We start from the raw sequence: 56390 nt of genomic DNA, 5'->3' as shown, positions 1-56390 counted from the left end.
CCTCGACGACCTTTCGGCGCTCTTCTTCGCCCGGCGCTTCGCGCTCACCCGACCGTTCCCCGACGCGCTGCCCGCGCTCGCCGCCCTGCGCCCGCGCTACACGCTGGGCTACGCCACCAACGGCAACAGCCGCGCCGAACGCTGCGGGCTCACCGGCGAGTTCACCTTCGAGGTGTACGCGCACGAGAACGGCCTGCCGAAGAAGCCCGCCCCGGAGTTCTTCGCCGCCGTGGTGGAGGCCGCCGGGGTGCCCCCGCGCCAGATCGTGTACGTCGGCGACTCGCCGAGCCACGACGTCGTCGCGCCCCTGCGGGCCGGGATGCGGGCGGTGTGGCTCAACCGGGCGGGGCTGCCCCGCCCCGAGGGCGTGCCCGCCGACGCGGAGGTGTCCACGCTGGCCGCCCTGCCGGACGTGCTCGACCGGTACGCCCGGGTCGAACCCAGCGGCGCGTAGGCCACCCGGCCGGGCGGGGCCGCGAGCCCGCCGGGTCGGCGGACCCGCCGGCGCTGGATGACAGCGGACCGACGAAAGCCTGATTGCCGTGTAATACGGACTCCCATCTAGCGGAACGTCCCCCGGTGGTATGGGATGGCTGCCACGTCCCTCAACGAGAGGATCTGATGTGGTGAGCAAGCGCTTCACCGCCGGTGCCGTCGCAACCGCAACGGCGTTGGCACTCACGGTGACCGGCGTGGTGGGCCCGGCGAATGCCGAGCCGACCGTGACCCGGGAGTTCACCGTCGTGGCGGAGTCCGGCGTCTCCGCCGACGCGGCGATCGCCGCGATCAAGGCCGCCGGCGGCACGGTCGTGTCCCGCACCGACGAGGTCGGCCTGTACCAGGTCACCAGCGACCGCGCCGACTTCGCCAGCCGGGCCGCCGCGAACGCCGCCCTGCTCGGCGCGGCCGAGAAGAAGGCCATCGGCCGCAAGCCGAAGCTCGACCGGGTCGAGCAGGAGCACCTCCTCGCCCAGGCCAAGGCCAAGGCGAAGCCGAAGGGCGCTCCCGCCAAGCGGGGCGCGAAACTGGACCCCCTGGACGACAAGCTCTGGGGCCTCGGCATGATCCGGGCCGACAAGGCGCGCAAGGTGGAGCCGGGCGACCGCCGGGTCACCGTCGGCGTCCTCGACACCGGCCTCGACGCCAGCAACCCCGACCTGGCGGCGAACTTCAGCTGGTCACTGTCGCGCAACTTCGCCCCCGACATCCCCGAGGTCGACGGCGAGTGCGAGGTGGCGAGCTGCCTCGACCCGGTCGGCACCGACGACGGCGGGCACGGCACCCACGTCGCCGGGACCATCGGCGCCGCCGCCGACGGCTTCGGCCTCTCCGGCGTCGCCCCGAACGTGACCCTGGTCGAGCTCAAGGGCGGCCAGGACTCCGGCTACTTCTTCCTCGACCCGGTCGTCAACGCCCTGGTGCACGCCGGCAAGGTCGGCCTGGACGTGGTCAACATGTCGTTCTATGTCGACCCGTGGCTCTACAACTGCACGGCCAACCCGGCCGACTCGCCGGAGGCGCAGGCCGAGCAGCGGGCGATCATCGAGGCCATGACGCGCGCGCTCAACTACGCGCACCGCAAGGGCGTCACCCTGGTCGGCTCGCTCGGCAACAACCACGAGGACCTGGGCGCCCCGCGTACCGACTTCTCCAGCCCCGACTACGGCGCCGACCCGTACGAGCGGCCGATCGACAACGCGAGCTGCTGGGACCTCCCGGTGGAGGGCCCGCACGTGATCGGCGTGTCGGCGGTCGGCCCGTCCGGCAAGAAGGCCGACTACTCCAACTACGGCACCGAGCAGATCGCCGTCGCCGCGCCGGGTGGCTGGTTCCGCGACGGGTACGGCACCGACACCTACCGCCTCGACTCCAACATGATCCTCTCCGCGTACCCGAAGCACGTCCTCCAGGAGGAGGGCTCCGTCGACGAGAACGGCAACATCGTCGCCGGCTTCGAGGAGTCGGTCTTCAAGGAGTGCAAGGCCAACGGCGACTGCGGCTACTACACCTACCTCCAGGGCACCTCGATGGCGTCGCCGCACGTCAGCGGCGTCGCCGCGCTGATCGTCAGCAAGTACGGCAAGAAGGTCAAGGGCGGTCTGGGCATGGACCCCGACAAGGTGGAGCGGCAGCTCTACCGCACCGCCGCCGAGCGCGCCTGCCCGGAGCCCCGGCTGCAGACCTACACCAACGAGGGCCGGCCGGCCGAGTTCGACGCCTACTGCGCCGGCAGCTCGACGTTCAACGGCTTCTACGGTCACGGCATCATCGACGCGTACGCCGCGGTGACGACCCGCATGTGACAACCCGGATCCACTCGGCAGGGCCCGGGCGACCACGGTCGCCCGGGCCCTCGCGCGTCGCCGGCCTCGCGCGGCGCTGGTGTCGCGCCATGTCGGCGCCATGGCGGGGTCCAGGGGGCTGGGATGGCGCGATGTCGCCGACATGGCGGCGCGGCCCCGCCCCCGCCCCGCTCCCCGACCCCGCCCCTCGGCCCCGGCGCGTCGGTATGTCGGGCTCCGGCCCCGTCCGCTCGGCCAGGCGGCCGGGTCGGGGCGGGTCATGGCCGCCAGCCGCGGGCGACCAGCGCGGCGCGCACCTCGCGGGCCACCCCGGGGAAGTCCCGGTGTAGCCGGCGGCTGGTCACGTGCAGCACGACCCAGCCCGCCCCGACGAGCTGGTTGAGCCGCTGGCGGTCGCGGTGCAACTGCTCGGCGTCGGCGTGCCAGTGCCCGTCGTACTCGACGGCGACCCGGAAGGCCGGCCAGGCCAGGTCGGGGTGCAGGACCAGACCCGACGTGAGCCGGACCGGGTGCTGGGTCACGGGGCGGGGCAGGCCGGCTAGCACCAGCCGGAGCCGCAGGTGCGACTCCGGTGGCGACTGCGCGCCGCCGTCGGCCAGCCCGAACACCCAGCGGGCGCGCCGCCCGCCGGGCCGGTCGGCGTTGTGCTCGGCGACCGCCGTCAGGTCGCCCCGGGTGACCAGCCCTCGGCCGAGCAGGCTGTCGACGATCGCCACCGCCCGGAACGGCTCCAGCCACACGGCCGTCTCCCACGCGGCCTGGGCCGCCTGCGTCCACCGCAGGGCCCCGACACCGGCGGCGGTCCCGTCGATGATGCCCAGCCCGGCGGCGGCCCCAACGTCGGTGCCCGGCCCGGCGGCCCCGTTGTCGGTGCCCGGCCTGGCGGCGGTCACGTCGACCGAGACCGGGCCGGCGGCTGCGGGACCGAAGGCCGGGCCGGCGGTGGTCCCCGTCGCATCCGTCCGGCTGTCGGCGGTGCGGTCGTCGAGTGGGTGGTCGTCGGTTGTCCGGCCGTCGCCCGGTCGGTTGGCCGGGCCGCCACCCACTGGCAGGAGCATCGGAGCAGCGCCGAGGGTGTGCACCCGGATGCCGGGCTGTGAGTCGATCCGGGCCGACCTGGGGACGAGCACGTGCACGTCGTCGGTGAACGAGGCGGCGTGCACGACGCCGAGCAGGTAGGCCGCCGACGGGCCGGCGAGCACCGCCTCGGGCGGCAACCGCAGCACGGCGGCGCGGCAGGCCAGCCCGTGGTCCCGGTGGAGGCGGGCGTCGGCGTACACGTCCTGACGCAGGCGCAGCCAGGACGCGCCGCGGAGCTGGTGCCGGCTGAGCAGCCCGAGTCGGACGGCCTCCGAGCCACGGAAGACCTGCCGGGCCAGGGCAGTGGGGCGGGAAGGTTGTGGGGGCATGTCGACCAGCGTCACCGTCCCGGCACGCCCCGCGACACCCCTGTGGACAACCGGCCGCCCCGCCGGCTCCCCACCCTGTGGATAACCGCCCAACCCGCCGCCGGATGTGCTAGCGGGGACGCGATGTCGGCGACGTGGGGGTATCCGGCGGCGAGGACACCGCCATGTCGCCGACATGGCGGGCCCAGCCTGGCCGAGCCGGGCCGAGCCGGGCCGAGCCGGGCCTGGCCTGGCCTCGCCGGACGGGCTGAGCCGGGGCGGGCCTGGGTCAGGGGGCCAGCGCCTCGCTGATCGCCGCCGCCGCCGCGAGCACCTGCTCGCCGACCGACTCCGGGTCCAGCGGGGCCAGCGCCACCACGCCGACGCTCGCCTCCAGCCCCGGCACGCCGAGGACCGGCGCGGCCACGCCGTACGCCCCGGGCTGCAACTCGCCGCTGGTGCTCACCGGGCCGGCGGAGCCCGCGCGGGCGGCGAGGATGGCCCGCCCGGCCGCCCCCCGCTCCAGCGGATGCCGCGTGCCGGTCCGGTACGCCACGTGCAGCGACGTCCAGCTCGGCTCCACCACCGCCAGGGCGACCCCCTCGCCGCCCTCGACGACGGTCAGGTGCGCGGTCGCGCCGGCCTGCTCGGCGAGCCGCCGCAGGGCGGGCAGCGCCCCCTCGGCGAGCAGTGGCTGGGCCCTCCTGGCTAGGTGCAGCACGCCCGCGCCGAGCCGCAGCCGGCCGTCGGTGTCGCGGCGCACCATGCCGTGCCCGCTGAGCGCACCGACCAGCCGGTAGACGGCCGCGCGGCCGATGCCCAGCCGGTTGGCCGCCTCGGTGACGGTCAGCCCGCCCGGCGCGTCGGCGACCAGGTGCAGCAGCCGCAGCCCCCGGTCCAGCGTCTGGGCTGTCTCACCACCGCGCTCACCACCGCGCTCGCCACCGCGCTCGCCACCGCGCTCGCCACCGCGCTCGCCACCGCGCTCGCCACCGCGCTCGCCACCGCGCTCGCCACCGCGCGTGCCGTCGTCGATCCGGGTCGTCGTGCGCTCCTGCCGCGCCGCCTCATCCACGAGGGGCAGCGTACGACCCGGCGCGGGACGGAACGGGTACGCGGGGCGGCGGACGACCCGGCGCGGGGCGAACCGGTAACGCGTGGACGGCTACCCTGGAGCCGTGACGCTACGCCTGTATGACACCGCCACCCGATCGGTGCGGGACTTCGTCCCGCGGGAAGCCGGCAAGGTGGGGGTCTACCTGTGTGGTCTCACCCTGCAAGGCCCCCCGCACATCGGCCACCTCCGCTCCGGCGTCAACTACGACGTGCTGCGCCGCTGGCTGCTGGCCCGGGGTTTCGAGGTGCGGTTCATCCGCAACCTGACCGACATCGACGACAAGATCCTGGTCAAGGCCTGCGAGCAGGACCGGCCGTTCTGGTCGATCGCGTACGCCAACGAGCGGGCGCTGACCGCCGCCTACCGGTCACTGAACGTGTTGCCGCCGACGTACGAGCCGCGGGCCACCGGGCACATCCCCGAGATGCACGAGCTGATCGCGAAGCTGATCGACACCGGGCACGCCTACCCGGCCACCGACGGCTCCGGCGACGTCTACTTCGACGTGGCGTCCTGGCCGGCGTACGGGGCGCTGTCCGGGCAGTCGCCCGACGCCATGCAGGCCGCCGACGACGCCCCGGAGCGGGGCAAGCGCGATCCGCGCGACTTCGCCCTGTGGAAGGGCGTGAAGCCCGACGAGCCGGCCGACGCCTACTGGCCGTCGCCGTGGGGCCGGGGGCGGCCCGGCTGGCACATCGAGTGCTCGGCGATGTGCTGGCGCTACCTGGGCGAGGAGTTCGACATCCACGGCGGCGGGCTCGACCTGACCTTCCCGCACCACGAGAACGAGATCGCCCAGTCGCAGGCGGCGGGCCTGCCGTTCGCCCGCTACTGGGTGCACCACGGGCTGCTCGGCATCGGCGGGGCGAAGATGGGCAAGTCGCTCGGCAACGCCCTCGACCTGGCGTACGTCGCCTCGCTCGGGGTGCGCCCGATCGAGCTGCGCTACTACTACGCGGCGGCGCACTACCGCTCGCACATCGACTACACCGAGGACTCGCTGCGCGAGTGGGCCAGCGGCTTCCGGCGGATCGAGGGGTTCGTCCAGCGGGCCGCCGAGCGGGTCGGCCCCGGCGGGCTCGGCGAGCTGCCGGCCGGCTTCGTCGCCGCCATGGACGACGACCTGAACACCTCGGCCGCGCTCGCGGTGCTCCAGGAGGTGCTCCGGGAGGGCAACACCGCCCTGGCGACCGGCGACGATGTGACCGTCCGCACGACGCTCGGCTCCGCGCGGGCGATGCTGGATATCCTCGGTATCGACCCCCTCGACGAGACCTGGACCGGCGGCGGTCGCGCGGACGAACTGCGCGGCGTGGTCGACTCACTGGTCGCGCTGGCCCTGGAACAGCGCGCGCAGGCCCGCAGCCGCAAGGACTGGGCGGCCGCGGACGCCGTCCGCGACCAGCTCAAGCTGGCCGGCGTGGTGGTCGAGGACACCCCCCAGGGCCCCCGTTGGACTATTGGAGAGCAGGACTGATGGCCGGCAACTCGCAGCGCCGTGGCCGGCGACTGACGTCGAAGGCAGGCGCCCCCAAGGGCTCCGGCGGCAAGAACCGGGACGCCCTCGCGGGCCGGGGCAAGACCCTGCCCGCCGACGAGCGTCCCTGGCACAAGGCCTACTCGGGCACCGAGAAGTTGCCCCAGCGCACCGCCTGGAAGCAGGACAAGGAGCGCCGGGCGGCGGCCGAGGAGGGGCGCACCCCGAAGGTCGGCAAGCCGGGCACCAAGGACACCACCTGGGGCAGGGGCGGCGGCCGGGGGGTGCCGACCCTCCGGGGCGGCGCCGGTGGCCGGGGCGGCAAGGCGGCCGGTCGCAGCGGTCCCCGGGTCGCGCCGGGCCGCAAGTCCAACCCGGCGAAGGACAGCCCGGAGCTGCTGGTCGGGCGCAACCCGGTGCTGGAGTCGCTGCGCGCCCAGGTGCCGGCCACCGCGCTCTACACGGCCCACGGCATCGAGATCGACGACCGGGTGACCGAGATCGTCCGCACCGCCGCCGACCGGGGCATCGCCATCCTGGAGGTCAGCCGGGCCGAGCTGGACCGGATGACGGGCGGGGTGCTGCACCAGGGCATCGGCCTCCAGGTGCCGCCGTTCGCGTACGAGCCGTTCGAGGACCTGGTGGCCGCCGCGCTGGAACAGACGGCCCCGCTGCTGGTGGCCCTCGACGGGGTCACCGACCCGCGCAACCTCGGCGCGGTGATCCGGTCCGCCGCCGCGTTCGGCGCGCAGGGCGTGTTCGTGCCGGAGCGGCGGGCCGCCGGGATCACGGCGACCGCCTGGCGCACCAGCGCGGGCGCGGCGGCGCGGGTGCCCGTCGCCCAGGTCACCAACCTGACCCGGTCGCTGAAGGCGTGCCAGGACGCCGGGTTCATGGTCGTCGGCCTGGACGCCGACGGCGACACCGACCTGTACGACCTGGAGGCCGCCGTCGGCCCGCTGGTCGTGGTCGTCGGCTCCGAGGGGCGCGGGCTGTCCCGGCTGGTCGGCGAGACCTGCGACCTGACGGTGAGCATCCCGATGGTCTCCGAGGTGGAATCGCTCAACGCCAGCGTCGCCGCCGCGGTCACCCTCGCCGAGGTGGCCCGCCGCCGGGCCGCGGAGTCCTGACCCGCCGCACCCGACCGACGCGCCGGGCCGTCCCCGCACCAGGGGGCGGCCCGGCGCGCGTCCGGCCCCGGCAGGCGTACGCGAAAAGGGCGGCCCGCCACCCGGCGGACCGCCCCCTTTCGTGCTGCTGCGTCAGATCCGCTTGCCGGTGGCGGCGTTGAAGACGTGGGTGCGCCCGGCGCGCGGCTTGACGAACACGGTGTCACCCATGTTCGGCATGGTGCGCCGGTCGGTGCGGACCACGAACCGCTCGTTGTGGCCCTCCAGCGCGGCGTGGCCGTAGACGTTCGCGTCGGAGCCCAGGTCCTCGACCAGCTCGACCACGACGGGCATGCCGCCCTCGGTCGGGCTGACCAGGTCGCAGTCCTCCGGGCGGAACCCGACGGTGACCTTGTTGTTGCCGCCCTCGGCGCGGGCCGCCTCGGCCTGCTCGCGGGTCAGCGGGATGTTCATCTCGGCGAACGCCGCGCCCTGCTCGCCGAACGGGACGGTCTTGATGTTCATGGCGGGGGAGCCCATGAAGCCCGCGACGAAGACGTTGGCCGGGGTGTCGTAGAGCGCCCGGGGGGTGTCCACCTGCTGGAGGACGCCGTCGAGCATGACCGCCACCCGGTGGCCCATGGTCATGGCCTCGACCTGGTCGTGGGTGACGTAGACGGTGGTGATGCCGAGCTTCGCCTGCAGCGACGCGATCTGGGTGCGGGTCTGCACCCGGAGCTTGGCGTCGAGGTTCGACAGCGGCTCGTCCATGAGGAAGACCTGCGGCTCGCGGACGATCGCCCGGCCCATCGCGACCCGCTGGCGCTGACCGCCGGAGAGGGCCTTCGGCTTGCGGCTGAGGTATTCCTCCAGCTGGAGCAGCCCGGCCGCCTCCTTGACCCGCCGGTCGATCTCGTCCTTGGGGGTCTTGCGCAGCTTCAGCGCGAACGCCATGTTCTCGTACACCGACATGTGCGGGTAGAGGGCGTAGTTCTGGAAGACCATCGCGATGTCGCGGGCCTTCGGCGGCAGGTGGGTGACGTCGCGGTCGTCGATGTAGATCGCGCCGTCGTCGACGTCCTCCAGGCCGGCGAGCATGCGCAGGCTGGTGGACTTGCCGCAACCGGAGGGGCCGACCAGGACCAGGAACTCGCCGTCCCCGATCTGGAGGTCGAGCTGGTTCACTGCGGGACGCTCGGTGCCCGCGTAGATGCGGGACGCCTTCGCGTAGGTGACCGTAGCCATGCTGGAGCGCTTCCTTTCACCGGCAGGAACGTGCCGGACGATCCGAGTGAAGGAGCGACCGGCGTCGTGTGACGCCGGCCATCGGGCGACACGCCGGGCAGCCTGGGGCCGCCGGAAGTGTCATCCGTGTCACTGCACGGTAAACGGCTTTTCGTAACCTGCCAAGACATGAAGCATCGGGTGCGACGGACGGCATACACATTCCGGTCAGTCGGGCACAGCCGGGCATCAATCTCCGCACGGTTGCGGCGGGCCGGCGACGAACTGCCGCCTCCGGGGCCGGAAAGATTGCGTTTTCCGTGCTCGGAGGGGCTGCCGAGGGGGATGTTCGCAGCTCTGTCGCTTATGCTGACCACGCACGATGCGCCCCTGTAGCTCAGCTGGCCAGAGCACTCGCCTTGTAAGCGAGATGTCGCCGGTTCGATCCCGGCCGGGGGCTCCAGTCCCACAAGGCGGTTCCGGCGTCCCGCCGGGCCGTCCCGGTGGCGTGACAGCGACGCCGTCCCGGGACAGCCGTCTGACGAATCCCGGCGGGCGTCCCGGCGCGGGCGTCAAGCCCCTCGCTCCCGTCGCTCTCCAGATCATCTCAAAGGTCTGACCATCGCGCACGCCGAGCCGGTGCGGCGTCCGCGTCGGCGCGGCGTGCGCACCCGTCGGCTGCCTGCGTCCTCGTTGCTAGCCTGGCACCGTCAGCCCTGCAGGCAGGGGTGCTGCGAGGCGCCGGCCCGTCGCCGGGCCGGACGGAGTCGGGATGAGCCGCGCCGTGGAGGAGTCCAACCGGGCGATGCTGCGCGCCCGCGACGCCATGGACCGGTCGTACGCCCAGCCGCTGGACGTCCCCGCCCTGGCGCGGATCGCGCACGTCTCGCCGGCGCACTTCATCCGCACCTTCCGCGCGACCTTCGGCGAGACCCCGCACCGCTACCTGCAACGCCGCCGTGTCGAGCGGGCCATGTACCTGCTGACCCAGACCGATCGGGACGTCACCGACATCTGCTTCGCGGTGGGGTTCGCCAGCCTCGGCACGTTCAGCCGGACGTTCCACCGGATCGTGGGCGAGCCGCCGACGGCGTACCGCCGGGGAAGGGCCCCGACGGACGTGCCCGCCTGTTTCGCCAAGGCCTGGACGCGACCCAGCAGTTTTGGATAAGCACCAGGTCAGGGCGGTCGCATAGCGTTTCGGGCATGACGATGAACGCGATCAGCCGCTCCCAGATCTACGTGCTCGACCAGGACGAGGCGCTCGACTTCTACGTGGGCAAGCTCGGCATGGAGGTCAACACCGACGCCGACCTCGGCTTCATGCGCTGGCTGACGGTGAACCTGCCGGGCGACCCGGAACGGGAGATCCTGCTGGAGAAGCCCGGGCCGCCGGCCCTCGACCCGGCGACCGCCGAGCAGGTGCGGGAGCTGCTCACCAAGGGGGCGCTGGGCGGCTACCTCTTCATGACCACCGACGACGCCCTCCAGACGCACAAGGAGTTGGTGGCGAAGGGCGTGGAGATCACCGACGAGCCGACCGAGCGCCCGTACGGCATCGACTTCGGCATCCGGGACCCGTTCGGCAACAAGATCCGCATCGGGCAGATGTTCCCGCGCGGCTGAGCCCGTGCCCGGCCGGCCGGGCCGGCGGGCGTCGGGAGGCGCGGGTTAGCATCGCGCCTCCCGACCTGTGAGGTGACGGATGGCGAGCCGCCTGCTCTTCCTGGCCCGGCACGGCGAGCAGGACCGGCCCGCCGACGGTCAGGACCGGCCCGGCGGCGCCGCCGTCCACCACGGGCCGCTGCCCCGGGCCGCGCAGACCGCCGGGCTGGTCGCCCGCTCGCTGCCCGGTGTCCCGGTGTACGCCACCGAGCTGGCCGGGGACCACCTGCCGCACGACACCGACCCGGCGGGCCTGCCCCCGGCGTACGCGAGGCTCCTGGCTGCCTGTTCGCCGGCCGAGCGGGTCGACGGGCCGCGACTGGCGGCGGCCTACCGCTCCTGACTCCGGGGGTCAGCGGGCGGCCGTGAGCACGAACTCGGCCAGCGCCGCCGCGGCCGGCGGCGGCGTGCCCGCGACCGGGCAGTCGGTCCAGTCGACCGTGGTGCCGCCGACGCTGACCCGGTAGGCGAAGGCGTCGGAGCAGTGACCGTCCCCGTCGTCCGTGCCGCCCTCGGCGATCCGGGGGGCGGCGGCGAGCTGCCGCAGCCGGTCGAGGTCGGCCCCGGTGAACCGGCCGGTGCGCCGTGCGCCGGCCCGGTCGACGGCCGTCCATTGGCCGTCCGGCTCGACGGTGACGGTGTCGTCCAGTCCGCCGTAGCCGCCGGAGCGCCGCACCACCACGCGGGCGGCGGCGGCCGGGGCGACGGTGCCGGTGGCCTGCGCCGGGCCGGTGGTCACCGGGCTGCCCGGGGCGGGCGTCGGCCCGGTGGGGGCGGGGACCGACCCGGTGGCGGTGCCGGAGGGGGCCGACGTGGGGGTGCTCGGGTCTCCGGCGGAGCACCCGGCCGACGCCAGCGAGGCGGTGACGACGGCGGCGAGGACCGCGACGCGGAGGAGAGTCGATCTCATATTGGTAGGACGTGTCCGGACTCGGCCCGGTTCCGTCACCTGCCGTTACTCATCCGTTCGGCCAGTGTTGGGGTCGGATAGCGGTTGCGGGCTTCCCCTTTGGTTGATGTGACTCTATATCTACATGCGTGACTACCCCCGTCACACATTCCTTGCCAGGAGGGCACGTGAAGAAAACCCTCGCCGCTGCGAGCGCAGCGCTGCTCACCGGCGGCCTGCTCGCCTGCGTCACCACCACGGCGCAAGCGGCCCCTCCCGCCGCCCCCACCCCGGACGCCGCCGCCGCGGCCCGTGCCGACTCGGTCCTGCGCGCCAACCCCGGCGTCGTGCAGGGCACCGGCGCGGAGGTTTACCAGGTCGTCCGGACCAAGGTGGACGGCAGCGGTGCCTCGCACACCCGCTACACCCGCACGTACCACGGCCTGCGCGTCTACGGCGGTGACTTCGTCATCCACGCCACGGCCAACGGCCAGTACGCCGGCGCGTCGGTGGGCCTCGCGGCCCCGTTGACCCTCGGCACCAGCCCGAAGGTCACCTCGGCCAAGGCCAAGGCGGCGGCGCGCAAGCAGTTCTCCGGCTCGCTCACCGCCGTGGGCGCCCCGGAGCTCTTCGTCGACGCCAGCTCCGGCAAGGGCCGCCTGGCCTGGGAGACCGTCGTCTCCGGCTGGAAGGCCGACAAGCAGACCCCGTCGAAGCTGCACGTGATCACCGACGCCGTCACCGGCGCGCACATCGGCTCGTACGACGAGATCGAGTCGGTCGCCGGCAGCGGGACCGGCATCTACACCGGCGCGGTCGCCATCGACACCACGCTCTCCGGCAGCACCTACCAGCTGATCGACCCGGTGCGCGGCAACGGCACCACCTGCGACATGAACAACGGCACGTCGAGCTGCACCACCTTCACCGACGCCGACAACGTCTGGGGCACCGGCGCCAACTCCAACCGGCAGTCGGCCGCCGTCGACGCCCACTTCGGGGCCGCCAAGACGTTCGACTACTTCAAGAACGTGCACGGCCGCAACGGCATCTTCGGCGACGGCCGGGGCGTGCCGAGCCGGGTGCACTACGGCAACAACTACGTCAACGCCTTCTGGGACGGCTCCCGGATGACCTACGGCGACGGCTCCGGCAACTCCCGGCCGCTGGTCTCCCTCGACGTGGCCGGCCACGAGATGAGCCACGGCGTCACCGAGGCCGTCGCCGGCCTGGTCTACTCCGGCGAGTCCGGTGGCCTCAACGAGTCCACCAGCGACATCTTCGGCAACATGGTGGAGTTCTACGCCAACGCGCCGAGCGACCCGGGCGACTACCAGGTCGGTGAGAAGATCAACATCAACGGCAACGGCACCCCGCTGCGCTACATGTACAACCCGTCGCTGGACGGCTCGTCCGACTCGTGCTGGTCCACCAGCACCAAGAACAAGGACGTGCACTACTCCTCCGGCGTCGGCAACCACTTCTACTTCAACCTCGCCGAGGGCACCGGCGCGACCGCGTACGGCACCTCGCCGGTCTGCGGCTCCGCCCCGGCGGTCACCGGCATCGGCCGGGCCAAGGCGGAGAAGATCTGGTTCCGCGCGCTCGACGTGTACTTCACCTCCAACACGTCGTACGTCAACACCAGCAACCCGGCGAACACCGCGCGGGCGTACACCCTGCGGGCGGCCACCGACCTGTACGGCAGCTGCTCCACGGAGTACAAGGCCGTCCAGGCGGCGTGGACTGCGGTGAACGTGGCCGGCAGCGACGCGCCCTGCTCGTCGACCGGCAACGACTTCTCCGTGACGCTCTCGCCGACCTCCGGCTCGGTGACCGCCGGTGGCTCCGCCAGCACCAGCGTCGCCACCGCCACCACCAGCGGCACCGCGCAGACCGTGGCGCTCTCCGCGTCCGGCCTGCCCTCCGGCGCGACCGCGTCGTTCAGCCCGGCGTCGGTGACCTCGGGCGCGTCGTCCACCCTCACCATCGCCACCAGCGCCAGCACCCCGGCGGGCACCTACGCCGTCACGGTCACCGGCACCGGCACCTCGGTGAACCACACGGCGACCTACACGCTGACGGTGAGCGGCGTCGGCGGCTGCACCGGCGCGGGCCAGAAGCTCGGCAACGCGGGCTTCGAGTCCGGCAACACGGTGTGGACGGCCACCTCCGGCGTCATCGCCCAGCACGGCTCCGACCAGCCCGCCCGCACCGGCAGCTACAGCGCCTGGCTGAACGGCTACGGCAGCAGCCACACCGACACGCTCGCCCAGTCGGTGAGCCTGCCGGCCGGCTGCGCCTCGTACAACTTCAGCTTCTGGCTGCACATCGACTCGGCCGAGAGCACCACGAGCATCCAGTACGACAAGCTCACGGTGCAGGTGCTCAACTCGTCCGGGACGGTGCTGGCGACCCTGGCCACGTACTCGAACCTGAACAAGGCCACCGGTTACTCGCTGAAGTCCTTCTCGCTGGCCTCGTACGCCGGCCAGACCGTCACCCTGAAGTTCACCGGCACCGAGGACGCCTCGCTCCAGACGTCCTTCGTCGTCGACGACACCGCGGTCAACGTCGCCTGACGTAGCCGAACGACGTCGCCTGACGTAGCCGCACCGGTCACCGGCCCGGCGGCCACCCCACTCGGGTGGCCGCCGGGCCCACGTCGTTATGGTCGGGGGGTGGTGGCGGTGCCGGACGCGGAGCTGATTGTCGGGACGACCGGCCCGGTGGCCACGATCGTGATCTCCAACCCGGGGCGGCGCAACGCGATGACCCCGGCGATGTGGCGGCGGCTGCCGGTGCTGCTGGACCGGCTGGAGGCCGACGGGCGGGTCCGCGCGCTGGTGCTCACCGGCGCGGCCGGCGCCTTCTGCGCCGGGGCCGACCTCGGTGACCTCGACGAGCTGCTCGACGCCGGTGACGCCAGCATCGCCGTCGCCGCCGAGGAGCGGCTCGCCGCGTTCGCCCGGCCGACCGTCGCCGCCATCGAGGGCGCGTGCGTCGGGGGCGGTTGTCAGCTCGCGGTGGCCTGCGACCTGCGGCTCGCCGCCGCCGACGCCCGGTTCGGGGTGCCGCCGGCCCGGCTCGGCCTGGTCTATCCCGCGCCCACCACCCGGCGGCTGGCCCGGCTGGTCGGCCCGTCTGCCGCGAAGCACCTGCTCTTCACCGCCGAGCTGATCGACGCCGCGAGGGCCCTGCGGATCGGGCTGGTCGACGAGGTGCTGCCGCCGGACGGGCTCGCCGCCCGGGTGGCGGCGCTCACCGCCACGATCGCCGAGCGCTCCCGGCTCACCGTCGCCGCCGCGAAGGAGATCGTCGACGACCGGGCCGACGCGGAACGGATCGCCTGGTGGCACGGGCAGGTCCGGGACAGCGGGGAGGCCCGGGAGGGGGTGGCGGCGGCCAACGGGCGTCGAGCGCCCCGGTTCGGCTGGGCCCCGCCCGCCGCCGGCGGACCCTCCACTCCGGAAGGCCCGGCACCCGGGCGGTGATCTGCCCGATCGGGCTCTCTCGATGATCGGTTGGTGTGACGGGGCCCATACTGGCACGCTGTGGCGGTGCAGATCGATCAATTCCTCAACGGTCGGTACCGCCTGGGAGATCGCATCGGCAAGGGCGGCACGGCGGTGGTCCACCGCGCGTACGACGAGCTGCTGGAACGCGAGGTGGCGGTCAAGGTGCTGCTCGGTTCGGACCGGGCCGCCCGCCGACGCATCCGCGCCGAGGCGAAGGCCGCCGCCCGGCTCTCGCACCCGAACGTCACCAACGTCTACGACTACGGCGAGGCGCTGACCCGCACCGGGGAGCTCGCGCCGTACGTGGTGATGGAGCTGCTGCCCGGCCCCACCCTGGCCCGGCGGCTCGACGACGGGCCGCTGCCGGCGGTGGAGGGGCTGCGGATCTGCGCCGAGGTCGCCGCCGCGCTCGCCGCGGCGCACGCGCGGGGTCTGGTGCACCGCGACGTCAAGCCGGCCAACGTCGTGCTCACGCCGTCCGGAGCGAAGGTGGTCGACTTCGGCACGGCCGCCGCCGTTGGCCAGCCGGAGATCGACTTCGACGGCAGGCTGCTGGGCACCCCCTCCTACCTGGCGCCGGAGCGGCTCGACGCCGGGGAGGTGGTGCCCGCCTCCGACGTCTACGCGCTCGGGCTGCTCGTCCACCTCGTGCTCACCGACGAGCTGCCCTGGGAGACCGACAGCCCCACCCAGATGCTGCGGGCCCACGTCTACGTCGAGCCGAGGCCCCTGCCACCGGTCGACGGCGTGCCGGCCGAGGTGGGCGAGCTGTGCCGGCGCTGCCTTGCCAAGGACCCGGCCGCACGGCCGTCCGCCGAGGAGGCGGCGGCGCGACTGGCGACGGTGGTCACCCGGATGCGGGCCGAGGAGACGGCCCGGCCGGAGCCGGCCGCTGCCGCCGCCTCCGCTGCCACCGCCGTCCCTGCCGCCTCCGCTGCCACCGCCGTCCCTGCCGCCTCCGCCACCGCCGTCCCTGCCGGTGACGGCCCGGCCGGCCCCGGTGCCGCGCCGCACGGGTCGACGCCGCGTCCTGCGCCACGTCGCAGCCCCGCCCGGCGGCGGTACCGGGCCCTGCTTGTGGTCTGCGCCGCGCTGGTCATCGCCGTGGCGACCGCCGGCTCGCTCGCCGACTCGTCCCGACCGCACCGGTCGGCAACGACCGGTGCGACCGGGTCGCCGGCGCCCTCCGCCGACGAGGTCGTCGCCCCCGTCGGCGGGGTCCAGCCCACCGGTGGAGTCGGCCTCCCCGGCGGGGACGACGGCTCGCCGCACCCGGGCGACCAGGCGCCCAGCCCTGGCCCGGGCGGCGGCGCCCCGGGCCCGTCGGTTCCCGGCGATCCGGGCAGGCCGCCGTCGGCTACGGCGGCCCCGTCCCCGGCGCCGTCCGCTTCGGGCTCCGGCGAGGACCCCGCCGAGCCGGCCCCCGCCGAGCCGCCCGCGGTTGCGGTGCGCGCGAGCGGTGGCACCGTCCGGGTCGCCTGCACGGCGAAGACCGCAGCGGTGGCGTCGACCGCGCCGGCCGACGGTTACCAGATCGAGGAGTACGTGCCGGGCCCCGCCCGGGAGATCCGCGTCGTGCTCGGCTCCGCCACCCACGTCAGCGACGTCAGGGCGAGCTGCGCCAACGGCAAGGTCGTGCCGAGGGTACGCGAGACCAAGCGCTGACCGGCCCCGGCGGCCCGGCCGCAGGCGACCGTGGCGTGGACTGGCCCGCCCAGGTCCGGCCCTGCCCACGTCCGGCCCTGCCTCCGCCGGCCCCGCCCACGCCGGCCCCGCCCACGTTCGGCCCTGCCCACGTCCGGCCCTGCCTCCGCCGGCCCTGCCTGCGGTGACCCTGCCGGGGCCGGCGGGCGCCGCGCCGGGGCGTACCCCCGACGCGGCCCCCCGTTCCCGCCGGCCGGCCGGTCACCGCCCCGCCAGCGACGCCCAGCTCGGGACGGCCGGCTCGTGCCGCAGCGGCATGCCCGCCTCGGCGGGCGTCCGGTCGCCCTTGCGCTGGTTGCACGCGTAGCAGGCGGCGGTGGTGTTGCGCCAGGTGTTCCGGCCGCCGCGCGAGCGGGGCAGGACGTGGTCGACGGTGCTGGCCGGCCCGCCGCAGTAGGCGCAGCAGCGGTCGTCGCGGCGCAGCACGCCTGCCCGGGACCAGGCCGGGCCGGCGCTGAACCGCCAGCGGGTCACCACGTACCGGACGAGTCGGACCACCCGGGGGACCGGGAAGACCCCGATCACCCGGTCCGGCTCGGCCTCGTGGATCTCGGCGACCCGCCGGCAGAGCATCCGGATCGCGTGCTGGACGGTGACCCGGTGCAGCGGGCCGAGGTCAGCGTTGATGACGAGGACGGCGTCCACCGGGTCTCCTTCCGTGCAGGGCTGACGGCGGGGCCGGGCCGGACAGCGAAGAGCCGCCCGGGTCCGGCGGGGACGGGCGGCTCGGCGCGTGCGGACACGCGTCAGCCGGGCCACCCTTCGCGGGGCTCGGCGAATCGGCAGCAGTCGACGGGCAGCGTCGACGACACGCCTCTGACGTGCGACAACGACATGACTGTCTCCCGGCTGGCTGGTTGGTTAACCTTGCGCGATCACGGTAGGTCGGCGGGGGCGAGGCCGGCAACGTATTTCGATCCTCCGGGGACCTGGCCCGGGTGGCGTGGCCGTCGGGTCTGGGCGGCGGCCCGCGCGTCGGCCAGCGGCCCGTCGACCCGGCTGGCCATCCGCGCGGTCAGCTCCCCCTCCAGCAGCGGCCGGTTCACCTCCCCGGCGACGGCGAGGGTCGGCCCGGACACCGTCCGCCAGATCGCGGTCAGCCCGGCGCCGAGCCCGACCAGGGCGACGGCCGCGCGGGTGGTGGGGGAGCCGGCCGCCGCGGCGGCGCTCACCCCGACCACCGCGAACAGCACCACCAGCAGGGGTACGAGCACGGGCCAGAAGATCCCCCGGGCCGCCTGCACGACCAGCCGCCGGTCCCGGATGATCACGTTCCGGGCGACGACCGCGTAGTCCTCCTCGTCGAGCAGGTCGCGTGGGTGCAGCCCGCCGGTCAGCACGTTGCGCCACCGGTCGCCCTGGTTGCGCAGCTCGCGGGCCAACTCGTCGAGGCCGGCCTCGGCCGGGTCGCCCACCCGGGCCCGGGTGACCGCGTCGGCCCACGTCCGCAGCGACCGGCGCACGACGGCGGCCGAGTACGGCGGCAGCACGCTGGCGAGCTCGTCGAGCCACCGGCTGATCTCGTGCTGCCGGCCGGCGAAGCGCCACGGCACCTGCTCGGCCTCCCCGTGCCGGACGGTGTCGGCCAGCGACCGGCCAAGGCGGTACGCCAGCCCGACCCGGGGGTTGGCGGCCATGGCCCAGCGCAGCACGTCCACGTTGAGGTCGTCCAGGGCGAGCAGGAGCGCCGCCGTCGCCTCGCCCGGCGGGACTGCTGCCTCCTCGACCGGCGGCACCGATGTCGTCGTCCCGGTCGGCGGTGCCGATGTCGTCGTCTCGGTCGGCGGTGCCGATGTCGTCGTCCCGGTCGGCGGTGCCGATGTCGTCGTCCCGGTCGGCGGTGCCGATGTCGTCGTCTCGGCCGGCGGTGCCGATGTCGTCGTCCCGGTCGGCGGTGCCGATGTCGTCGTCTCGGCCGGCGTGGCCGCCCGGGCGGCGGCGGTGGACGGCGCGGTGGCACCGGTGCCGGTCAGCTCGGCGATCTGGACCAACGCGACGTCGATCCCGTCGAGGTACATTCGCAGTCGCCGCCGGCCGGACATCTCGGTGAGGTTGGTCAGCTTCACCGGCGGCCCGCCCGGGCGTCGCCGCGGCGCCGACAGGTCGGCCGTCTGCGCGTGGTGGTACGCGTCGGCCATCCACCAGCCCAGCCGCAGGGCCGTCACGACGCAACCCCGCTCGTCCCGGGGCCGCCCGGCCGCGTCGTCGCCCCGGTGGCCGACCGAGTCGACGGCCGACCGGCCGTACGCGTCGCCGGCCCGCCCGCCGTACGCGTCGCCGGCCGTCGACCCGCCGCCGGCCGTCGACCCGCCGGCGGCCGGTTCGCCGTCCGCGGCCCGCCGGTGCACCGTCGACACCCGCCGACACCCCCGTCCAACCTCCGCGCCTTCTCGCGCTTTCCGAGCATATGCACTGATGGTGCGTTTTGCGGCGTTGTTAGGAGGGGGCCCTTCCTATACAGAAAGCGTTAACAAGGTGCCCTTCCTTACCTGCCGGCGAGGAGGCCGCGGGGACGGATCGAGTGGACCGGCTCGGCCGCCCCGCCCTCGGCGCGCAGGATGTGGTTCGCGGCCACGATCCCCGTCGCCGCGGACCGCTCCATCAGGGCGCTCGGGAAGTCGGTGCGGATGCCGTCGCCGGCCAGGTACAACCCCTCGGCGTCGGTGCGCACCCCCGGCCGCCGGGCGTGGCTGCCCGGGGTGAACGCCGGGGCCCGCGCCTCGACCCGGGCCCGCAGCTCGCGCACCCGCAGCCGGGCCGCCTCCGGCCAGAGCGCCGCCAGCTCGGCGCGCATCCGCTCCGCCAGCTCCTCGGCCGGCACGCCCGGCTCGCAGGCGTACGCGTGCAGCTCCAGCACCGAGCCGCCGCTGCGTTCCGCCCAGCGGCGCGACTCGTTCTCCAGCCGGTGGTAGAGCGTCACCGAGTCCAGGGTGGGCTGCCGGGACACCCCGCTGAACACCGCCCGCCCGGCGTCGACGTCCCCGTCGCACCAGTAGCGGGCCACCGCGTACGGCGGGCCGGGGGTGCCGAACGCGGGCATCGCCGCCACCAGCTCCGGTGCTGCCCCGGCCAGCACCGGCGAGGCGGCGACGAGGGCGGCCAGGGCCGGCGGGTCGACGGCGAGCACCACGTGCCCGGCCGGGTACGCCGTGCCGTCGGCGGCGCCCACCTGCCAGCCGTCGGGGGTGCGGTCCAGCCGGGTCGCGGCGACGCCGGTGCGGACCCGCCCGCCGTGGCGCTCGACGTGCCGGGCCAGTGGCCGCCAGATGGCGGTGCCGTAGTCCTCGTCGGGGCAGTCGAACGCCAGCCCCTCCGGGTTGCCGAGCAAGTAGAAGTGGAACTGGGCGATCATCTCGGCCGCCGACATCTCCGCCTCGTGGTTGAAGAACGAGTGGGAGAAGACCTCGAACAGCATCGCGCGGGCCCGGTCGGGCAGCCGCAGCGAGTCCAGCAGCCCGTCGGCGGTGGTGCCGTCGAACTCGGCGTACGTGCGCACCGGGTCGTAGGCGAGCAGCGGCAGCGCGGCGTCCCGGTCCATCGCCCGCAGGTCGGCCAGGCGCAGGCTCGGGCTGCGCAGCAGCAGGGCGAGCAGGTTGGCCGGCGCGGCCGGCGGCAGCCGCCCGAACTCCTCCGCCGGCCAGTCGGCGCTCAGGATCGGGTAGCCCGGGACCGGCTTGAGGAACCGCAGCCCCGGGTCGACGCGGCGCAGGATCGACCGCCAGTTGTAGTACTGCCGGAAAAACGCGTGGAAGCCGTGCTCGTTGGCCTGGACCCCGTCGGCCAGCTCCTGCGGCCACGCGCCGAGCCGGCCGCCGAGGGTCGGTGCGGCCTCCAGCACGGTCACCCGCACCCCGCGCTCGGCGAGCACCACCGCCGCCGACATACCGGCGATCCCGCCGCCGACCACCACGGCCTCCACGGGGCGCGGCACGCGGTGGGCGTCGCCGCCGCCCGGGTCCACCACGTGCCGGCGTACGCCGGCGAGCCGACCCACCACCCGAGACAGCGCCATGCGCCCAGTCTGCCCGAGGTGCAAGGAAGGGCCCCCTGTTAACGCATGCGGTAGAGAAGGGTCCCCTCCTTACACGTCCCAGCGCCTCAGCGCGGGGGGCAGCGGCGCTCGCGGTCGGAGGCGGGCCAGACGTACTCCAGGCCCGGGTCGACGTCGCCGAAGATCGGGCGGTAGTGGTCCGGGTCCTTGCGCAGCAGCGACGAGCGGTGGCTGCGGTGCAGGTCGTCGCGGCCCAGCCACGGCGGCAGCTCACCGGCGGCGGCCAGCTCCGCCTGCGTGCGTACGGCGGTCACGCCGCAGGCGGCGGCGAGGTCGGCGACCAGCGTCGCCGCGCAGGTGTCGGCACGCCCCGGCCCGCACCACACCGCGCAGACGTCCAGGCCGTAGCGGACCAGCGCCTCCTCGTACCCGGCCCACATCTTCACCGCCGGGTGGTTGCGCCAGCCGTACCCCGGCCAGGTCAGCCCGCGCAGCACCTGGATGGCCTCCACCCGCTGCTTGCCGAGCCGCCGGGCGTCCAGCGCCCGCGCGCTGGCCAGGAAGTCCGGGTACGGCAGGAACGTCTGCATGCCCCGCTCTACCCGCCCCGAGGCGCGACAATCGTTGCCGACGATCGTTCATGATCATGGGGCTGCGCGGGCTCCGGGCCGCTGACTACGATTCGGCGCATGGCGGAGCCCCTGCGTGACCGTGCGCGCCGCGCGACCGGCTGGCGGCTGCGGATGAACGGGGAGACCCGCCCGCACTACGTCGTCTGCGGGTCGGACCCGCTGGCGTACTGGGTGGTGCGGGCGCTGCTCGCCACCGAGCCGGACTCCGGCCGGGCGCGGATCACCCTGGTGGTGCCGGAGCGCCGCCGCTCCGACGGCCCTGACGGGCGCGACGTCCCCGGCCTCCACGTCGTCCGCGCCGACCGGCTCGACGAGGTGACGTTCCGGCGGGCCGGCCTGGCCGGCGCGGACGGGCTGGCGCTGCTGCACCAGGACGACGTCGGCAACATGCACGCCGCGCTCTGCGCGCAGGAGGTGGAGCCCCGGCTGCGGCTGGTGGTCCGGATGTTCAACACCAGCCTCGCCAACGGGCTGCGGCAGCTCTTCCCCGACTCGGCGGTGCTCTCCGACGCCTCCATGGCCGCCCCCGCGTTCGTGGCCGCCGCCCTCGGCGAGGTCGCCCCGACGCACTTCCGGCACGGCGGGCGCACCCTCTACGTGGCGCGCCGCGCCGACGTACGCGAGAAGGACGTGGTGTGCGGGGTGGCCGACACGCGGGACGCGGCCCGGCCGCAGGTCCTGCCCGCCGACGAGGCCACGGCGGACGTGGTGCTGGCCGAGGCGACCGGGCAGCCGCCCGGCACGGAGCTGGCCGCCCGCCGGCTGGTCCGGGCCCGCCGCCGCCGACGGCCCGTCGCCGTGCTGCTGCGCGCGGTCCGCAGCTTCGCCACCCGCAAGATCGGCATCGCGGTGCTGGTGCTGCTGGCCGTCATCGCCGGGCTGGGCTGGCTCAACGCCCGGGCCGCGCACGTGGGCTGGGCCGACGCGCTCTACCTCACCCTGGTCACCACGCTCACCGGCGAGGACCCGGACGTCACCAAGCCCGTCGCCGCCCAGGTCATGCAGGTGGTGCTCAACCTGGCCGGGCTGGCGCTGATCCCGCTGATCACGGCCGTGGTCGTCGACGGGATCGTCAACGCCCGGCTGGCCCTGCACACCGGCCGGATCCTGCCCGCCCGGTCCGGGCACGTCGTGGTCGTCGGGCTGGGCAACATCGGCACCCGCGTCATGGCCCAGCTCAACGACTTCGGCGTCGAGGTGGTCGCCATCGACAAGGACCCGGACGCCCGGGGCGCGTCGCTGGCGCACCGGCTCGGCGTGCCGCTGGTGGTCGGCGACGCCGGTCGGGAGGAGACGCTGCGGTCGGCGTCCGTCGAGACCTGCCAGGCCCTCGTCGTGGTCTCCACCGACGACGACGTCAACCTGCGGGCCGCGCTGAACGCGCGGGGCCTCACCCCCGACCTGCGGGTGGTGCTGCGCCTGTTCGACGGCGACTTCGCCGAGCGCGTCCAGAAGGCGTTCGGCATCGGCATCTCGCGCAGCGTGTCGTACCTCGCCGCGCCGTCGTTCGCCGCCGCGCTGCTGGACCGGGCGGTGATCGCCACCATCCCGGTCGGCCGGCACGCGCTGCTGGTCACCGAGGTCCAGGTGGTCGCCGGGTCGCCGCTGGACGGCCGCCCGCTGTCCGCCGTGGCCCAGCCCGGCGCGGTACGCCTGCTCGCGCACGCCCGCCCCGGCCAGAAGGCCGACTGGTCGGCCGACCCCCGCCTGGTGATCACGGCCGGGGACCGGCTGACCGTGGTGGCCCGCCGGGCGGGGCTGACCGCCCTGTTGCGCGAGACCACCCCGCCCGCCCCGGAGCCCCCGCCCGCCGCCCCGACCGGCCCACCAGCGCCCCGCACGAGCGAGGAGTAAGGCCCGGCCGGCTGATCAGTGTTGCCGGGGGCGGAGGGCGTACCAGGCGGCGCCCAGGGCGAGCACGCCGAACCCGGCGAGCACGCTGGCCAGCGGCAGGCTGACCGCGAGCGCCACGCAGCCGACCAGCCCCAGCACGGCGAGCAGCCGCACCGGCAGCCGGCGGCCCGGGTCCCGGCCCAGGGTGAGCGCCGAGGCGTTGGTGATGGCGTAGTAGACCAGCACCGTGCAGCTGGAGAAGCCGATCGCCCCGCGCACGTCCCCGACGAGCACCACGGCCGTCACCACGGCGGCCACCGCCAGCTCGGCCCGGTGCGGCACCCGGCGCACCGGGTGCACGGCGGCCAGGGCGTGCGGCACGTCCCGGCGGCGGGCCATCGCCAGCAGGGTCCGGCCCACCCCGGCGACCAGCGACAGCAGCACCCCGGTCACGGCCACGGTCGCCCCGGCCCGCACCACCCAGGCGAGGCCGGGCAGCCCGGCGGCGGTCACCACGTCGGCCAGCGGCGCGGCGGACGCGGCCAGCCGCTCGGGGCCGAGCACCCCGAGCGCCACCACCGCCAGCACCAGGTAGGTCGCCAGCACCACGCCGAGCGCCAGCGGCACCGCCCGGGGGATCGTCCGCTCCGGGTCGCGCACCTCCTCGCCGAGGGTGGCGATCCGGGCATACCCGGCGAAGGCGAAGAAGATCAGCCCGGCGGCGGCCAGCACGCCGTGCGCGCCGGGGCTGCTGGAGGCGCCGGGCCCGGCGATCCGGCCCGCGTCGAAGCCGCCGCCGAGCAGGCCGGCCCCGGCGACCAGGGCCAGCACCGCCAGCACCACGCCCACCAGGGCCTTCGTGGCCGTCGCGGTCTTGCCGATGCCGCGCAGGTTCACGGCGGTCACCGCCGCGACGGCGGCGACGGCGACGAGCCGGGCCCGCCCCGGCCAGAGGTACGCCCCGATCGTCAACGCCATCGCCGCGCAGCTCGCCGTCTTGCCGACCACGAAGCCCCAGCCCGCCACGAACCCGGCGAACGGGCCCAGCCGCTCCCGGCCGTAGACGTACGTGCCGCCGGACTCCGGGTAGCGGGCCGCGAGCCGGGCCGAGCTGGTCGCGTTGCAGAACGCCACGAACCCGGCGAGGGCCAGCGCCACCAGCAGGCCCGCGCCGCCGGCCGACGCCGCCGCCGGGGCGAAGACCACGAAGACGCCCGCGCCGAGCATCGACCCCAGACCGATGACCACCGCATCGCGTACGCCCAACCGCCGCGCCAGCCGCTCCATGCCCCGGACCCTAGGGTGTCGAGGTGAACAGCGCGGGCCGATCCCAGCCGGCCAGCCACCGCCGGGGCAGCGGCACGTCGTCCCACGGCACCCGGTGCAGCAGCCGGTCGAGGACGAGCCCCAGCAGCAGCGCGGCCAGCCCGTCGGTGAGCCAGTGGTAGTTCAGGTACGTCGTGGTGACCAGCAGGATCGCCGGCGGCGCGAACCGGATCAGCCGGTGTGCCGCCGGGCGCAGCCGCCCGGCCGTCAGCGCGACGAGCAGCGCCGCGATGACCCCGTACCAGACGATCGCGTTCGCCACGTGCCCCGACGGGTACGACATCGAGTACGTCCCGGCCGGCAGGTGGTTGAAGATCCGCACCGCCTCCTCGGGCGGCAGGAACGGCGGTTTGACGCTGGCGGTCGGCGCGGCCCGGTCGGTCCACAGCTTCAGCGGCCCGATGGTCGCGGACGTCAGCAGGAACGCCCCGCCCACCAGCAGGAACGGCCGCACCGAGCGTCGCCGCCACGCCACGGCCACCGCCAGCGCGCCGGAGACCGGCATGAGCAGCCAGCCGCCCTGCCCGAGGAGGTTGAGCACCTGGGCGGTCCGGTACAGCGGCACCGGGTCGTTGGCGAACGCCCACCGGCTCACCGCGAGGTCGAGGCCGAGCAGCGCCCCCCGGGCCAGCGCGAGGGTGATGGTGACCAGTCCGGCGAGCAGCAGCGCGTCGCACCACCAGCCGGCCGGGCGTACGGGCCTGAGCTGCACTTTCCGCCGTACCGTCTGGGTTTCGCGCACCCGACCACGCTACCGGGCCGCCGCCTGCCCGCTGTGGGGCGAGGCACGATGGGGTGCGCTTCGGCGGGGTAACGCGTCATGCTGGTCGGCGTGCGGATCACCTCTGCCCTCGTGGACCCGGCGCTGCTCGACCTCCCGTGGTCGACCCCGCTGGAGGAGTGGCCTGCCGAGCACCTGGTGGCGTTGCCGCAGGGCATCTCCCGGCACATCGTGCGCTTCGTCCGCCTCGGCGGGTACGTCTACGCCGTCAAGGAGACCGGCGAGCGGGTCGCCGAGCGGGAATACGACCTGCTGCGGGCGCTGGAGCGGATCGACTTCCCGGCGGTGGAGGCGGTGGCGATCGTCGCCGACCGGCAGACCGACGACGGGCAGCCGCTGGATCCGGTGCTGATCACCCGGCACCTCCAGTTCTCCCTGCCCTACCGGGCGTTGTTCTCGCACACGCTGCGCCCGGAGACGATGGGCCGGCTGCTCGACGCGCTGGCCGCCCTGATCGTCCGGATGCACCTCACCGGCTTCTTCTGGGGCGACTGCTCGCTGTCGAACACGCTGTTCCGCCGGGACGCGGGCGCGTTCGCCGCCTACCTGGTGGACGCCGAGACGGGGGCCCTGCACAACTCGCTGTCCAACGGCCAGCGCGGCGAGGACCTGGAGATCGCCCGGGTCAACATCTTCGGCGAGGCGCTCGACCTCCAGGCCGCGGGCCTGCTGCACGAGTCGATCGACCCGGAGGTGGTGTGCGAGGAGGTCGTGCAGCGCTACGAGCGGCTCTGGCACGAGATCACCTACGAGCAGCAGGTCGAGCGGGAGGCCCGGCACGACATCGAGCGCCGGATCCGTCGCCTCAACGAGCTGGGCTTCGACGTGGCGGAGGTGGCCCTGTCCACCATCGGCGACGGGCGGTACCTGGTGCGGCCGAAGGTGGTCGACGCGGGCTACCACCACCGCCGGCTGCTCCGCCTCACCGGGCTGGACGCCGAGGAGAACCAGGCCCGCAAGCTGCTCAACGACCTCGACGCGTACCGGGCGGAGAGCGACCTGACCGACGAGCAGCAGGCGTCGCACCGCTGGCTCACCGAGGTCTTCGAGCCGGTGGTGCGGGCGGTGCCGGCGCACCTGCGGCGCAAGCTGGAGCCGCAGGAGCTGTTCGCGCAGATCATCGAGCACAAGTGGCTGCTCTCCGAGCGCGCCGGCCGGGACGTCGGCATGCGGCACGCGGTGCAGTCGTACCTGGCCGACGTGCTGGTGCACCGCCCCGACGAGCAGGCCGTCCTCGGCGTCGAGGTCGACGCCCTGCCCTGACCGCCCGTCCGTCCGCCCCGGCCGGCGATACCTCTCGCCGACGCTATGGAGCTGATGTCGTGAATGGATCGGGTGGCCGACGGGGATGGCCGGTGACCATCGGATGACTGTCAGTGATTGGTGGTGGTTGGTGGTGGCCGGCGATCACCGGCGGTAGCCGGCGGTTGTCGTCGGAGGCCGCCGGGGGAGCCGGGAGTCGCGAGCGGGCGTTGTCCGGAGCTGCGGGTGTGCGTCGCCGGGGGTCGGAGACGTGCGTCGTCGAGGGTCGGAGGCGTGCGTGGTCGGGTGCGTGATGTCGTGAACGACTCAGCTCCATAGCGCGCGTGGTGGGGCCTGTCGGTGGCCGCACCCCCGCACGAGGGGCATCCCCGCACCGAGGCGCATCCCCGCACCGAGGCGCATCCCCGCACCGAGGGGCATCCCCGCACCGAGGGGCGTCCGCACCGGGAGGCAGCACCGCGCGGAGCCGTCGCGCCCGGCGGCACCGTCGCGACGGCGTCACTCCACCCAGGAGCCGCCGCGCATCACCCGGACCACGTTCAGGTCGTCGTCGAGGACGACCAGGTCGGCGCGGAGGCCGACCTGGAGCGCGCCGACCCGGTGGCCGAGGCCGATGGCGCGGGCCGGGGTGGTGGCCACCATCCGGCAGGCGTCCGCCATCGGCACGCCGGCGTGCACGGCGTGCCGCAGGGCCGCGTCCATGGTGAGGGTGCTGCCGGCGATCGCTCCGTCGGCGGCCAGCCGGGCCACCCCGTCGGCGACGGTGACGGCCTGGCCGCCCAGCTCGTACTCGCCGTCGGGCATGCCGGCGGCGGACATCGCGTCGGTGATCAGCGCGGCCCGTTCGGGCCCGGCGGTGGCGGTGACGAAGGTGAGCATCCCGTCGTGCAGGTGCACCCCGTCGGCGACCAGCTCGCAGACCACGTTCGGGGCGTCCAGCAGGGCCACGACGGGGCCGGGCTCGCGGTGGTGCACCGGGCGCATGCCGTTGAACAGGTGGGTGCCGACGCTCGCGCCGGCCGCCACGGCGGCCCTGGTCTGGTCGTACGTGGCGTCGGTGTGGCCGACGGCGGCGACCACCCGGTGGGCGGTGAGCAGCTTGATCGCCTCCAGCGCGCCGTCCCGCTCGGGGGCCAGGGTGACCATGCGCACCGCGCCCCCGCCCAGCTCGATCAGCTCGGTCAGCTCGGCGACGGACGGGTCGCGGAGGAACTGCGGGTTCTGCGCGCCGCACCGGGCCGTCGACAGGTACGGCCCCTCGAAGTGGACGCCGGCCAGCGTCCCCTCCTCGACGAGCGGCCGGTACGCCTCGGTGGCGGCCCGCATCAGCTCCACCGGCGCGCTGACCAGGCTGGCCAGCAGGGTGGTCGTGCCGTGCCCCAGGTGGAAGGCCGCGGCCTGGCGGGCGGATCCGGCGTCGCCGGTGGTGAAGGTGTGCCCGCCGCCGCCGTGCGTGTGCATGTCCACGAAGCCGGGGACGATCCAGTGCCCGTCGCGCACCGACGGGTATTCGGCGACGGCGGTGATCCGGTCGCCGTCGAGTTCCACGCAGCCCTGCCGGATCACGCCGGTCGGGGTCACCACCTTGCCGTTCACCCGCAGGGTCATCGCTTCTCCAGATGTGTGAGGCGTGCCGTTACCGGTCAGCGGGCGTCGAGCGCCAGCAGGGCGGCGCCGAGGCAGCCGGCCTCGTCGCCGAGGGCCGCCGCGACCAGGCGCGGCCGGCGGTGGAACGTCATCCGCTCGTGCAGCGCCGCGCGCAGCGGGTCGAACAGGCGGGCGCCGGCCCGGGCGAGGCCGCCGCCGATGACCACGGTCTCCACGTCGTACAGGGACTGGCCGGTGGCGAGCCCGTCGGCCAGCGCGTCGACGGCCTCCGCCCACACCCGTCCGGCGGCGGGCTCCCCGGCGGCGGCCCGGTCGCCCACCTCGGCGGCGCTCGCGGGGGTGCCGGTCGCCTCCGCGTACCGGCGGGCGATGGCCGAGGCGGAGGCGACTGCCTCCAGGCAGCCGTCGCGCCCGCACCCGCAGCGCGGGCCGCCGGGGCGGACCAGGATGTGGCCGATCTCCCCGGCGGCGCCGTGCGCGCCGGTGGCGGCCGTGCCGTCGACGACGTGGGCGGCGGCGATGCCGGTGCCGATCGCGACGAAGAGCACGTGCCCGGTGCCCCGGCCCGCGCCGAGCCGGGCCTCGGCGAGGCCGCCGACGCGCACGTCGTGGCCGAGCGCCGTGGGCAGCCCGAGCCGCGCCGCCGCCAGGTCCCGCAGGGGTACGTCCCGGAAGCCCACGTTCGCCGACCAGACCGCCACCCCGGCGGCCTCGTCGACGACGCCGGGCACGGCGATGCCCAGCGCGACGGGGTCGAGCCCGTCGGCGCGGGCCTTGCCCGCCAGCCCCTCGGCGACGTCGAGGATCGTCTCGGCCACCGCGTCGGGGCCCCGGCCGGCGTCGGTGGCGTGCCGCTCGGTGTGGACGGCGCTGCCGTCCGGGCGGACCAGCGCGCACTTCATGCCGGTGCCGCCCACGTCCAGCGCGACGACGACGTCGGCGGGACCGGCGGCGTCGGCTGGGCTCACGCGAGGACCACGGAGCGGGTCAGGTGGCGGGGCGCGTCGGGGTCGAGGCCCCGGCTGGTGGCCAGGGCGACGGCGAACCGCTGGGCGAGGATCAGGTCGGCCATGGGGTCGACCGGCGTACGCCCGGCGGCCCAGCTCGTGAGCACGGCGCGGCAGCCGTGGGTGCGGCTGTGCACGAAGGCGGCGCCGGTGGCGGCGACGTCCTCGGCGAGCCCCTCGGGGATGTCGCCGAACGCCCAGACGAGCCGGCCCGGGGCGGCCACCGAGATCGGGCCGTGCCGGTAGTCCATGGCCGGGTACGCCTCGGCCCAGAAGGTGGCCGCCTCGCGGCACTTGAGCGCGGCCTCCTGGGCCAGCCCGATCGTCCAGCCCCGGCCGAGGAAGGTGACCTGCCCGATGCTGGCCGGGTCGATCGGCAGCGGGGCCCGGACGGCGACCTCGGCGTCGGCGGAGAGCGCGGCCAGGTTGTCGCCGAGGTGGGCGCGGAGCAGGGCCAGGGCGGTGGTGGCGAACCGGGTCTGCACCACGGAGCGTTCGTCGGCGAACGGCATGGCGACCACGGCGGAGGCGACGTCCACGGCGGGGGAGGCCGGGTCGCCGACGATGACGGTGGTGGGGCACTGGCCGCGCAGCGCGGCGAGCAGCTCCAGCACCTCGGTGGTGGTGCCGGAGCGGGTGACGGCGATCAGCCGGTCGTAGCGGCGGCCCGTGGGGAACTCGGACGCCTGGAAGGCGTCGGTCTCGCCGTGGCCGGCGGCCTCGCGCAGCCCGGCGTACGCCGTCGCCATGAACCACGACGTGCCGCAACCGACGACGGCGACCCGCTCCCCGGGGCGCGGCAGGTGCTCGGCGACCGTGGGGGCCAGCAGCGCTGCCTCCCGCCAACAGTCGGGTTGACTCGCGATCTCCGCGTGCACGAACGCCATGAGAACTCCTCACCAGGAGGTCGTGCGCAATACGGCGCAATACGGCCGCCTTTCGCGCGTTATTCTGCGCGAAACATCGCGTCCCTGGCAACCGGGTCTTCGATCGCGCAGAGCGGAGTTTTGCACCTCGGCAGTTTCGCGCACTACTGTGCACGCAATCAATCACCCTTCGTGCAGTCAGTGGAGGCCCCGCAGTGGACCGGTACGCCCGATGGAACGCGCTGCTGGAGATGCTCACTGACAACGGCCGGGTGAGCGTGGAGGAGGCCGCCGGGCGGCTGGACGTCTCCCAGGCCACCATCCGGCGCGACTTCGACCAGCTCGCCCAGCAGCAGATGATCACCCGGACCCGGGGCGGCGCGGTCGCCAACGGCGTCTCCTACGACCTGCCGCTGCGCTACAAGACGGCCAAGCACTCGGCCGAGAAGCAGCGGATCGGGGCCGCTGCCGCCGCGCTGGTCACCCCGGGCACCGTGGTCGGCCTCAACGGCGGCACCACCAGCACGGAGGTGGCCCGCGCGCTGGCCGTCCGGCCCGACCTGAACACCAGCGCCGAGGGCGCCCAGCTCACGGTCGTCACCAACGCGCTCAACATCGCCAACGAGTTGTTGGTGCGCTCCCGGATGAAGGTGGTGGTGGCCGGGGGCGTGGTGCGGCCCAAGTCGTTCGAGCTGGTCGGCCCGCTGGGCGGGGCGCTGCTGCGCGAGGTCACCCTGGACGTCGCCCTGCTCGGCGTGGACGCGATCGACCCGCAGCTCGGCGCCGCCGCCCACCACGAGGGCGAGGCGGCGATGAACAACCTGATGGTGGCCCGCGCCAAGCGGGTGGTGATCATCGCGGACTCGTCCAAGCTGGGCGGGCACGCGTTCGCCCGGATCTGCCCCGTCGACCGGGTGGAGACGCTGGTGACCGACTCGGGCGCGAACCCGGAGCTGGTGGAGGCGTTCCGCGCGGCGGGCGTCCACGTCGTCATCGCCTGACACGCCGGGCTGCATACCGGGTATTGCTTCCCCCTGCATACCCCGTATGGTGTGCGTCGTCACGGTTCTCATCGGGGGAGGCGCAGCTTTGTCGGCTGTCCTGGAAATAGAAGGTCTACGCAAGACGTACAAGAGTCGCCGCCGGGGGGTCCGGCACGCCCTGGACGGCTTCGACATGCGGGTCGAGCAGGGGCAGGTGCACGGCTTCCTCGGCCCCAACGGGTCGGGCAAGACCACCACCCTGCGTACGCTGCTCGGGCTCATCCGGCCCAACGGCGGACGGATGGCGATCCTCGGGCAGGAGGTGCCCGCCGCCCTGCCCGCCGTCGTCGGACAGGTCGGCGCGATCGTCGAGAGCCCCCAGTTCTTCCCGCACTTCACCGCCCGCGACACCCTGTCGCTGCTGGCCGGGGCGGGCGAGGTGCCGCAGACCCGGGTCGACGAGGTGCTGGAGCTGGTCGGCCTGCGCGACCGGGCCGGCGAGCGGGTCAAGACGTACTCGCTCGGCATGAAGCAGCGCCTCGCGGTCGCCTCGGCACTGCTCAAGAACCCGAAGCTGCTCATCCTCGACGAGCCCGCCAACGGCCTCGACCCGGGCGGCATCCGGGAGATGCGCACCCTGACCCGGGACCTGGCCGCCTCCGGGATGACCGTGCTGCTGTCCAGCCACATCCTCGGCGAGATCCAGCTCATCTGCGACTCGGTCACCATCATCTCGCTCGGCCGGCGGGTCGCCTTCGGCCCGGTCGACCAGGTGCTCGCCGAGCACTCCGGCGGGGCCGTGCGGGTCCGGCTGGAGGCGGTCACCGACCTGCCGGCGGCGGCCGACGCGCTCAGCCGGGCGGGCGTGGCGGTCACCGTCCACTCCGACCACCTGATGCTCGCCGGCGTCGAGAAGCCGGCCCAGGTGAGCCGGATCCTCGCCGGCCAGGGCCTGTACGTCAGCGAGCTGGCCCCCGTCACGGTCGACCTGGAGAGCGTCTTCCTGGAGTTGACCTCGACCGCCCCCGTGCCCGGGCAGCACCGCCAGGTCGACCAGTCCACGAAGGTCGGCGACGCGGGTCAGCCCGGCGTCGCCGGGGGAGGTTGGGGCGCATGAGCCTCTATCGCACGGAGCTGCGCCGGCTCGGCAAGCGGCGCTTCGCCCGCTGGGCCACGGTGCTCGGCCTGCTGGTGCTCGGGGCGGTCCTCGTCGGGGTCTTCCTCACCAACCAGAAGATCGGCCCCGAGCAGCAGGCCGCCGCCCAGCGGCAGGCCGAGCAGCAGTACCAGGAGCAGGTGCGCTGGGCCGAGCAGGAGCGCAAGGCATGTGAGCAGGCCAAGGCGTCCGGTCAGGACCAGCAGCAGGAGGGCCGGTTCCCGCCGGACTGCGAGATGATCACCCCGCCGCCGCCGGAGAGCATCCAGGCGCAGTGGTTCCTGCCGTCGACGTTCGACTTCCGGGCGAGCTTCGAGGAGATGATCGTCACCTTCACCGCGATCCTGGCGCTGCTCGGGTTCGTGATCGGCGCCTCCTTCGTCGGCGCCGAGTGGAGCTCCGGCGGGATGATGAACCTGCTGCTCTGGCGACCGCAGCGGCTCACCGTGCTGCTGACCAAGCTGGCGGCGCTGCTCACCGGTCTCGTTGCCGTGACCCTGGCCACCGCGGCGCTCTGGACCGCCGGTTTCTGGGCCGTCGGCACGCTGCGCGGCACCACCGAGAAGATGACCTCCGGGGCGTGGCAGTCGTTCGGGCTGACCGGGCTGCGCGGGCTGGTGCTGATCATGGTCGCGGCGACCATCGGGTTCGCGCTGGCCTCGCTGGGCCGGCACACCGCGATGGCCCTCGGCGGGGCGATCGGGGCCGTCGTGGTCGGCCAGTTCGGCCTGGGCATCGTGATGTCGATGGCGGGGGCGCGCTTCGTCGAGGCGTGGCTGCTGCCGACGTACGGGCTCGCCTGGATGACGAAGAAGGTCACCCTGGAGGACTGGAACGCCTGCAACGCCACCTACTACGGCGAGTGCAAGCCGGCCACCTTCGACCTGACCTGGCAGCACGCCTCGATCCTGTTCTCCGTCGCGCTGGTGGTCGTCCTCGGGGCGGCGCTGGTCAGCATGCGCCGGCGGGACGTCGCCTGAGCGGCGGCACCGGGTGGCCCGGACCGCACCGCACGTCCGATGCGGTCCGGGTCCGCCCTGGTTAGGCTGGGGATCCCCGGGCCGGCGTGGCTCCGCCGGCCCTTCGCCCGCCCGCGTGAGGACCGCCATGCCGCCTGCCGACGCCGCCCCGGCCGAGACCGACCGGCCCGAGCCGGCGCGCCCCGGCGGCCGGGGGACGACGGGCACCCGGGAGGGCGTCACCGTCCCCCCACCCCGGTCCGCGCCGGAGTCCGCCGCCCCCGCCCCGGGCGCCCACGTCGCACCCGGAACCGCCGCACCCGAGCCCGAACCCGTCGGTGCCGGGCCCGAGGCCGGAGACGACGAACCCGGAGCCGCCCCGGGCGAGCCCGCCGCCGTCCCCGGCCTCACCGAGCGGGAAGCGCGCATCCTCGCCTTCGAGCAGCAGTGGTGGCGGCACGCGGGGGCCAAGGAGCAGGCGATCCGGGACACCTTCGGCCTCTCCGCGACGCGCTACTACCAACTGCTCAACGGGCTGCTGGACAATCCGGCCGCGCTGGCCGCCGAACCGGTCCTCGTGGGCCGGCTGCGCCGGTTGCGCTCCTCCCGGGCTCGCAACCGGCGGCGCTGACCGCGCAAACCCTCTCCCCGGCCCCCCGATCCCGGGCACAATCGAGCCGGCGGAGGGAGCGGCGGATGGCGGCAGCGCACCGGGGCGTACCGGCCGGGGACGCCCGACCCGGGCGGACCGCGACGGCCGGGCGGGCGACCACCCCGGCGGAGGCGGCGGTCGCGCCGGGCACCCGCGCCGGGTCGGCCGGGCCGACGATGCGGGTCCGCTCGGCGTCCGCGCCGGCGCCCGGCCAGGCCGTCAACGAGGACCTGGTCTTCCAGTTCGGGCCGCTGGTCGGCGTGCTGGACGGCGCGACCGTGCCCGAGGGCTTCGCCACCGGCTGCGTGCACTCCCCCGCCTGGTACGTCCGGCACCTCGCCGCCCGGATCGGGCTGGCCGCCGCCGCCCGGCCCGCGGCCACCCTGGCGAGCACCCTCGCGGCGGCGATCCTCGCGGTACGGGCCGACCACGGCGTCGACTGCGACCTCGACCATCCCGGCACGCCGTCGTCCACCGTCTGCCTCCTGCGGGAGAGCGGCGAGGAGGTGGACTGGCTCGTGCTCTGCGACAGCCCGCTGGTGCTCGACGTCGGCGGCCGGGTGCGCGCGGTCACCGACGACCGGCTGGAGGACGCGGTGGCCGACCTGCGCCGCACGGCGCACGCCCTGCCCGCAGGCTCTGGTGACGACCCGCTCACCCGGTTCCGGCGGGCCGTGACGGTGCAGCGGGAGCGGATGAACCGCACGCACGGCTACTGGGTCGCCGCCGCCGACCCCGACGCCGCGTACCACGCGATCACCGGCACGGAGCCGCTGCGCGGTCCGGGCGGCCTGCGCCGGGCGGCCCTGCTCACCGACGGTGCCTCCTGCGCCGTCGAGCAGTTCGGGCTCCTCGACTGGGCGAGCCTGCTGGACCTGGTCGCCGCCGAGGGGCCCGGCGCGCTCCTCGACCGGGTCCGCGCCGCCGAGCGCGACCGGCCGGACCGGCTGCGCCGGCACAAGGCCACCGACGACGCCTCCGTCGTCCTCTGCGAGTTCGGCCCCGGTCGGGCCGCGGCCGGCTCGCCGACCGGCTCGTAGCTGCTGCCGGACCGGTGGACGGGGGCCAAAGGGTGGACTCGGGCGGGTGCGGGACGGCAGACTTCGGCACGTGACGAAGACGGTCCGGTTAGAGCCGGTGGACGAACGGAACCTGGAGCCGCTGCTCTCGGTGGCGGTCGCCGAGGCCGAGCCCGACGACGTGATGCCCCCGGTCGACGCGCCGGCCGGCTGGTCGCACGCCCGGCGGGAGGCGTTCCGGGACTACTACCGCACGGGCATGGCGGGCCTCGACGGCCCCACCCAGACCGCCATGTACGCGGTGCTCGTCGGCGGCGAGGTGCTGGGCATGATCCGGATGACCCGCCGCGCCGAGCCGGGGACGGTCGAGACGGGGATCTGGCTCGGCCGCTCCGCCCGGGGCCAGGGCGTGGGCGCGGCGGCCCTGCGCGAGCTGCTCGACCTCGCCGCGGCGGCCGGGATGCACACGGTGGTGGCGGAGACCACCCGGGACAACGCCGGTGCCGTGTCGGTGCTGCGCAGGTGCGGCGCGAAGCTGATCGACGACGGCGACGCCGTGCGTGCGGAGATCTCCCTCGACGCCATCCCGCCCGCCTTCTGAGCCGCCCCGCACCGGTGCCCTCGGCGGGGCGCGGGCCTCAGCGCGCGTCGCGCGCCTGCGCGTACGCGGCCAGCCAGGCGACCTGCGCCGGGTCGAGCGACGGGCGGACCCGCTGCCGGGCCGCCTCGACGTGCGCGGCCGTGACCGTCGACGCGGTCAGCGACTCGCGCATCGCGGCGAGCGCCGCCTCCCGCACCAGCGCCGCGCAGTCCGCCGCCGAGAAGCCGTCCAGCCCGCCGCCCAGCGCGGCGAGGTCGACGTCGTCGGCGAACGGGACGTTGCGGGCGGCGGCGCGCAGGATCTCGGCGCGGGCGTCCCCATCCGGCGGCGGCACGTACACCAGCCGCTCCAGCCGGCCCGGGCGCAGCAGCGCCGGGTCCACCAGGTCCGGGCGGTTGGTCGCCCCGACCACCACCACGTTGCGCAGCGACTCCACCCCGTCCAGCTCGGTGAGCAGGGCGGCGACCACCCGGTCGGTGGTGCCCCCGTCGCTGGCCTGCCCGCGTACCGGGGCGAGCGCGTCCACCTCGTCGAGGAAGATGAGCGTCGGGGCGGCCTCCCGGGCCCGGCGGAACAGCTCCCGGACCGCCCGTTCGCTCTCGCCGACCCACTTCGACAGCAGCTCCGCGCCCTTCACCGAGAGGACGTTGGCCCGCCCGGAACCGGCGAGCGCGGTCACCAGGTACGTCTTGCCGCAGCCGGGCGGCCCGTAGAGCAGCACCCCGCGCGGCGGCTGCACGCCCAGCCGGGCGAACGTGTCCGGGTAGGTCAGCGGCCACAGCACCGACTCGGTAAGCGTCTGCTTGACCTCGACCATGTCCCCGACGTCGTCGAGGGTGACGTCCGCCAGCTCCAGCGTGGACGCGGCCATCGTCGTCGGCCGGACCACCTCCAGGGCGGCGGCGAAGTCGGCCATCGCCACCGTCGGCGCGTCGGCCGCCTTCTGCCGCAGCGCCGCCCGCACCCCGGCCTCCCGCACCAACGCCGCCAGGTCGGCGGCGACGAACCCGGGGGTACGCCCGGCGACCTCGTCCAGCCGGACGTCCTCGGCCAGGGGCACCTGGCGGGTCAGCACGGTGAGCTGCTCCCGGCGCAGCGCCTGATCGGGCAGCGGCACGGTGATCCGCAGCGACAGCAGGTCCGGGGCGCGCAGCCCGGGGTTGACGGCCTCGGGGCGGCTGGTCGTGCAGACCACGGCCACCCCGGCCCGGACGGTCTCGGCGAGCACCTGGCGGAACACCGTGGCCACCGGGCCGGCGTCGTCGGCCGGGGCGAGCGCCTCCACGTCGGTGACCAGCAGCACGGCGGGGCCGTCGCCGCGTACCTCGTCGGCGGCGGCGCGCAGCCGTCGGGCCGCCGCGTCGTTGGCGAGCGCGGCCAGCTCGGGCGCCCAGAGCGGGCGGACCCGGGCGCCCACCCGGGCGGCGACCGCCCGGACCAGCGCGGACTTGCCCGATCCGGCGGGCCCGGCGACCAGCACCCCGAGCGACACGGCGGTGCCCAGCCGGCCCAGCACCTCCCGGTGGTGGAACCCGAGGTCGAGCAGCTCGATCAGCTCCTGCGCCTGCGCCCGCAGCCCCGGCAGCTCGTCCACGGCGGGCGCGGCCTCCGCCCCGGCGCCGTCGCCGTCGGCGGCCTGCCCGTCGGAGCCGGTCGCGTCCGGCCCGGGGCCGGTGGCGCGGGCGGGCGCGGGGGCGTGGGCGGGACCGGCCGAGCCGCCGGCCCGGGTGGCCGGCCCGTGCTCCCAGCCGACCACGGTGTCCATGGTGACCAGCGCGGCGTCGCCCGGCTCGGCGGCGGCCACGGTGAGCAGGGTGCTCGTCCAGGCGTACCCGACGGTGGTGGAAAGGCGGTGCCGGGCCGCCGCCACGAGGGCGCGCACCGAGGCGTCCGGCAGCACGTCCTGCGGCAGCAGCGAGACGTCGTCGCCGACGGTGACCACCTTGCCGAGCAGCGCGAGGCGGAGCATCTCGGGGGAGACCGCCGCGGTGACCTGCACCGGCCCGGTCAGGGTCACCCGGCGCGCCGGGACCACCGGCGCGCGGCTCACCGTGACCTGCCCGCCGTCGCGTACGCCCAGGTTGCCCAGCAGCAGGTCGTCGGCGTAGAGCAGCGCCGTGCTCGCGGCCGGCCCGGCCGGCGCGACGATCCCGGCGGTCACCCGGCGGCCGGCGAGCCGCACCGGGTCGCCGGGGCGCAGCGCGAGCGCCGTCAACACCTCCGGGTGCAGCCGCACCACGCCCCGCCGGCCGTCGAGCGCGGCCGGTCGCAGGCTGGCGACGAGGGTCAGGTCGGGTGGTGCGGGTGCGGCCATCGCCCGAGGTTAGCTGCAAGGAAGGGCCCCCTGTTAACGCCTACGGTAGAGAAGGGTTCCCCTCTCACACCGCCAGCCGCCAGGCGGGCGGGCAGGATGGGGCGGCGTCAGGGGTCGGTGCCGTCGAGCAGCGACGGGTCGCGCCGGATCAGCTCCGCCAGCCGGGCCGCCGGGTCCACCTTCAGCCGGTCGGCGTCGGCCGGCCACGCCGGCACGGCCTTGACCGTCAGCGGCCACACCGGAGGCGGTACGGTCGCGGCCTCCGCGCCGACCGTCACCCGCCCATCCAACCAGCCGACCCGCAGCGGGTACGCCTGCCCGGCGTGCTCCACCCGCAGCACGACCGCCATGCCGGGGTGCGCCGCCACCACCCGGGCGACGGCCTCGGCCACCTCGTCGACCGGGTCCCGCCCGGCGGCACCGGCCAAGGGGGCGAGGGTCGGCCCGGCGGTGTCGGCCGGAGGCGCGAGGGTTGGCACGGCGGCGTCGGCCGCAGCGGCGAGGGCCGGCACGGCGGGCAGGGCCGGGACGCCGCCCGTCTGGCGCGGCAGGGCGTCCGCCGGTTGCGGGCCGGCCTCGTCTCCCGGGTCGGCCTCCCGGCGGCGGAGCGCCTCCTCGCGCCGGGCGAGCCGGGCCAGTGTCTCGTCGAGATCACCTCTCATGTCGCCACCCCCTTCCGCGTGTGGGCCGAACCGGGCGGGTTCAGTCCCGGGTGGCCCGGTCCAGCGCCCGGTCCAGGACGACCAGCAGGGCGTCCCGCACCGAGAGCCGGTCCCGGGCGTCGAACTGCACCAGGGGAACCTGGTCGGAGATGGCCAGGGCCCACCGGATCGAGGGAAGGTCGACGGCCAGCTTGCCGTCGAAGGCGTTCACCCCGACGACGAACGGCAGCCCGGCCCGCTCGAAGAAGTCGACCGCGGGATAGCAGTCGTCCAGCCGCGAGCTGTCCACCACCACCAGGGCGCCGAGCGCCCCCCGGGCCAGGTCGTCCCACATGAATCCGAAGCGGTTCTGGCCCGGCGTGCCGAAGAGGTAGAGCTTGAGGCTGCGGTCGATCGTGACGCAGCCGAAGTCCATCGCCACCGTGGTGGTGGTCTTGCCCGACCGCGCGCCGGGGTCGTCGATGCCGATCCCGGCGCTGGTCATCTCCGCCTCGGTGGTCAGCGGCGCGATCTCCGAGATGGCCCCGACCGTGGTGGTCTTGCCCACCCCGAACCCGCCGGCGACGAGGATCTTGACCGGGATCGGCGGCGCGGAGCGCCCCGGGCCGGCGTCCGGCGTGCCGTGCCGCAGCCCGGCCGGCGGTGCCGGGGTGGTGGTCGGTGGGGTGGCGCGTCCGGTGGCCGGCGTGGCACCCGGGGCGCCGTAGCGGGCGGCGGCGCTGTTGGCGGAGAGCCCGCTCAGCGGGGCCGGCGGCCATTCAGGAGATCGCACGGAGTCCATCAATCACTCGCAGGATGATGTCGGGGTCAAGGGCGTCGTTGGCGGTGCTGACGTGCACGTCGAGGTAGCCGGCGGCCCGGAGGTCACCGACCAGGACCCGGGTGACTCCGAAGTGCAGCCGGGTCCGGGCCGAGATCTCCGCCACGGAGATCGGTTCTCCGCAGAGCGTGATGATCGCCTGGAGTTCGGGGGCGAGCCGGGAGACCGGCCCCGTGCCCCGGACGCCGGGGCCGGGCCGGGCGGTCACCTGGGTCTCCAGGCTGATCGCCGGGTCCACCCCGGCCACCCTGCCGGAGGTCAGCACGAACGGGCGTGGTCCGGCCGGCAGTTGCGGATCGGGGGCGTCCAGCCTGCCGGGAAGGTCGCTGCCCGGGCTGCCGGCCGGGCCGTGGCCGGGGAAGCCCGAGAAGCCGGCCACGTCCCCGGGATAGCCGGCCACGTCCCCGGGATAGCCGGCCACGTCTCCGGGATAGCCGGGCACGTCCCCGAGATAGCCGGGCACGGCACCGGGGTAGCCGGGGAAGCCTGGTGCGGCGTCGGGGAGGCCGGGAGCGCCGCCCGGGCCGCCGGGATACCCGGGAGGGCCGCCCGGGAAGCCGCCCGACCCCCCTGGCGGGCCGCCCGGCCCGCCGTCGCCGGAGGGCTGCGCCCGCAGGTAGGGCCGGATCCGGACGACGGGTTCCGGATCCGGCCCGGTGCCGGCGACCTCCGGGCTCACTGCTGTACGGCGTTCTTCAGCTCGGCGATCAGTCGCGGGGTGAGGGCGCCGCCGGCCCGCCCGGCGAAGAGGGTCATCTCGTACGCCACGGTGCCGAGGTTCGCCGACCGGTCGGCCACCACCCCGAGCACCGAGCCGGCGCTGATCGAGCTGATCAGCAGGTAGCCGTCGGCCATGTCGACGATCACCCGGTTCAGGCCGCCGAGGGCGTACCAGCTCGCCGCGCCGCCGGCGAGGCTCGTCATGCCGGAGACCACGGCGGCGAGGCGTTCGGAGTTGGACCGGTCCTTGATCGCCGACATGGCCATCAGCAGCCCGTCGGAGGAGACCGCGATCGCCTCCATCACGCCGGCGGTGCTGGACGTGAACGAGTCCAGCAGCCAGTTGAACGTGCGGGCCTCGGGGCTGAGGTCGGTGGGGTGCTGGTGCTCGACGTTCTCGTGCAGGTACGGGCTGGTCACCGTGTTGATCCCTCTTCGTAGCGGCGGTCTGGACGGGCTTCACGCAGCGCGCGGGCGACGCCCGCCTCGAACTGGTTGATCAGGTCGCGCACCTCTCCCGGGTCGCCGGGGTCGGACGGGGGAGCGGGCCTGGGTGGCGGGACGGCCAGGTTGGCGCCGGGGACCCGCCGGGTCAGCCGGGGAGGCTCAGCGAGCAGGGGAGCTGCCGCCGTCGGGGGAGCAGCCACGGGGGCCGCCGCCGTCGGATGAGCCGCCGTCGGGCGGGCCATCGTCGGGCGGGCCACCGCCGGAGGGTGCAGTTCGGCCCGGCGTACCCCGGCTTCGAACTCCTCGACCAGCGCACGGGCGGCGGCCGGGTCGGCGGTGGTGGCGTCCACCGGGCCGACCACCCGGCCGGTGTGGGGCAGGCTCGCGCCGGGCACCCGCTGGCGGATGCCGGACGCGCCCCGCAGCGTCCCGCCCAGCCCGCCGGGCTGCGGCGTCGGGCCGGCCGGCTGGCCGCCGGGCTGCGGGCCGGCCGGGAAGGATGCGCCCCGGGACCGCGCCGGCAGGACCGGTGTGCCGCCGGCCCCGCCGACCGGACCGACGGCACGGGACGGCCGGACCGGGCCGGGGGCCGCCGGGGGAGCGGCGGCGGGCGCGACCGGAGTGCCGCCGACGGCCGGCGGGGCGTCCAGGGTGGGGGTGCCCGCCCGGCCGGACGTGGCGGTCGGCGGCTCCGCGACCGCCCCGAAGGCGTTCCAGGGGTCGCCCGACTCCATCGACCGGGTGGCGCGGGTGAGCAGCTCACGGTCCACGCCGAGCGCCACGCCGAGCGCCACGGCCCCGTCCACCAGCCCGTCCACCGGCTTGCCGGCGGGCGCGGGGTGGGGCGCGGCGGCGACGGCGGTCAGCGCCCGGCCGGAACCGGCCGGCTGCGGGCGGGCGGTGCTGCCCGGCCGGTCCGGCGAGGTCGTCCCGGTCGTCGCGGCCCCGCCCTGGTCGGCGGGCGGTACGACCAGCAGCGCCGACGGCACCTCCAGCCGGGCGGTGACCCCGCCGCCGCTGGTCGGGGCGAGGTCCACCGTCCACCCGTGCCGGCGGGCGAGCCGGCCCACCACGAAGAGGCCGAGCACCTCGGTCGGGGCGAGGTCGAGCCGTTCCCGGCGGGTGAGTCGGGAGTTCTCCTCGGCCAGCCGCTCCTCGGCCATTCCGATGCCGTGGTCCACCACGGACAGCCGCATGCCGTGCCCGGTCGGGGCGGCGGTGACCACCACCCTCGTGTGCGGAGGGGAGAAGACGGTGGCGTTCTCCATCAGCTCGGCCAGCGCCAGCACCAGGTCACCCACGGTGGACGGCGCCGCCGACACCCCGGGCGGGACCTGCACGTCGACCCGGGTGTAGTCCTCGATCTCACCGAGCGCGAGCCGGACCACGTCGGTCAGCGGCACCGGGGCCACGTGCCCGTCGGCGCCGGTCGAGCCGGAGAGCACCACGAGGCTGCCCGCGTTGCGGCGCAGCCGGCTGGAGACGTGGTCCAGCCGGTAGAGGTGCTCCAGCCGTCCGGGGTCGGTCTCCTGCTGCTCCAGCCGGTCGATGAGCGCGAGCTGCCGGCTCACCAGGTTCTGCGTACGTCGCCCGACGTGCCCGAACATCTGCGCCACGTTGCGCCGGCCGGCGACCTGCCGCTCCACCAGCCGAGCGGCGGTGTCCTGCACGCGCTCGAACGCGCGCGCCAGGTCGCCGATCTCGTCGTGGCCCCGGACGTCGACCGGGTCGAGGCGGATCGGCGGGACGTTCTCGGTCTCGTCGTCGGTGACGCGCACCAGCTCCGCCTCGGCGGCCCGGGCGACCCGTTCGGCGGAACGGGTGAGCCGGGTCAGCGGGCGGGCGACCAGCCGGGCCACCGCCATGCTGAGCAGCACCACGAGGAGCATGACCAGGACCGCCGTGACGCCGACCACCCAGGCGGCGGTGAGTTCCCGCTGCTCCTGCGCGCGCACCTGCGTGGTGACGTCCGCGGCGATCTTCTTCTCCACGAACTGGCCGAGGGTGATCATCGACTGGACGGAGGGGAAGAGGGTGTCCAGCGGCACCGTGCTGAGGGCGGCCACCGGGTCCTTCTCGCTGTCGACGATGAACGTCGGGCCGGTCCGGGCGGCCACCGCCGCGTCGTCCAGCAGGGCCAGCTCCAACTGCTCGGGGGTCACGAGGCTGCGGAACCGGTCGGTGTCCACGCTCAGCGCGGCCATGCAGGCGATGTAGCTGGCGACCGCCTTCGGGTCGCTGGTTTCCTTGACCAGGACGATCAGGGTGGCGCACGCGCCCAGGCTCTCGTCGGCGCGCAGCAGCCCGTCCAGGGCGAGCACCTGCTGACCGACCGGGGTGGTGGTGTCCACCTGCCAGGTCAGCCGCAGCGAGTCGATCAGCTCCAGGGCGAGCGGGCCGAAGGCGTCCATGACCTGGGCCGGGGTGGCCCGGCCGGCGAGCACGGCGGCCCGTACGGCGGCGAGCCCCCGCACCTGGTCGAGGGCGAGCCTGACCCGGTCGGTGAGCTGGCCGCCCAGCTCGGCGCGGATGTCGGCGACCCGGTCGTCCACGGCGGCCGACTTCTGGATCACCTCGGTGCGGGGTGCCCGGCCGAGCAGCAGACCGACGGAGAGCAGCCGCTCCTGCTGGAGATCCTGCACCAGGGTGCCGACCCGGCTGGCCACCCGGACGGCCTCGGCGGTGTCCGCTGCCCGCCCGGCGGCGGCGACCCGGTCGAGGACGATCGGCACGGCGAGCCCGACCATGCTGAGCAGCGGGACGATCACCAGCAGGGCGAGCTTGCCCCGGATGCGGAGCCTAGCGAGCATCGAAGGGCCCCCACCGCTCGGCGTCGGCGGCGCGGCCCTGCCCGGCCGGCTGGAGCATCCGGGGCTCGACCGGGGCGAGCGTGCCGGCCGGCGTGTTCCCGGCCGGGGTGTCCCGGCCGGTCTCGTCTGCCGGCGGGCTGGCGTCCCCGGCGGCCGGCCGGCGGTCCCGCCCGGCCCGCCGGTCGCGGCGGGCGGTGACCAGCAGGGCGCCGAGCGCGCCGAGCAGCAGGACGGCCAGGACGGTTGCCCCGGCGGTGAGCCGGCGGTCCCGGTCGACCTGGTCGATCCGGCCGGCCAGCAGCGCGTCCAACTCGTCGAGGATGACGGGCTGGAGCTGCCTGGCGGCCTCCTGAGCGGCGGTGCGGGCGGCGATGAGGTTGGTGAGGGCGCGGGCGGTCGCCGCCTCGTCCTGCAACCGGGCCGACGAGGTCGGGGCGGCGAGCGCGCCGAGCCGCTCGATGGAGCGCTGGTAGGTGTCCAGCGGGGCGAGCACGTTCGCGCCGAGCTTGGTGCTGTCCGTGCTGTCCACGGCCGCGCGCAGGTTGTTGATCAGGTCGTTGGCGGGGCTGATCGCGCTCGTCCACAGGGCGCCGAGCTGGGACACCATGGCGATGCGCTGGGCGTCCGGCAGCTCGGCGGCGACGGCGGCCAGGTCGCCGAGCCGGCCGGTCGCCACGAGTGATTCGGGCAGCTCGTCGCTGATCGCGTCCTGGAGGTAGTACGAGTCGGCCTGCCGGTCCCGGACCAGCCCGGAGGACTCGCGTACCTTGCGGTGCAGGGCCAGCAGCAGGTCGGTGGCCTCGCCGTACGCGGCGAAGGTCGCCTGCGGGTCGGTCAGCCCCTTCTCGGGCAGCGCCTCCAGCTTGGCCCGCAGCCCGGTCCACCGCTCGTGGGTGCGCAGCTCGTCGCCGAGGCGGACGTCCGCGGCGGCGACGTCCTGCACCGCCTGGGCGAGCGACTCCCGGGACACGGTCCGGCTGGCCACGGCGGCGGACTGCGCGTCGACCAGGGCGAGGGTCAGGGGGCCGAGGACGCGCAGGTACTCCACGCCGAGTCGCTCGCGGACCATGAGGTCGCGTTCCTCGCCGCTGTGGCGGCGCTGCTGCACGAAGAGGAACGCCACTGGGGCGAGGAGCGCCACCACGAGCACCAGCGGCAGGACGCGGCCGGTCCGGTTGGGCCGTCGGGGGCCCCGCTGCGCGGGGACGGTCATGGGTTCTCCTCCGGCGACGGCGGGCATGGGCAGGCGCCGGTCCTGGCGAGCAGTCCCGTTCACCGGACCGGAAAACTAGCGGACGGGCACCGGCACGCAGAGCCGTCAGCCGGTCAGTTTTGCGTCACTACGAGCGATGTCACCTGCTGTCGACCGGTGTGGCACCCTGGGTGGCGACCGTCCGGCGGAGATGGGCCGATCGGGTGCGATTTCGGTCGAACATCGGAATTCACGTGATCCGAATTCGTCTCGCTGGGATGCGCCGGAAGCTGCGCAAACGATCACAGGAGGTCGCCGATCGGCCGGACCGGACGGACGTACGGAGGATCTCAGCGAACGCTCAGGATCCGCACCGTACCGTTGCCGCATGAGATCGCCGTTGTCGGCCGCACCGGTCCGACGGGCCCTGGCCACCCGCCCCCGCCGGATCGTCGCCGGTTCGGTGGCGGTCGTGCTGCTGGCCGCCGCCGTGCTCTGGGCCGCGCGGCCCGGCGAGGCGGGCTTCCGCGCCGAGCCTGCCATGATCACCGTGCGCTCCGGGCCGGCCGGCGACGAGCCGGTCGACCTGGACACCACCTTCTACCTGCCCGACGGCGCTTCGGCGGATCGCCGGGTGCCGGCGGTGCTGCTCGCGCACGGCTTCGGCGGCACCAAGGAGTCGGTCCGTTCCGACGCCGAGGAGTTGGCCGGCCAGGGCTACGCGGTCCTCGCCTGGACCGCGCGCGGCTTCGGCCGCAGCGGCGGCCAGATCCACCTGGACAGCCCCGACCACGAGGTCCGGGACGCGCAGCGGCTGCTGGACTGGCTGGCCGCCCGCCCCGAGGTGCGCACCGACGCCGCCGGTGACCCCCGGGTCGGGGTGGTCGGCGGCTCGTACGGCGGCGGCCTCGCCCTGCTGCTCGCGGCGCAGGACCAGCGGGTCGACGCGATCGTTCCCATGATCACCTGGAACGACCTGTCCCGCGCGTTCCTGCCGGAGAGCACCGGCGGGCCCGCCACCTCCGGCGTGTTCAAGAAGGGCTGGGCGGGGCTGTTCTTCGGCGGCGGCGGAAACGCCGGATCCGGCCCGGCCGGGCTCTCCGGCACCTCCGCCGCCCAGCCCGAGGGCGACCCGGCGTCGGCGGGGCCGCCGAGCCCCGCGCCGGGTGCCGGGCCGGGCACCGGCTCCGGGCGCGCGCCGACCGGGGCCGCCGATCCGTCCTGCGGCCGGTTCGCCGCCGACGTCTGCGCCGCGTACCTGCGGATCGCCACCACCGGGCGGGGCGACCAGGCGGCAGTGGACCTGCTCCGTCGGTCGAGCCCGGCCGGCGTGCTCGACCGGATCAAGGCGCCCACCCTGCTGGTGCAGGGCGAGGCCGACACGCTCTTCCCGCTCGCCGAGGCCGACGCCAACGCGCGCGGCATCGCCGCCGTGGGCACCCCGGTCCGGGTGGCCTGGTTCACCGGCGGCCACGACGGCGGCGCCGGGCCGCGCAACGACTCCGACCGGGTGAAGTACCTGACCGTCCAGTGGCTCGACCACTACGTCAAGGGCGAGGGGGCGGCCCCCGGCGACGACTTCACGTACTCGCGGATCGCCGGTTTCGACGCCCTCGACCGCGGCCTGGTGGCCACCGGCTACCGCACCACCGACTACCCGGGGCTGGCCGGTGACGCGCGCCGCGAGGTCGCGGTGACCGGCCCGGCCCAGCCGGTCGCCAACCCGCCCAACGGCAACCCGGCGGCCATCTCCTCGATCCCGTTCGCCGGCGCGCTCGGCTCGCTGCTCGGCGGCGTGGCCGGCGACGTGCCCGGCCAGCACGCCCGGTTCGAGTCCGCGCCGCTGACCGAGGCGGTGGACGTGGCCGGGTCGCCGGCCGTCACGCTGCGGGCCGCGTCGGCCAGCGGCGAGGCGGTGCTGTTCGTGAAGCTCTACGACGTCGATCCGCAGGGCGCGGCGACCCTGCCCAACGGGCTGGTCGCCCCGGTCCGGCTCACCGGCCTGCCGACCGACGTCGGTGCCGCGAAGCCGGTCACGGTCACCCTGCCGGCGATCGTGCGCCGGGTCGAGGCCGGGCACCGGCTGCGGGTCGTGGTCGCCACGTCCGACCAGGCGTATACGACGCCGGCCGAGCCGGCCGTCTACACCGTGGCGGCCGGCGACGGCCCGCTCGTGCTGCCGACCGTGGCCGGCGCGCCGATCCCCACCACGGCCGTCGTCTGGCGCTGGGTGCTGGCCGGGCTGCTGGCCGCCATCGCGGTCGGGCTCGTCGCGGTCGTCCTGATCGCCCGCCGCCGGCACCGCCGCCAGGACAGCTCCGTGCATCCCGAGTACGCGGACACGCCGCTGGCCGTGCGCCAGCTCCGCAAGGAGTACGCCGACGGCTTCGTCGCCGTGTCGAACGTCGACTTCGAGGTGCACCCCGGCCAGGTCGTCGGCCTGCTCGGGCCCAACGGCGCGGGCAAGACCACGACCCTGCGGGTGCTGATGGGGCTGACCCAGCCCACGGCGGGCGAGATCTACGTGTTCGGCCGGCGGCTGGTGCCCGGCTCGCCGGTGCTGTCGCGCATCGGCGCGCTGGTCGAGGGCCCCGGCTTCCTGCCGCACCTGTCCGGCCTGGACAACCTGAAGGCATACTGGCGGGCCACCGGCCGGCCGTGGGCGGACGCGCACTTCGACGAGGCGCTGGAGATCGCCGGGCTGGGCGACTCGGTGCACCGCAGGACCCGCAAGTACAGCCACGGCATGCGGCAGCGCCTCGCCATCGCCCAGGCCATGCTCGGCCTGCCCGAGCTGCTGGTGCTCGACGAGCCGACGGACGGCCTGGACCCGCCGCAGATCGCCGAGATGCGCCGGGTGCTCCAGCGCTACGCCACCGACGGCCGGGCGGTGCTGGTCTCCAGCCACCTGCTCGCCGAGGTGGAGCAGACCTGCACCCACGCGGTGGTGGTCAACAAGGGCCGGATCGTCGCGTCCGGCCCGGTGGAGGAGATCGTCGGCGAGTCGCCGAGCGTGCTGTTCGACGTGACCGACCCCGACGCGGCGCGCGACGTGCTGGGCCGACTGGCCGGCGTCCGGGTGCTGCCCGACGACGAGGGGCAACTCGTGGTGGACACCAACGGCACCGCCCGCAGCGAGGTGGTGGCCGAGCTGGTCCGGGCCGGCATCGGGGTGGACCGGGTGGTGCCGCGCCGCCGCCTGGAGGACGCGTTCCTCGCCCTGGTGGGCGACAACTCTCGGGGAAGCGGGGACCGGTGATGACGCAGTCGTCCTCCACGGTGGGCGCGGCGGCCGGCTACCGGCCGTCGGCGACCCTGCCGTTCGCGGCGGAGTTCCGCCGGCAGGCGTCGCGGCGGCGTACCCAGCTCGCGCTCGGGTTCATGGTGCTGCTGCCGCTGATCGTGCTGGTCGCGTTCCAGTTCGACTCGGGCAACGACGACGACGGCGGCGGGGGCGAGTTCTCCAGCCTCGCCGACCTGGCCACCTCGGGCGGGCTCAACTTCACCCTCTTCTCGCTGCTGGTCTCGGCGTCGTTCCTGCTGGTCGTGGTGGTGGCGCTGTTCTGCGGCGACACGGTGGCCAGCGAGGCGAGCTGGGGCAGCCTGCGCTACCTGCTGGCCGTGCCGGTGCCCCGGGCCCGGCTGCTGGCGGTGAAGCTGCTGGTGGCGCTCGCGTACTCGGGGCTGGCCCTGCTGCTGCTCGCCGGCACCGCCCTGCTCGCCGGCACCCTGCGGTACGGCTGGGAGCCGCTGCGCAGCCAGGTCTCGGCCCAGCTCGAACCCGGCGAGGGGCTGCTGCGGCTGCTGGCCGTGCTCGGCTACCTGGCGGTGGTCCTGCTGGCGGTGGCCGGGCTCGCGTTCCTGCTCTCGGTCGTCACGGACGCGGCGCTCGGCGCGGTCGGCGGCGCGGTGCTGCTGTGGATCCTGTCCAGCATTCTCGACCAGATCACGGCGCTCGGCGGGATCCGGGCCTTTCTGCCCACCCACTACGCCAACGCCTGGCTGGGGCTGCTGTCGACGCCGGTGCAGACCGACGACCTGGTGCGTGGCTGCATTTCCGCGATCGCCTACGCCACCCTGTTCTGGTCGCTGGCCTTCTGGCGCTTCACCCGCAAGGACGTCACAAGCTGACCCCCGCTCCACCCCACCCCGCCCCCACCCCTCGCCCCCACCCCTCGCCCCCCGCGATCTTGCAGTTGGGGCCCGGGAAAAAGGGGCAAGAGGCCCAAATCAAGGGCCGGAAGTGCAAGATCGGCGCGGGGTCGGGGTGCTGCGCGCCCGGCCGTGAGGGGCTTGCTCGGGTCGTGACGTCCGCGTTCGCCGGGGCTCGTGGAGGTTAGGAAAAGCGGGCGCGCTGGTGGCGACGCCTTGTGTCTCACATGCCGTGGGAGCGTTCCCACGGAGAGGGACAAGTATCGACCTTATCAAATTCTTACCGCATTCTAACTGCATTGACTCGCGTCACTGGAGGTGTGGTATGAACATTGACCGGCTCAGCGGCCCCGTCCTGTCCCTGTTCCGCATGGTGATTGGCCTGCTCTTCCTGTTCCACGGCCTGTCGTCGCTGTTCGGTGTCTTCGGCGGCGCGCGAGGAACGGGCGAGGCGGTTCCGCTCGGCACCTGGCCAGGCTGGTACGCCGCCCTGATCCAGGCGGTCTGCGGCGCGCTGGTGCTGGCGGGGCTGTTCACCCGCCCCGCTGCGCTGCTCGCCTCCGGCTCGATGGCGTACGCGTACTTCGTGGTGCACCAGCCGGAGGGGCTGCTGCCGCTGCGCAACGGCGGTGAGCTGTCGGCGTTGTTCTGCTGGGCGTTCGTGCTGATCGCGGTGCTCGGCCCGGGGACGTGGGCCGTCGACACCCTGCTGGGCCGCCGCCGGGAGCCGGCCGTCGCGGCCCCCGCCCCGAGCAAGCGCTCGGTGCCGGCCTGACCCGACCGCCCGCCCCGCGACGCCGCGACCTTGGACAGTTGTCGTTCACGGCAGACAGGAACTGTCCAAGAATCGCCAGGCGGCGCCACGGGGCGGGCGGAGTGTTTCTTCGGGTGGGGCGGTCAGAGGCCCCCGCACACCCGCCAGTCGCCGCCCTCCTCGACCAGGATGAGCACCTGCTCCCGGCCTGCGGCGGCGACGGTCACCTCGGCCCGCGACCGGCCGCCGGTGCTGCTGCTCACCCTGGTGGAGGTGACCCGGTAGCCGCCCAGGGGCGGCTCGGCCGCCCGGGCCCGAGTGAACTCCTCCTCGGTCGACTGGCTGCGCAGATCCTCGCAGAGCCGGGCGTACGCGGCCGGGTAGTTGCCGGCCCGGGTGTCGTCGAGGTACGCGGTCGCGGCGTCCCGGGCGGGCGCGGTCGCGCCCTGCACGGTGCGGAAGAACCAGATGCCGCCGCCGACGAACGCGCCGGCGCAGCAGAGCAGCGCCGCCACGGCGGCCACGATGATTACGGTACGGGTCGCCCGGCCGGGCCCACGGGGCTTCGGGGTGGGCCCGGCCGGGCCGGGGATCGGGGGCGGCCCGGGCACGCCGGGCGTCGGGGGATGGGTCACGCCGTCAGGCTAGAAACCGCAGGCCACCCCGCCCTCCGGAAGCCCCGGCGACGGTTGCCGTGAGTGGTGGTGGCGGTGCGCAGGGCGACGGTGTGACCAAGTTGGCACCCGGAATCCGGCCCATACGCTGGGAACATCGGGTGGCGGTCGCCGCGATCCGCCGTAGACTCGGCGACACAACTGAATACCTCATCCAGAGGGGCAGAGGGATACGGCCCGACGAAGCCCCGGCAACCACCCGTCCGTTCGATGGCGAACGGCGCGGACAGGTGCCAATTCCGTCCCCGCCGCAGGGTGCGATGCGGGGAAAGATGAGAGGACCTCCTCGACATGACGTCGACCCTCGCCGCGTCCGGCATCGACACCACCGCCAGCCCCGCCCGCGCCCTGGTCTGCCGCGCCTGTTCGGCGCGCTACCCGCTCGCCGCGCAGCACGCCTGCTACGAGTGTTTCGGCCCGCTCGAAGTCGACTACGACGCGGCGGCCCTGGCCCGGGTCACCCGGGAGCAGATCGAGGCCGGCCCGCAGAACCTCTGGCGCTACGCCGCCCTGCTGCCCGCCGGGCAGGACCCGGCCAGCCGGGTGACCGTGGACCCGGGGCTGACCCCGCTGGTCGCCGCCGGCAACCTCGCCGCCGAGCTGGGCATCACCGCCCCGCTCTGGGTCAAGGACGACAGCGCCAACCCGACCCACTCGTTCAAGGACCGGGTGGTGTCGGTGGCGCTCACCGCCGCCCGGGCGCTCGGCTTCACCCGGTTCGCCTGCGCGTCGACCGGCAACCTGGCCAACTCGGTCGCCGCCCACGCGGCCCGCGCCGGTGTCCCGTCGATCGTGTTCATCCCCAGCGACCTGGAGCCGGGCAAGGTGGTCACCACGGCCGTCTACGGCGGGGAGCTGGTGGCCATCGACGGCTCGTACGACGACGTGAACCGGCTCTGCGGGGAGCTGGTGGAGACCGACGAGTTCGAGGACACCGCCTTCGTCAACGTCAACGTCCGGCCCTACTACGCGGAGGGCTCCAAGACCCTCGGGTACGAGGTGGCCGAGCAGCTCGGCTGGCGGATCCCGGCCCAGGTGGTCATCCCGATGGCGAGCGGCGAGCTGCTCACCAAGATCGACAAGGCGTTCAGCGAGCTGGTCGAGATCGGCCTCGTCGAGGCCCCGGCCGGCGGCTGGAAGGTGTTCGGGGCGCAGTCGGCCGGCTGCAACCCGATCGCGGCGGCCCTGCACGCCGACACCGACACCATCACCCCGGTCAAGCCGACCGGCATCGCCAAGTCACTCAACATCGGCGACCCCGCCGCCGGCCTCTACGCCCTGGAGGCCGTGCGGCGCACCGGCGGGTGGATGGAGCACGTCGACGACGACGAGATCCGCGCCGGCATCCGGCTGCTGGCCCGCACCACCGGGATCTTCGCCGAGACCGCCGGCGGGGTGACCGTGGCGGTGCTGCGCAAGCTGGTCGAGTCCGGCCGGCTCGACCCGACGGCGGAGACCGTCGTGTTCAACACCGGCGAAGGGCTCAAGACCATCGACGCCGTCGCCGCCCAGGTCGGCCCGACCCACCGGATCAAGCCCTCGCTGCGCGCGGCCCGCGACGCCGGCCTCCTCGGCTGACCCCCCTCCCGTTGGTCGGGGGCTTGATCGGCTCCATGTCGGCGACGTGGGGCTATCCCGCCCGCCGGGACACCCCCATGTCGCCGACATCGCGGGCGGCCCACCGAGTCGCGGCCGAGTCGCGGGCCGCGCCGATCCGTCGGGTAACCGACCTTTTGCCCTCCGTACGCAAGAATCCGTCGCTGGGGACTTGACGGCAGGAACCGGACGGCGCAAGATGCTCCGTGCGGGAGGGCGTTTCGCCGGAGACTTTAAGTTCTTACGACCCAACGCCGGAGGCGTTGTGCGATCGTCCCTCCCGACCAACGTCCGATCGGGCCAGCGGAGAAATTCGCTGGCCCGATCGTCTTTCCCCGGCCACCCTCGGCCCATGGGCATCACCATCACCCCGATCGACCCGGCGGACCAGGGCGCGGTCGACGCGGCGTACGGAATCCGGGCCGCCGCCGACCAGGCGGACATCCCCGACTTCCCGCCGCTGTGCCGGCGGCGCTTAGAGGCGGCGATCCGGCACCCGATGCCGGGCAACGTGCCGGTCTGGGCGCTGGCCCGGCTCGACGGCGAGCCGGCCGGCTACCTCGCCCTCGACCTGCCGCAGCTCGACAACACCGACAACGCCACCGTCGACCTGCTCGTGCACCCGGCACACCGGCGGCGCGGGGTCGGCCGGGCGCTGCACGCGCACGGCGTGGAGCTGCTGCGCGAGCGGGGGCGCAAGCGGCTGATCGGCGCGACCGTCGCGGCCCTGCCCGGCGGGCCGGCGCGCGGCGACGCCGGCGGGGCGTTCGCCGCCACGACCGGGGCGCAGGCGGTGCTCGCCGAGGTCCGCCGCCGCCTCGACACCACCCGGCTCGACCAGGCCGCGCTCGACGCGGCGCTGGCCGAGGCCCGGTCCCGCGCCGCCGGCTACCGCACCGTCCGCTGGCAGGGTGCGGCCCCGCAGGAGTACGTCGCCGACGTCGCCCACCTCGACGGCCGGCTGATGGCCGACGCGCCCCTGGGCGAGATGGAGTGGGAGCCGGAGCGGGTCGACGTCGAGCGGATCCGGGGCGTCGAGCGGGCGCTGGACGCGCGGGGCCGCCGCCGCTACCACCACGGGGCGGTGCACTCCGCGTCCGGACGGCTGGTCGCCTGGACGACGATCGACGTCGGCCCCAACGTGCCGTGGCACGCGTGGCAGCAGATCACCATCGTCGACCCGGCGCACCGGGGCCACCGGCTCGGGCTGCTCGTGAAGGTCGAGAACCTGCGGTACGCGCTCGCCCACGAGCCGGGGCTGCGCGCGGTGGACACCTTCAACGCGCAGGCCAACACGCACATGATCGCCATCAACGAGGCGCTCGGGTTCCGCCCGGTCGACGCCTGGACCGACTGGCAGCTCACCCTCTGACGGTCGGCCGGCAGGAGCGGGCGGGCGGGCCCGGCGGGCGTCCGCCGGCCCTACTGCCCGCCCGCCGGCTGCGGCATGATGGCGGGCATGACGGAGACCCCGCATCCCGAGTACGACAAGCACGCCGACACCCTGCGCCGGGCGCTGACCGCGATCACGGAGCGCGGGTACTGGTCCGCCTATCCCGAGTCACCCAGCCCCCGGGTGTACGGCGAGACCGCCGCCGCCGACGGCAAGGCCGCCTTCGAGGCGTACCTGGGCGGCGACTTCCCGCTCGACCAGCCCGGCACGGGCGACCGGGTCGCCACCGAGGCCAGCCCGTTCGGGCTGGAGCTCAACGTGCGCTACCCGCACCCGGGCGTCGACGAGCTGGTGGCCGCCGCCTCCGCCGCCCTGCCCGCCTGGCGCGACGCCGGCCCGCAGGCCCGCGCGGGCGTCTGCCTGGAGATCCTCGACCGGCTGCACAAGCACGTCTTCGAGCTGGCCAACGCGGTGCAGTTCACCAGCGGCCAGGCGTTCGTGATGGCCTTCCAGGCCGGCGGCGCGCACGCGCTGGACCGCGCCCTGGAGGCGGTCGCCTACGCGTACGCGGAGATGACCCGCCACCCGGGGACGGCCGGCTGGGAGAAGGCCGCCGGCAAGGGCGACCCGCTGCGGATGACCAAGACGTTCCACGTGGTGCCGCGCGGGGTGGCCCTGGTGATCGGTTGCAACACCTTCCCGACCTGGAACTCGTACCCCGGGCTGTTCGCCTCGCTGGTCACCGGCAACCCGGTGGTCGTCAAGCCGCACCCCCGCGCGGTGCTGCCGCTCGCGATCACCGTGAAGTACGCCCGCGAGGTGCTCGCCGAGGCCGGCTTCGACCCCAACCTGGTGCTGCTCGCCCCCGAGGCCCCCGGCGAGAAGCTCGCCTCGACCCTCGCCCTGCACCCGGCCGTGAAGATCGTCGACTTCACCGGCTCCACCGAGTACGGCGACTGGCTGGAGGCCAACGCCCGGCAGGCGGCGGTCTACACGGAGAAGGCCGGCCTGAACACGGTCGTGATCGACTCCACCGACGACTTCGCCGGGATGTGCCGCAACCTCGGCTTCACGCTGACCCTCTACAGCGGCCAGATGTGCACCACCTCGCAGAACATCCTCATCCCCGCCAGGGGCATCGACACCGACCAGGGGCACAAGAGCTTCGACGAGGTGGCGGCCGGGATCGCCGCCGCCGTGGGCAAGCTCACCGCCGACCCGGCCCGGGGCGTGGAGCTGACCGGCGCGATCGTCAACGACGGGGTGCTGGAGCGCCTCGACGAGGTCACCAAGGTCGGGGCGGCGGTGCTGGAGTCGCGTACCGTCGAGCACCCGGCCTTCCCCGGCGCGGTGGTGCGGACGCCCACCATCGTCAGGCTGGCCGCCGCCGACACCGCGACGTACGGCCGGGAGTGGTTCGGCCCGATCTCGTTCGTGATCGCCACCGACTCCACCGCGCACAGCCTGGAGCTCCTGCGCGCCACCGTGGGCGAGTCCGGGGCGCTGACGGCCGCCGTCTACTCGACCGACCCGGCGGTGCTGGACGCGGCCGAGGCGGCGGCGATCGACGTCGGGGTGCACCTGTCGTGCAACCTGACCGGCGGCGTCTTCGTGAACCAGTCGGCGGCGTTCTCCGACTTCCACGGCAGCGGGGCCAACGCGGCGGCGAACGCGGCCCTGACCGACGGCGCGTACGTGGCGAACCGGTTCCGCATCGTCCAGAGCCGCCGCCCCGCCTGAGGTGCAAGGAGGGGCCCCTTGTTAACGCTTTCTGTTGTACAGGGGGCCCCTGCAAACACCCCGGCTGGCGTCAGGCCGGGCGGCGCATCTGGAGCTCGCGTAGGGCGGGGATCCTCGGGTGCGGGACCCGCACGCCCGTGTCGACGAAGCCCAGCCTCCGGTACGCCCGGTAGGCGCGGTCGTTGCCGACGACCACCTCCAGCATCAGCTCCGGCCGGCCACACTCCCGGGACCAGGCGGCGACCCCCTCGATCAGCTCGGCGAGCAGCCCGGTGCCGCGCCGGGCCGGCGTGACGTAGACGGCGTAGACGACGGTGAGGCCGGGCTCGTCCGCCGAGATCGTCCCGCCGGCGTGCCCGAGGAGCCGCCCCGCCGGGCCGCCCGGCCGGTCCGCGCCGGGGTCGGCGACGAACTGGGCGGTGTGCCGGCCGCTGGCGACCGACGCGACGCGGGCCGCGTACTCGGCGTGCGGGCGGGCGGCGGCCTCCGCCAGGGTCTCCAGGAAGGCCAGCGGCGCGTCGGCGAGCATCTCCAGCCGCAGCGCCCGCATCCGCGCCGCGTCCGGCAGGGCCACCCGGCGTACGTGTGCCACCCGGCCCGCCGGGCCCGTCCGGCGTGCGTCGGCTGCCCGGGCGGTGGCGTCGACCGTCCCCACCGGGGCGCTGCCCGGGTCGGTCGACGGGCGGGGACCTGCTGTCATCCCGCATACCTACCGCAGTGATGGACGCCGATGCCATGCCGGGTTGAGGTCGGTCCGTTATGGCCATATTTGTGGTCGTGCGCCATCGTCACTCCTCGTGTAGCGTGCGATTTCGGTCACTGGTTTCGCGGTCGGCGTCGACCGTCGAAACCGGTGTTCCCGGGGCCGCCGGTTCCGTCGGCGTACCCGCTCGTGGAAGGCCGCGCGACGTTAGGAAGTGCACCGTGGCACAGGGCACCGTGAAGTGGTTCAACGCCGAGAAGGGCTACGGCTTCATCGCCGTCGACGGCGGGCAGGACGTCTTCGTCCACTTCTCCGCCATCGAGATGGACGGCTACAAGGCGCTGGACGACGGGCAGCGCGTGGAGTTCGAGATCGCCCAGGGGCAGAAGGGGCCGCAGGCCGAGCGCGTGCGCGTCGTCGCCTGACCGCCCGGCCGGTGGGGTCCGTGGGCGGGCGGACCACCGGTGGTGGGCGGAGCGCGCCGCCCCGGGCGGTGGAGGCGGGCCGGGGTGGTGGGGGCGGGCCGGGGCAGGGAAGATCGTGAGCCGTTCCGGCCTCGCCGCTGAGGAGGGCTCATGTCCCAGCCGCCCCCACCCGATCGATCCCACCCGGTGCCCGAGGGCCCGGCTGCGGCCGGTCCCCCACCCGCCCGGCACCCCACCGGGCCCGAGCCCGGGGCGACACCCGAGCTAGGGGCCGCGCCCGAGCCAGGGGCCGCGCCCGAGCAGCCGGCCGCGGGCGTCGGGTGGGCGTACCCGCAGCAGGCGGCCGGCGGTGGCACCTACGCCGGGCTTCCGGTCTATCCGGGCCAGCAGCCCCACCCCGGCCCGGCGCTGCCGCCGGGTTACCCCGTGCCGTGGCCGCCGGGCCACCCGTATCCGCCGGGCTACCCGTATCCGCCGGGCCACCCGTATCCGCCGGGCTACCCGTATCCGCCGGGCTACGCCGTGCCGTGGCCGCCGCCCGGATACGACCCGGCGGACCCGCTGGTCACCCTGCCCGGCGAAGGGCTCAGCGGGTGGTTCTCCCGGTGCTCCGGCGCGCTGCGCCGCAGCTGGCGGCTGCTCGTGCCGGTCTTGGCCCTCACCCACGCCCTGCCGACGCTCGTGCTGCTGCTGGTGACGGTGCCGCTGTACCCGCTGCCGCCGCTGGAGCCCACCGCGCCCGGCGAGCCGCCGCCGCCGCTGCCGGACGGCTACCTCGGTGACCTGGGCGTCTTCTTCGCCGCGATGATCGGCCTGGGCTGCCTGCTCGGGTTCGTCCAGGCGGTCGGCTGGGCCGCCGGCACCCGGGCCGTGGCCCGGCAGGCCGCGGGCGAGCCGGCGTCGGTGGGCGACGTCCT

48 protein-coding genes, 1 tRNA gene and 1 riboswitch (2 of these 50 running past the window's edge) are annotated in these 56390 nt (G+C 75.0%); of the genes, 27 read left to right on the top strand and 22 right to left on the bottom strand.

Features of this window, described 5'->3' with window-relative positions; genetic code table 11:
* Both ACFYWL_RS02605 and ACFYWL_RS02600 read left to right on the top strand, forming a co-directional pair.
* Positions 1-454 carry the 3' portion of an HAD family hydrolase gene (locus ACFYWL_RS02605; protein WP_386966257.1) on the top strand. The gene continues 245 nt to the left of window position 1, outside the view, so 454 of the gene's 699 nt are visible here — the last part of the coding sequence; the start codon falls outside the window, past its left edge; its stop codon occupies positions 452-454.
* Between the two features lie 172 nt (positions 455-626).
* Entirely contained in the window at positions 627-2303 is a 1677-nt protein-coding gene (locus tag ACFYWL_RS02600) for a S8 family serine peptidase (protein ID WP_386966254.1), read from the top strand.
* 257 nt (positions 2304-2560) lie between these two features.
* Here ACFYWL_RS02600 and ACFYWL_RS02595 read toward each other — a convergent pair whose 3' ends face one another.
* Positions 2561-3712: a hypothetical protein gene (locus ACFYWL_RS02595; RefSeq protein WP_386966251.1), complete on the bottom strand. Its 1152-nt coding sequence runs from the start codon at positions 3710-3712 to the stop codon at positions 2561-2563.
* A gap of 268 nt (positions 3713-3980) precedes the next feature.
* The gene (locus ACFYWL_RS02590) at positions 3981-4592 is read right to left on the bottom strand and encodes an IclR family transcriptional regulator (protein ID WP_386966751.1); all 612 of its coding nucleotides are present in this window, start codon (positions 4590-4592) and stop codon (positions 3981-3983) included.
* Positions 4593-4869: 277 nt separating this feature from the next.
* Between ACFYWL_RS02590 and cysS the strand changes: the two genes are divergently transcribed.
* On the top strand, positions 4870-6285 hold the full coding sequence (cysS, locus tag ACFYWL_RS02585; protein WP_386966248.1) for a cysteine--tRNA ligase: 1416 nt from the start codon (positions 4870-4872) through the stop codon (positions 6283-6285).
* Positions 6285-7415, top strand: coding sequence for a 23S rRNA (guanosine(2251)-2'-O)-methyltransferase RlmB (gene rlmB / locus ACFYWL_RS02580; RefSeq protein ID WP_386966246.1), 1131 nt, complete (start codon positions 6285-6287; stop codon positions 7413-7415). The genes cysS and rlmB overlap by 1 nt, the downstream gene beginning before the upstream one ends.
* A gap of 132 nt (positions 7416-7547) precedes the next feature.
* On the opposite strand, the gene ACFYWL_RS02575 is transcribed toward rlmB, so the two are convergent.
* Positions 7548-8639: an ABC transporter ATP-binding protein gene (locus ACFYWL_RS02575; protein WP_386966243.1), complete on the bottom strand. Its 1092-nt coding sequence runs from the start codon at positions 8637-8639 to the stop codon at positions 7548-7550.
* Positions 8640-9004: 365 nt separating this feature from the next.
* On the opposite strand from ACFYWL_RS02575, the gene ACFYWL_RS02570 reads away from it, so the two are divergent.
* From ACFYWL_RS02570 to ACFYWL_RS02555, 4 genes are all read left to right on the top strand, one after another.
* A tRNA-Thr gene (locus ACFYWL_RS02570) sits at positions 9005-9081 on the top strand.
* Positions 9082-9390: 309 nt separating this feature from the next.
* A complete protein-coding gene (locus ACFYWL_RS02565; protein ID WP_386966240.1) occupies positions 9391-9789 on the top strand; it encodes a helix-turn-helix domain-containing protein in 399 nt (132 codons plus the stop codon).
* Positions 9790-9824: 35 nt separating this feature from the next.
* On the top strand, positions 9825-10244 hold the full coding sequence (locus ACFYWL_RS02560) for a VOC family protein (protein WP_386966238.1): 420 nt from the start codon (positions 9825-9827) through the stop codon (positions 10242-10244).
* A 79-nt stretch (positions 10245-10323) separates the two neighbouring features.
* Positions 10324-10626 carry a hypothetical protein gene (locus ACFYWL_RS02555; protein ID WP_386966235.1) on the top strand — a complete coding sequence of 101 codons (303 nt, stop codon included), beginning with the start codon at positions 10324-10326 and terminating at the stop codon, positions 10624-10626.
* A 9-nt stretch (positions 10627-10635) separates the two neighbouring features.
* Here ACFYWL_RS02555 and ACFYWL_RS02550 read toward each other — a convergent pair whose 3' ends face one another.
* Entirely contained in the window at positions 10636-11193 is a 558-nt protein-coding gene (locus tag ACFYWL_RS02550; RefSeq protein WP_386966234.1) for a hypothetical protein, read from the bottom strand.
* A gap of 167 nt (positions 11194-11360) precedes the next feature.
* On the opposite strand from ACFYWL_RS02550, the gene ACFYWL_RS02545 reads away from it, so the two are divergent.
* From ACFYWL_RS02545 to ACFYWL_RS02535, 3 genes are all read left to right on the top strand, one after another.
* Complete coding sequence (locus ACFYWL_RS02545; protein WP_386966230.1) at positions 11361-13754, top strand: M4 family metallopeptidase; 2394 nt, start codon at positions 11361-11363, stop codon at positions 13752-13754.
* 102 nt (positions 13755-13856) lie between these two features.
* Positions 13857-14666, top strand: coding sequence for an enoyl-CoA hydratase/isomerase family protein (locus ACFYWL_RS02540; protein ID WP_386966748.1), 810 nt, complete (start codon positions 13857-13859; stop codon positions 14664-14666).
* Positions 14667-14732: 66 nt separating this feature from the next.
* The gene (locus ACFYWL_RS02535; RefSeq protein WP_386966227.1) at positions 14733-16355 is read left to right on the top strand and encodes a protein kinase; all 1623 of its coding nucleotides are present in this window, start codon (positions 14733-14735) and stop codon (positions 16353-16355) included.
* A gap of 240 nt (positions 16356-16595) precedes the next feature.
* On the opposite strand, the gene ACFYWL_RS02530 is transcribed toward ACFYWL_RS02535, so the two are convergent.
* The 4 genes from ACFYWL_RS02530 to ACFYWL_RS02515 all read right to left on the bottom strand — a co-directional run bounded on the left by ACFYWL_RS02530 (position 16596) and on the right by ACFYWL_RS02515 (position 20975).
* Complete coding sequence (locus tag ACFYWL_RS02530) at positions 16596-17039, bottom strand: HNH endonuclease (RefSeq protein WP_386966225.1); 444 nt, start codon at positions 17037-17039, stop codon at positions 16596-16598.
* Between the two features lie 230 nt (positions 17040-17269).
* A complete protein-coding gene (locus tag ACFYWL_RS02525; RefSeq protein WP_386966223.1) occupies positions 17270-18751 on the bottom strand; it encodes a hypothetical protein in 1482 nt (493 codons plus the stop codon).
* Positions 18752-18879: 128 nt separating this feature from the next.
* On the bottom strand, positions 18880-20406 hold the full coding sequence (locus ACFYWL_RS02520) for an FAD-dependent oxidoreductase (protein WP_386966220.1): 1527 nt from the start codon (positions 20404-20406) through the stop codon (positions 18880-18882).
* Between the two features lie 86 nt (positions 20407-20492).
* Positions 20493-20975, bottom strand: coding sequence for an MSMEG_6728 family protein (locus tag ACFYWL_RS02515; RefSeq protein WP_386966218.1), 483 nt, complete (start codon positions 20973-20975; stop codon positions 20493-20495).
* A 99-nt stretch (positions 20976-21074) separates the two neighbouring features.
* Between ACFYWL_RS02515 and ACFYWL_RS02510 the strand changes: the two genes are divergently transcribed.
* Positions 21075-22871: an NAD-binding protein gene (locus ACFYWL_RS02510; RefSeq protein ID WP_386966215.1), complete on the top strand. Its 1797-nt coding sequence runs from the start codon at positions 21075-21077 to the stop codon at positions 22869-22871.
* Between the two features lie 15 nt (positions 22872-22886).
* Here the strand turns inward: ACFYWL_RS02510 and ACFYWL_RS02505 are convergent, their stop codons facing one another.
* Together ACFYWL_RS02505 and ACFYWL_RS02500 are read right to left on the bottom strand one after the other, a co-directional pair.
* Positions 22887-24137: an APC family permease gene (locus tag ACFYWL_RS02505; protein WP_386966212.1), complete on the bottom strand. Its 1251-nt coding sequence runs from the start codon at positions 24135-24137 to the stop codon at positions 22887-22889.
* A gap of 10 nt (positions 24138-24147) precedes the next feature.
* Positions 24148-24918 carry a phosphatase PAP2 family protein gene (locus tag ACFYWL_RS02500; protein WP_386966209.1) on the bottom strand — a complete coding sequence of 257 codons (771 nt, stop codon included), beginning with the start codon at positions 24916-24918 and terminating at the stop codon, positions 24148-24150.
* Between the two features lie 78 nt (positions 24919-24996).
* On the opposite strand from ACFYWL_RS02500, the gene ACFYWL_RS02495 reads away from it, so the two are divergent.
* Positions 24997-26220: a DUF4032 domain-containing protein gene (locus tag ACFYWL_RS02495; protein ID WP_386966206.1), complete on the top strand. Its 1224-nt coding sequence runs from the start codon at positions 24997-24999 to the stop codon at positions 26218-26220.
* A 498-nt stretch (positions 26221-26718) separates the two neighbouring features.
* Here ACFYWL_RS02495 and nagA read toward each other — a convergent pair whose 3' ends face one another.
* The 3 genes from nagA to ACFYWL_RS02480 are packed head-to-tail and all read right to left on the bottom strand — an operon-like array spanning position 26719 to position 29722.
* On the bottom strand, positions 26719-27828 hold the full coding sequence (nagA, locus tag ACFYWL_RS02490) for an N-acetylglucosamine-6-phosphate deacetylase (protein ID WP_386966203.1): 1110 nt from the start codon (positions 27826-27828) through the stop codon (positions 26719-26721).
* A gap of 35 nt (positions 27829-27863) precedes the next feature.
* The gene (locus tag ACFYWL_RS02485) at positions 27864-28796 is read right to left on the bottom strand and encodes an ROK family protein (RefSeq protein WP_386966200.1); all 933 of its coding nucleotides are present in this window, start codon (positions 28794-28796) and stop codon (positions 27864-27866) included.
* Complete coding sequence (locus tag ACFYWL_RS02480; RefSeq protein WP_386966197.1) at positions 28793-29722, bottom strand: SIS domain-containing protein; 930 nt, start codon at positions 29720-29722, stop codon at positions 28793-28795. Before ACFYWL_RS02480 ends, ACFYWL_RS02485 begins: the two co-directional genes overlap by 4 nt.
* Before the next feature lie 194 nt (positions 29723-29916).
* Here ACFYWL_RS02480 and ACFYWL_RS02475 point away from each other — a divergent pair, with 194 nt between their 5' ends.
* The 6 genes from ACFYWL_RS02475 (at position 29917) to ACFYWL_RS02450 (ending at position 35071) form a co-directional block, all read left to right on the top strand.
* Positions 29917-30702: a DeoR/GlpR family DNA-binding transcription regulator gene (locus ACFYWL_RS02475; protein WP_074472345.1), complete on the top strand. Its 786-nt coding sequence runs from the start codon at positions 29917-29919 to the stop codon at positions 30700-30702.
* 88 nt (positions 30703-30790) lie between these two features.
* Positions 30791-31801: an ATP-binding cassette domain-containing protein gene (locus tag ACFYWL_RS02470; protein WP_386966194.1), complete on the top strand. Its 1011-nt coding sequence runs from the start codon at positions 30791-30793 to the stop codon at positions 31799-31801.
* Positions 31798-32820 (top strand): ABC transporter permease subunit, encoded by a 1023-nt coding sequence (locus ACFYWL_RS02465; RefSeq protein WP_386966192.1) that lies wholly within the window; start codon positions 31798-31800, stop codon positions 32818-32820. Before ACFYWL_RS02470 ends, ACFYWL_RS02465 begins: the two co-directional genes overlap by 4 nt.
* A 127-nt stretch (positions 32821-32947) precedes the next feature.
* Positions 32948-33430: a DUF3263 domain-containing protein gene (locus ACFYWL_RS02460; RefSeq protein WP_386966189.1), complete on the top strand. Its 483-nt coding sequence runs from the start codon at positions 32948-32950 to the stop codon at positions 33428-33430.
* 65 nt (positions 33431-33495) lie between these two features.
* Positions 33496-34491 carry a hypothetical protein gene (locus ACFYWL_RS02455; RefSeq protein WP_386966186.1) on the top strand — a complete coding sequence of 332 codons (996 nt, stop codon included), beginning with the start codon at positions 33496-33498 and terminating at the stop codon, positions 34489-34491.
* Positions 34492-34561: 70 nt separating this feature from the next.
* On the top strand, positions 34562-35071 hold the full coding sequence (locus tag ACFYWL_RS02450) for a GNAT family N-acetyltransferase (protein WP_386966184.1): 510 nt from the start codon (positions 34562-34564) through the stop codon (positions 35069-35071).
* A gap of 37 nt (positions 35072-35108) precedes the next feature.
* On the opposite strand, the gene ACFYWL_RS02445 is transcribed toward ACFYWL_RS02450, so the two are convergent.
* The 7 genes from ACFYWL_RS02445 to ACFYWL_RS02415 form a co-directional block, all read right to left on the bottom strand.
* Complete coding sequence (locus ACFYWL_RS02445; protein ID WP_386966182.1) at positions 35109-37385, bottom strand: AAA family ATPase; 2277 nt, start codon at positions 37383-37385, stop codon at positions 35109-35111.
* Positions 37386-37492: 107 nt separating this feature from the next.
* Positions 37493-38047, bottom strand: coding sequence for a hypothetical protein (locus ACFYWL_RS02440; protein ID WP_386966179.1), 555 nt, complete (start codon positions 38045-38047; stop codon positions 37493-37495).
* Positions 38048-38087: 40 nt separating this feature from the next.
* Positions 38088-38828, bottom strand: coding sequence for an ATP/GTP-binding protein (locus ACFYWL_RS02435; protein WP_386966177.1), 741 nt, complete (start codon positions 38826-38828; stop codon positions 38088-38090).
* Entirely contained in the window at positions 38806-39246 is a 441-nt protein-coding gene (locus ACFYWL_RS02430) for a DUF742 domain-containing protein (protein WP_386966745.1), read from the bottom strand. The genes ACFYWL_RS02435 and ACFYWL_RS02430 overlap by 23 nt, the downstream gene beginning before the upstream one ends.
* A 296-nt stretch (positions 39247-39542) precedes the next feature.
* Entirely contained in the window at positions 39543-40007 is a 465-nt protein-coding gene (locus ACFYWL_RS02425) for a roadblock/LC7 domain-containing protein (RefSeq protein ID WP_386966175.1), read from the bottom strand.
* The gene (locus tag ACFYWL_RS02420) at positions 40004-42844 is read right to left on the bottom strand and encodes a nitrate- and nitrite sensing domain-containing protein (protein WP_386966173.1); all 2841 of its coding nucleotides are present in this window, start codon (positions 42842-42844) and stop codon (positions 40004-40006) included. Before ACFYWL_RS02420 ends, ACFYWL_RS02425 begins: the two co-directional genes overlap by 4 nt.
* On the bottom strand, positions 42834-44057 hold the full coding sequence (locus ACFYWL_RS02415) for a hypothetical protein (RefSeq protein ID WP_386966172.1): 1224 nt from the start codon (positions 44055-44057) through the stop codon (positions 42834-42836). Before ACFYWL_RS02415 ends, ACFYWL_RS02420 begins: the two co-directional genes overlap by 11 nt.
* A gap of 367 nt (positions 44058-44424) precedes the next feature.
* Between ACFYWL_RS02415 and ACFYWL_RS02410 the strand changes: the two genes are divergently transcribed.
* From ACFYWL_RS02410 to ACFYWL_RS02400, 3 genes are all read left to right on the top strand, one after another.
* Positions 44425-47295 (top strand): alpha/beta fold hydrolase, encoded by a 2871-nt coding sequence (locus tag ACFYWL_RS02410; RefSeq protein WP_386966169.1) that lies wholly within the window; start codon positions 44425-44427, stop codon positions 47293-47295.
* The gene (locus ACFYWL_RS02405; RefSeq protein ID WP_386966166.1) at positions 47295-48167 is read left to right on the top strand and encodes an ABC transporter permease subunit; all 873 of its coding nucleotides are present in this window, start codon (positions 47295-47297) and stop codon (positions 48165-48167) included. Before ACFYWL_RS02410 ends, ACFYWL_RS02405 begins: the two co-directional genes overlap by 1 nt.
* 346 nt (positions 48168-48513) lie before the next feature.
* Positions 48514-48963 (top strand): DoxX family protein, encoded by a 450-nt coding sequence (locus ACFYWL_RS02400; RefSeq protein WP_386966164.1) that lies wholly within the window; start codon positions 48514-48516, stop codon positions 48961-48963.
* Between the two features lie 122 nt (positions 48964-49085).
* On the opposite strand, the gene ACFYWL_RS02395 is transcribed toward ACFYWL_RS02400, so the two are convergent.
* On the bottom strand, positions 49086-49577 hold the full coding sequence (locus tag ACFYWL_RS02395; protein ID WP_386966162.1) for a hypothetical protein: 492 nt from the start codon (positions 49575-49577) through the stop codon (positions 49086-49088).
* A 186-nt stretch (positions 49578-49763) separates the two neighbouring features.
* Positions 49764-49895, top strand: a riboswitch (SAM riboswitch).
* A gap of 12 nt (positions 49896-49907) precedes the next feature.
* On the opposite strand from ACFYWL_RS02395, the gene thrC reads away from it, so the two are divergent.
* The 3 genes from thrC to paaN all read left to right on the top strand — a co-directional run bounded on the left by thrC (position 49908) and on the right by paaN (position 54345).
* Positions 49908-51194, top strand: coding sequence for a threonine synthase (thrC, locus tag ACFYWL_RS02390; RefSeq protein WP_386966159.1), 1287 nt, complete (start codon positions 49908-49910; stop codon positions 51192-51194).
* Between the two features lie 370 nt (positions 51195-51564).
* Positions 51565-52584, top strand: a complete 1020-nt coding sequence (locus ACFYWL_RS02385) for a GNAT family N-acetyltransferase (protein ID WP_386966156.1) — start codon at positions 51565-51567, stop codon at positions 52582-52584.
* An 87-nt stretch (positions 52585-52671) separates the two neighbouring features.
* The gene (gene paaN / locus ACFYWL_RS02380) at positions 52672-54345 is read left to right on the top strand and encodes a phenylacetic acid degradation protein PaaN (RefSeq protein WP_386966154.1); all 1674 of its coding nucleotides are present in this window, start codon (positions 52672-52674) and stop codon (positions 54343-54345) included.
* Between the two features lie 70 nt (positions 54346-54415).
* On the opposite strand, the gene ACFYWL_RS02375 is transcribed toward paaN, so the two are convergent.
* On the bottom strand, positions 54416-54895 hold the full coding sequence (locus ACFYWL_RS02375) for a GNAT family N-acetyltransferase (protein WP_386966742.1): 480 nt from the start codon (positions 54893-54895) through the stop codon (positions 54416-54418).
* A gap of 374 nt (positions 54896-55269) precedes the next feature.
* Here ACFYWL_RS02375 and ACFYWL_RS02370 point away from each other — a divergent pair, with 374 nt between their 5' ends.
* Complete coding sequence (locus ACFYWL_RS02370) at positions 55270-55473, top strand: cold-shock protein (protein ID WP_007073263.1); 204 nt, start codon at positions 55270-55272, stop codon at positions 55471-55473.
* Between the two features lie 150 nt (positions 55474-55623).
* On the top strand, positions 55624-56390 hold the 5' portion of the coding sequence (locus ACFYWL_RS02365; protein ID WP_386966149.1) for a hypothetical protein. 469 nt of this gene lie beyond the right edge of the window; the window shows 767 of its 1236 coding nt (coding positions 1-767); it begins with the start codon at positions 55624-55626; its stop codon lies beyond the right edge, outside the window.

The sequence above is a fragment of the Micromonospora sp. NPDC002575 genome (assembly GCF_042889525.1).
GTDB classification, from domain to species: Bacteria; Actinomycetota; Actinomycetes; order Mycobacteriales; family Micromonosporaceae; genus Micromonospora; species Micromonospora carbonacea.
This window is presented reverse-complemented; position numbering and strand designations above follow the sequence as displayed.

What these genes read in the sequence shown, in the direction of transcription:
- ACFYWL_RS02595 (WP_386966251.1), bottom strand. Translation starts at nt 3,712, where the DNA reads ATGCCCCCACAACCTTCCCGCCCCACTGCCCTGGCCCGGCAGGTCTTC.
- rlmB (WP_386966246.1), top strand. Translation starts at nt 6,285, where the DNA reads ATGGCCGGCAACTCGCAGCGCCGTGGCCGGCGACTGACGTCGAAGGCA.
- ACFYWL_RS02575 (WP_386966243.1), bottom strand. Translation starts at nt 8,639, where the DNA reads ATGGCTACGGTCACCTACGCGAAGGCGTCCCGCATCTACGCGGGCACC.
- ACFYWL_RS02565 (WP_386966240.1), top strand. Translation starts at nt 9,391, where the DNA reads ATGAGCCGCGCCGTGGAGGAGTCCAACCGGGCGATGCTGCGCGCCCGC.
- ACFYWL_RS02560 (WP_386966238.1), top strand. Translation starts at nt 9,825, where the DNA reads ATGACGATGAACGCGATCAGCCGCTCCCAGATCTACGTGCTCGACCAG.
- ACFYWL_RS02555 (WP_386966235.1), top strand. Translation starts at nt 10,324, where the DNA reads ATGGCGAGCCGCCTGCTCTTCCTGGCCCGGCACGGCGAGCAGGACCGG.
- ACFYWL_RS02550 (WP_386966234.1), bottom strand. Translation starts at nt 11,193, where the DNA reads ATGAGATCGACTCTCCTCCGCGTCGCGGTCCTCGCCGCCGTCGTCACC.
- ACFYWL_RS02520 (WP_386966220.1), bottom strand. Translation starts at nt 20,406, where the DNA reads ATGGCGCTGTCTCGGGTGGTGGGTCGGCTCGCCGGCGTACGCCGGCAC.
- ACFYWL_RS02515 (WP_386966218.1), bottom strand. Translation starts at nt 20,975, where the DNA reads ATGCAGACGTTCCTGCCGTACCCGGACTTCCTGGCCAGCGCGCGGGCG.
- ACFYWL_RS02510 (WP_386966215.1), top strand. Translation starts at nt 21,075, where the DNA reads ATGGCGGAGCCCCTGCGTGACCGTGCGCGCCGCGCGACCGGCTGGCGG.
- ACFYWL_RS02505 (WP_386966212.1), bottom strand. Translation starts at nt 24,137, where the DNA reads ATGGAGCGGCTGGCGCGGCGGTTGGGCGTACGCGATGCGGTGGTCATC.
- ACFYWL_RS02495 (WP_386966206.1), top strand. Translation starts at nt 24,997, where the DNA reads ATGCTGGTCGGCGTGCGGATCACCTCTGCCCTCGTGGACCCGGCGCTG.
- nagA (WP_386966203.1), bottom strand. Translation starts at nt 27,828, where the DNA reads ATGACCCTGCGGGTGAACGGCAAGGTGGTGACCCCGACCGGCGTGATC.
- ACFYWL_RS02480 (WP_386966197.1), bottom strand. Translation starts at nt 29,722, where the DNA reads ATGGCGTTCGTGCACGCGGAGATCGCGAGTCAACCCGACTGTTGGCGG.
- ACFYWL_RS02465 (WP_386966192.1), top strand. Translation starts at nt 31,798, where the DNA reads ATGAGCCTCTATCGCACGGAGCTGCGCCGGCTCGGCAAGCGGCGCTTC.
- ACFYWL_RS02460 (WP_386966189.1), top strand. Translation starts at nt 32,948, where the DNA reads ATGCCGCCTGCCGACGCCGCCCCGGCCGAGACCGACCGGCCCGAGCCG.
- ACFYWL_RS02455 (WP_386966186.1), top strand. Translation starts at nt 33,496, where the DNA reads ATGGCGGCAGCGCACCGGGGCGTACCGGCCGGGGACGCCCGACCCGGG.
- ACFYWL_RS02445 (WP_386966182.1), bottom strand. Translation starts at nt 37,385, where the DNA reads ATGGCCGCACCCGCACCACCCGACCTGACCCTCGTCGCCAGCCTGCGA.
- ACFYWL_RS02440 (WP_386966179.1), bottom strand. Translation starts at nt 38,047, where the DNA reads ATGAGAGGTGATCTCGACGAGACACTGGCCCGGCTCGCCCGGCGCGAG.
- ACFYWL_RS02435 (WP_386966177.1), bottom strand. Translation starts at nt 38,828, where the DNA reads ATGGACTCCGTGCGATCTCCTGAATGGCCGCCGGCCCCGCTGAGCGGG.
- ACFYWL_RS02420 (WP_386966173.1), bottom strand. Translation starts at nt 42,844, where the DNA reads ATGCTCGCTAGGCTCCGCATCCGGGGCAAGCTCGCCCTGCTGGTGATC.
- ACFYWL_RS02415 (WP_386966172.1), bottom strand. Translation starts at nt 44,057, where the DNA reads ATGACCGTCCCCGCGCAGCGGGGCCCCCGACGGCCCAACCGGACCGGC.
- ACFYWL_RS02410 (WP_386966169.1), top strand. Translation starts at nt 44,425, where the DNA reads ATGAGATCGCCGTTGTCGGCCGCACCGGTCCGACGGGCCCTGGCCACC.
- ACFYWL_RS02405 (WP_386966166.1), top strand. Translation starts at nt 47,295, where the DNA reads ATGACGCAGTCGTCCTCCACGGTGGGCGCGGCGGCCGGCTACCGGCCG.
- ACFYWL_RS02400 (WP_386966164.1), top strand. Translation starts at nt 48,514, where the DNA reads ATGAACATTGACCGGCTCAGCGGCCCCGTCCTGTCCCTGTTCCGCATG.
- thrC (WP_386966159.1), top strand. Translation starts at nt 49,908, where the DNA reads ATGACGTCGACCCTCGCCGCGTCCGGCATCGACACCACCGCCAGCCCC.
- ACFYWL_RS02385 (WP_386966156.1), top strand. Translation starts at nt 51,565, where the DNA reads ATGGGCATCACCATCACCCCGATCGACCCGGCGGACCAGGGCGCGGTC.
- paaN (WP_386966154.1), top strand. Translation starts at nt 52,672, where the DNA reads ATGACGGAGACCCCGCATCCCGAGTACGACAAGCACGCCGACACCCTG.
- ACFYWL_RS02375 (WP_386966742.1), bottom strand. Translation starts at nt 54,895, where the DNA reads ATGCGGGCGCTGCGGCTGGAGATGCTCGCCGACGCGCCGCTGGCCTTC.